Origin of the sequence: Corynebacterium stercoris, assembly GCF_024160105.1 — a bacterium.
Classification (GTDB): domain Bacteria; phylum Actinomycetota; class Actinomycetes; order Mycobacteriales; family Mycobacteriaceae; genus Corynebacterium; species Corynebacterium stercoris.
On the sequence record NZ_JAMFTQ010000013.1, the window covers coordinates 1 to 52,885 of the forward strand.

Below are 52,885 nucleotides of genomic sequence, written 5' to 3' on the forward strand. Positions count from 1 at the left end.
TCCGCAAGGCCCCCGACACCCTGGAGCTGCCCTCTGGCGCGAGCCCGGGCACCTTGACCCCGGTGGAGCTGCGCGCCGAGCTGGAGCGCGACCTGAACCAGCTGGAGCACCGCGTCATGGATTTGGAACGCACGCCCTCTTCTCCCACCTTCGTGGATGATTTCGTGCGCATCCTCGGCGATTACCGCCTGATTCTGGAATACATCCGCCACGTCGCCTTCACCGACGTGAAGGAGCGGGAGAAGCTGGAGACGCCGGCGCTGTACGAGTCCACCTACTGGTACCCGCACTACTTCACCTACTACCACCTGGACACGTGGCACGCGTCCAACGTGGCAGCCGCCCAGGCGGCGGCCGCCTCGTCCTCCTCCGGCTTCAGCGCGGCGGGCGGCAGCTCCAGCTTCTAGCGCGCGAGAGCCGGCCCTCCCCACAAACCAAAACCGTCGTACCATCGGCGGCATGAGCGATAAAGGTTTTCGCGGTTCTAAAAGCTCCGTCGGCAAGGACATTGCAGCAACCCTTGCCCTGACGGCTGCGTTGGGCATGGGTGGCGGCGCCGCGGCGTACGCGTTGAGTGACTCGGTGCCCACCGCAGATGAGGTGGCCATCAGCGTGCAGCAGCAGCAAGCGCAGGTGGAGATCTCGGACCCGGCTGACCTGCTCACCGAAGAGGATGAGGCCCGCCTGCTGCGGGACGTGGAGCGCCTCAACCGCCCGGACAGCGTGAAGAAGATCCACTTCATCATGCTCAACGAGGGCCGCGACAACGTGAACGACTCTGTGGAGAACTTCCTGCGCGACCACTACCCGGACGAGATCGGGGACGAGTACTTTGCCGACGGCGTCCTGATCATCGGCGCCGACATGAACAGCCGCCAGAACTTCATCTTCGCGGGCCAGGACGTGCTGGATCAGCTCTACCTGCACAAAGGCCAGCGCCTGTCCAGCGCGCTCGAGGCGATGAAGCCGGGCCTGCGCGACAACAACATTGAGGCAGGTCTCGTTGCCGGCGCCAACACCGCCACGGACATCGAGGCCGCGCAGGCCTACCCGATCAACGATGCCGAGGGCGACAGGACCGTAGCCGGCATCGTCTCCGGCCTCGTGCTCGGCGGCACTACCCTGGCCGCCGGCGGTGTTGCCACGGAGCGGCGCAAGCGTCGTCGCAAGGAAATTGAGCAGGCCCGCACGGATTACGATGCCATCGCGGCGGAGTACACGGGCCTGAGCCAGCGCCTCGACGAGCTGGACATCCGCGCCAACTCCGTCTCCAGCTCGTTTGCCAACCTGGAGCTGCGCAAGCAGTGGGAGGAGGTGCGCGACCGCTTCCTGGGCATGCACGAGGCCGCCTCGCTGGGCGTGGGCACGGACCGCCAGGCGTGGGAGAACCGCAAGGAGCTCGCCGCCGCCGCGAAGACGCTTGAGGACACGGGCCACGCTGAGGACAACATCAACCGCCTCTTCGCCGTCGAGCAGGGCGATGCCGCGGAGCGCCGCAGCATCATCACCGAGATCCGCGCCGACGTGATCCAGGCCCGCCGCAAGGTGAAGAACAAGGAGCTCAAGCGCGATCTCGCCGCCCTCGAGCGCAGCCTGGATTACCTGGACCAGAACCCGGACTACCCGAAGTTCCTGGACGAGTTCACCCGCATCCTCGGCGACTACTCCCTGCTCCTCGACGAAGTCAAGCGCCGCGAGATGAGCGACGTCAAGGAACGCGCCACCCTGCACACCCCGCGCCTGACGGACCCGGGCTTCATCTACGTCAACTACACCCCGTACGTGGTCATGAACTCCTGGCACGCGGACAACGTGCGCATGGAGCGCGAGTCGCAGCAGGCGTCGTCCGGTTCTTCCAGCGTGAACACGGGCTTCAGCTCGGGCTTTTCGGGCGGCGGCGGGTCCAGCTCGTTCTAGTAAAGTCAGGCGGGTGAAACGCCGCCTCGTACTGGGTCTTTGCTTTACGACGTTCATTTCAAGCGTCGTCACGCCCCAAGCCCTCGCCCAAGCTCCGCTGACCGCATACCAGGGCGGGCAGTTCTACACCCGCGCCTACGGTTCGGACCGGGCGGCGAGCTGCACCATCAGCTACAACGATGCCGCGAAGCGGGTCAGCTACACCGCCGCTCACTGCGGCAAAGCCGGCGATACGGTGTTCCTGCGCGATTACCGCGGCGTGAACGTGGCCGCAGGCACCTTCTCCCCTTCCAGCGCCTTCGCCGGGCACCAGACGAACGATTGGGGCGTGATCCGCTGGGACCCGCACGTGGTCCTCGGGGCAAACACCTTCTCCGGCGATACCGTGGTGCACCCCTCCCAGCTGCGTAAAGGCGACCGCGTGTGCGTGCGCGGCGTGACGGCCCACGGCCCCGCCTCCCCCACCGCTAGCACCACCGTGAACTGCGCGCCCTTCCTGGGAAGCATCAACAACACGTTCTTCTTCGAGGACGCGGGCACCAAACCCGGCGATTCCGGCGGCGTGGTTTTCGCGCCGGGCCGCGGGTACCTCGGCGTGCTCTCCGGCGTGAGCGAGTTGACAAGCCCGGGCCGCGCCAGCACCGTGATCCAGCGTGGTGCCTTCCCCGCGAACGGCGCCGCCATCAGCAAGAACGAGATGCTGCGCTGGGCAAACGCCAACCTGCCGATGCCGGTGGAGAAGGTGAACACCGTGCCTGTGGTGCCGCCGGCGGACGCGAACGCTTCCGCCTCGTCCGCGCAGGGTATCGGCGCGATCATCGCGGCCCTCGTCGCGTTCCTGGCGGTGGCGTTGCCGTTCGCGCAGCAGGTTATGGGGATGCTGCGGGTGTAACTGCAGGTCAGGCGCTGTGTCGCGGGGCCCGCGCATAGGCGAGGCCCCCTCGCCTTCTCGCGCTCTAAATGGGGGGGTGGGTGAGCGCTCTACCGGTCTCGGGGGGGGTGGACCGTGGGCGAGGGGACCTGCACACGTGAGTATACGCACAGGGAGTTGAGGTTGTAAAGAGGGACGGACACAATAATGGCAACGCCAGCGATTTATTAGATCACGTTCTGCAGTCGCGCCCCAGCCTGTGTGGCTGAACCGCTCACCGGGAGTAATGGCCTCTACGGGGTCAAGGCAATGAGCTGGTTAAGCAGCTCCTCTTGGCGCTTGATCAGGTCATCCTGGGTGCGTAGCGTCTCCTCGATGGAGTCGGTCTTGACCTGCTCTCGTGGCTGAGCCGGAACTTCCATTCGGTTCAGGATCTCGTTCTGGCGATTGATCAGTTCGCCCTGTTTACGGATGCTTTCATCGACCTGTCGAGCCAGTTCCTCAAAGTACTTCGCGTTTTCGCCGATCACAGTGGAAGGCAGCTCGACGTTGTTTCCATCTTTAACGTTCATCCCCAGACGCTCGTCCACTTTGCCGTCGATCACCTCGTAGCTGGCGCCGCGAGAGCTGCCCCGGTCATCGTGCAGTGCACCGCTGGAGTACACAACACCCACGATCGCGGCGATGATGCCCAATACTCCGAGCACGGTGCTGATGATGTGGAGGTCGAGGCGAAGATTAGCGGGAAGGTTCATGGAAACTCCGTTGACAGGAAATGGACAGGACCCGGACAGCTTACATGAGGTGTGTTCCGGGTTCGGATCGTTGAGCCAAAATGCGAACCGAATTTCGATTTCGTCCTGATCCCATTTGAACCCCTGGCTACCCTTACGGGTATGACATCGGAAGCGGTAGCACCCCTCCCCTTGAAGCAGCATTCGCAGACGTATGCACCCGGTCTGATGGTCAAGGTGCGTGATGAACTCTGGCTGGTCACCAGTGTCACCCAATCCGTGGATGGCTACCTGCTCAAAGTTCGTGGCCTATCGGACTACGTTCGCGACACCACGGCTAGCTTCTACACGGCGCTCGACGACATCGAGGTCTTCGACCCGGCCAAGGTGGAGGTCGTGCCGGACCGCTCACCCGGCTACCGCACCACGCGCCTTTGGCTTGAAACCACCCTGCGGCAAACGCCGGTCCCGCTCTACCAAGAAGAGCTGTCCGTCGCGGATCAAATGCTCATGGACCCGCTGGATTACCAGCTCACCGCGGTGCGCAAAGCGCTTTCCGACGACAACCTGCGTCCCCGCGTCCTCATCGCCGACGCCGTTGGCCTTGGCAAGACTCTGGAAATCGGCATGATCCTGTCCGAGCTAATCCGTCGCGGACGTGGTGAACGCATCCTGGTTGTCACGCCGAAACACATCATGGAGCAATTCCAACAAGAGATGTGGTCTCGTTTTGCCATTCCGTTGGTTCGTCTCGATTCCGCGGGCATCCAACGCGTGCAGCGCATCCTTCCGGCGAGTCGAAACCCGTTCACCTACTTCCCGCGGGTCATCGTCTCAATGGACACCTTGAAGAGTGGAAAGTACCGCGCTTACCTGGAGAAGGTGCGGTGGGATGCAGTGGTGATGGATGAGATCCACAACGCCACCAACGTGGGCACCCATAACAACGAGCTAGCCCGTACCTTGGCACCCACTACCGAGGCGCTCCTGCTCGCATCCGCCACTCCGCACAACGGTGATCCGGAGTCTTTCAAGGAGATCCTGCGCCTGCTCGACCCCACGGCCGTGATGCCGGACGGCACGATCGATCAGAATGCCGTTGCCAGGCTGCTCATCCGCCGCCACCGCCACAGCGAGGAGGTCGCGAGTGTGGTCGGCGAGCAGTGGGCGGAGCGCAAAGACCCCGTGAACATCCCGGTAGAGGCCTCGAACGAGGAGAACGCTGTTGCCGCGGAGCTCGAGCAGACCTGGATCAACAACAACCCTGCCCCCGACCGCCTCTTCCCGTGGACGCTAATCAAAGCTTTCCTCTCCTCCCCGGCAGCGCTTGCAGAGACGATCCAGAATCGCCTGAGAAACCCGAAGGTGGATAGCGCCCAAAGGCAAGCCCTTGAGCGGCTTGCAGCACTCAACGCGGAAGTCACCCGCGAGAACTCAAATAAGTACGCGGCGCTGGTGAACTACCTTCAAGACATCGGTGTCGCTAGAGGCAGCGATACGCGCGTGGTTGTGTTCTCGGAGCGTGTGGCTACATTGCACTGGCTCCAGCGGAACCTGACCACAGATCTCAAACTCGGCAACGACCAGGTCCAGGTCATGCACGGCGGGCTCTCGGATGAGGAGCAAATGCGTCTCGTTGACGAATTCAAGCGCGAGGACTCTAAACTCCGAGTCCTTGTCACCGGCGATGTCGCCTCCGAGGGCGTGAATCTTCACACCATGTGCCACAACCTGGTTCATTACGACATCCCCTGGTCGCTCATCCGCATCCAACAGCGCAACGGTCGTGTGGACCGCTACGGCCAGACCGAGCCCCCGCAGATCGCGGCCCTTCTTTTGGACACCAAGCAGGGCGGCTACGTCGGCGAGCTGCACGTGCTCACGAAACTGATCAACCGCGAGAACGAGGCGCACGCACTATTGGGCGATGTGGGATCACTCATCGGCAAGCACACCGTTACGGGCGAGGAAGAAGAAATCCGCAAAGTCATACAGAACCAGCTCGCCTTCGAGGAAGTGGTGAAGTCGCCCGAGGAGATCGTCAACGAGCAAGCAGAGACCGAAGCAGATTTGATCGACTTCTGGATGTCGGGATTCGGGCTTCAAGACGATGAAACCTCGGTCCCTGGCTCGCCCCAATCCCCTGCCGCCACAACCAGCCTCTACCCTTCCGAGATCGCGTACCTAGAGGACGCGCTCAACGAGGCCTTCCACGCCGCGCCTGAAAAGCCTTTGTCTGCCGGCGGCGTGCAGTTTCAGCTGCACCCCAACGGCGTGGCCGAGCTTGAACCACCCGAGGACCTGCGCCGCCGCCTCGAGGTGCTGCCGCAAGATTACCTAGCGGACCGAAAAGTGCGCGAGCACTTCCAACTGGCCACCAACCATGCGGTGGGCAACGAGATCCTCCGCAAGGCCCGCACGGGCCACGATGGATCTACCTGGCCCAAGGCCCACTTCCTGGGCCCCCTGCACCCAGTGACGGATTGGGCAACAGACCGCGCACTGGCCGCTCTGTCTGCCGGACAAATCACCGCGATCGAAGGTGACGTACCCATGCCGACGGTCTTGCTCATGGCCACACTGACCAACAAGCGGGGCCAGGTCGTCTCCCGCGCGTTTGTCACCGTGGCAGGCGGGATGCTCCCGCAGACGATCGAGGACCCCATCGCGTGGCTCCGCGGCGTCGGCCTGACCGAACAGGCCATTAACCCGGGCACCCTCACCCTGCCTGAGAACACCCAGGAGCTCATCGCGCAATCCGTCCAGGCCGCGAGCAACCAGCTCCAGCCGATGATGGCCGCCGCCCGCAGTCATGCGCAGGAGCGGATCGGGCACTGGTCAGCGCGAGCTCAGGACTGGGAGGACGCGAAGGCGGGTGTGCAGACCACAGTGCGCGTGGGCCGCTCCGCCAACCTCATCGAACAAGAGAAGTCCCTCATCACCTCGCTCGAACCGGACCGCGAGCTCATCCGCCCTCTCGTACTCGTCCTGCCAAACACCCAGGAGCACTAACCTATGGCCACTTTCGATTCCATCCTCAACATCGACGAGTGGATCAGCGACCACTACTTCACCACCGACGAAACCAAAGGCGAGTCCTTCACTAAACGCGTGAAGAACCGCACGAAGGAGTGGGAGGCGCTCGAGCAGGAAACGGGCACCCTCTCCCCCATCAAGCGCCTCCAGCAGCGCCGCGGCGAGCTGCAGACAGCATTCGCCACCGACGCTGACCTGGACGTCAGCAATAACCTCATCCACCAGGCGTTCGGCTATGGCACGCCCGCCCAGCAGCGCTACACCCGCGCCGGGGACACGTTCACCTACACAGGCTGGGTGGGCAACGCCGGCACGCTCGCCGTCATCGCCGCAAACACGGGAGCGGAGACCGTCGACGACATCCCGGCGCTGCCCGTCACCATTGCCCAGGAAGCCAAGGACCCGCAAACCACCAAGGTGTCCAAACTCGTCGGCGACCTCTTCTTGGCCGCCGAGCCCCCGGAGTACGTTGTGGTGCTTGCCGGCCCGTGGGCCATGCTGGCAGAGCGCGAGTCCTGGCCGCTGGGCCGCTACCTTGCTGTGAACCTCCAGCTCGCTGCCGAGCGCAACGACACGAAGAAGGCCGGTGAGCTTGAGCGCGTCGCCGTCATCCTGGCGCGGGAGAACCTGGAGCGTGCCGCCGACGGCACCACCTGGTGGGCGCAGACCCGCGAGGAGTCCCAGCAGCATGCGGTGAAGGTCTCCGGCGACCTGCGCGACGCCGTGCGCGAATCGATCGAGATCATCGGCAACGACGTGCTTGACCGTCGACGCGAGCAGGACTTGCCCACCGACACCATCGACGGCAACAAGCTGGCACGCCAATCCCTGCGTTACCTCTACCGCATCCTTTTCCTGCTGTTCGCCGAGGCCTCCCCCGAACTGGCCATCCTGCCCACCGGCGCACCGGAGTACGTCGACGGTTACGGCCTGGATCGCCTCCGTGACCAGATCCTCAACCCACCGGTCACCGACAAGGCCCGCCGCGGCACGCACCTCTACGACTCGCTCCAGCTCCTATTCACCCAGGTCAACGAAGGCCACGACCCACTCGACTCTCCCACCGCCGACCAGGACGCGCAGAACCAGGGCCTCACCTTCCGCAACCTCGAGGCCGACCTGTTCAAACGGGAGTCGACATCCCTCATTGACGAGGTCAAACTCTCCAACGCCGCCCTCACCCGTGTTCTGCAGAACTTGCTTCTGTCCAAGGTGTCCGCAGGAAGGGACCGCGGCTTCATCTCGTACGCCACCCTTGGCGTAACCGAACTCGGCCAGGTCTACGAGGGCCTGATGTCCTACCACGGCTTCGTCGCCCAGGAGGACCTGTACGAGGTCGCACCGAAGGGCGACGCCTCCAAGGGCTCCTGGGTCCTGCCCACCCACGCCGCCGACACGGTCCCGCAGGACAGCTTCGTCATGGAGACCAAGCGGATGGAAGAAGGTGGCACCGCCAAGACCCGCCGCCAGCATCCGGCTGGCTCGTTTGTGTTCCGCCAATCCAGCCGCGACCGAGAACGCTCCGCATCTTTTTACACCCCGCAGGTGCTCACCGAGTTCACCGTCGGCCAGGCCATCGAAGTGCTGCAGGAGGAGGGCCGCATCAAAACCTCCGAGGACGTACTCAGCCTCACCATTTGCGAGCCCGCCATGGGCTCCGGCGCCTTCGCCGTGGAGGCCGTGCGTCAGCTCGCGGAGCTCTACCTCAAGCTGCGCGAGGATGAACTGGACCAGCAGGTGGAGCCCGAAGAGCGCACCGTCGAACTGCAGAAGGTAAAGGCGCATATCGCCCTGCACCAGGTGTACGGGGTGGACTTGAACCCCACCGCGGTGGAGCTCGCCGAAATCTCACTTTGGCTTGACACCATGACCCCGCAGCTCAAGGCCCCGTGGTTCGGCCTGCACCTGCGCCGCGGCAACTCGCTCATCGGTGCGCTGCGCTCCACGTACTCCACCGCGCAGCTGAAGAAGCGCGAGTGGCTCACAGCTGTCCCGCGCCGGGAGCCGGTGCAGAATTTCGCCGAGGTTATCGACGCTGGCGAGACCCGCGACGCCAATGCCGCCGGGCGCATCCACCAATTTCTCCTCCCCTCCGCAACGTGGGGAGCGGCCGCCGACGCAAAGGACCTGAAGACTCTGGCCGCCGACGAGATCAAGGCCATGAAGGCGTGGAAGAAGTCCGTCACCGGCAAGGTGCCCACCAAGGAGCAGGCGAAAAAGCTGACCAACCTCGCCGCGCGCGTGGAATCCCTGTGGGCCATCACCCTGTCCAAGATGCGCATCGCGGAGGAGCAGATCCGTCGCGACATCGACCTGTGGGGTCTAATCCCGGAGCGAAACTCGAAGAACGTGCGCCGCGAGCAGATCGAGCGCGAGCTGCTTCACGACTCCGAGGGCGCCTACCTCAGATTGCGCCTCATCATGGACGCCTGGAACGCGCTCACCTTCTGGCCGCTCACCGAGGTAGACGCGCTCCCCGACTTTGACGAGTGGCTTGCCACGCTTACCGACGTCATCGGCGTAGACACCACCGCCCGCGACGCGTCCCAAACCCAACTTGGCCGCGCCACCGACTGGAACGAGCTGGTGGAGCTCGAGCGCACCGACATCGGTCTCTCCGGTGCGCGAGCGATGGACATCGTGCTTGCGAACCACCCGTGGTTGCGAGTGGTGCAGTCCGTCGCCGCCGAGCAGGGCTTCTTCCACTGGGACCTCGACTTCGCGGCGGTCTTCGCCGGTGGTGGCTTCGACCTGCAGGTGGGCAACCCGCCGTGGGTGCGGCCACGCACCGACCTCGATGCTCTGTACTCCGAAGCCGACCCGTGGTTCTCCCTCGCCCACAAGCCGACTCAAGCCGCTAAGAACGAGCGGCGCGAGCAATGGAACACTGATCCCTCTGCACGCGAGACTGTCTACCGCGGCCTCGGTGAATCGGTTGCTACCGCTGCGGTGCTCTCCGATGTGACGCGCTACCCGCACCTCGTGGGCCAGCAGCCCGATCTCTACCGCGGCTTTATGGAACGCACGTGGGGTAACGCGTCGGAGGATGGAGTCACCTCACTCATCCACCCCGAGTCGCACTTCACGGAGAAGAAAGCGGCACCTTTGCGCCGGGGTGCATACCTGCGGCTGCGGCGTCACTGGCACTTCGTTAATGAGCTGGTTCTTTTCGACATCGCTCATATATTCTTCTACGGGGTGCACACCTACGGTGCGGCCCAGAGCAGTCCACGTTTTTTGTCGGCAGTCCACATGTACCATCCGTCGACCGCCGTGGAATCACTCAAACACAATGGCACAGGGCCAAAACCAGGCTTCAAAGACGAACAGAATAACTGGGATTTAAGACCGCACCGTGACCGTGTTCAGACAGTCGATGAGCAAACTCTTGAGGTGTGGAGATCCCTCCTCGAAGGTGACGGTGAGTCATCTCTCAATTCCCGAATGGTCTACACCGTTAACACTGAGGCTGCGGGTGTTCTTGAGAAGCTCGCAGCTGCCCCCCGCGTACGTGAGCGAAGCCTGCAATTCTCCCGTGGCTGGGATGAGTCAATAGACAAGAAAGCTGGCTACTTCGACACGGGCTGGGCAAGACCAAAAACCTGGGATGATGTGATCCTTCAAGGGCCGCACATCGGGCTATCAACCCCTATGGTGAAGGAACCAAATCCGACTTTGAGGAGTAAAGGTGACTGGTCTGCCATTGATCTCGAAACGGTCCCAATTGATTTCATTCCGGCTACCGCGTTGCAACCAGACCGGCGGACTAAACCAACCTACGACGCGGATTACCCGCACTATGCCGTAGAAAACCAGCGTGTTCCAGACAGGGCTCTGTTTAGGTTTGTTTGGAGGAAGATGGCTGCTCTGACTGGATACCGCACTCTTTACTCAGCCCTTATCCCTCAGGGGGCGGCAGTATCTGGTGCCGGGATGTCAGGGGGGAGTGTTTCCTCTTCTAAAAAAATGGTACAAACTGGGGCGGTACTTTCTGCGCTATTAAGTGACTTCGTTATCCGCTCGACCGGTGTCGCAAATATCTATGCTCAATCAATCGAGGGGCTCCCTTTCAAGTTGGACCCCGCTTTGGCAGGCAAACTCGAACTTAACTACCTCCGCCTCAATTGCCTCACCGAGGCGTATGCCCCGTTGTGGGAGGAGTTGATGGGGGAGGCGTGGGACGTCGATAAGCCTCTGCGAAAGGATGAGGAGCGCCGGGCCGCGCAGGTGGAGATTGATGCGATTGTGGCGTTGTCGCTGGGTGTGACGGCGGATGAGTTGTGCATGATTTATCGGACGCAGTTTCCGGTGATGCGGCGCTATGACCAAGAGGATCGGTTTGATGCAAATGGTCGGAAGGTGCCGAAGGAGATTGTGAAGGCGGACGCTGCGTTGCGTGATGGTGAGGAGTTGTCGGTGGCGGATCGGACGTGGGTGCATCCGCAGTCGGGTGTGGAGTACGTCTACGAGTATCCGTTTAGGCAGTTGGATCGGGAGGCGGATATGCGGAAGGCGTATGCGCGGTTTGAGGGGATGGTTACTAATTAAAAAATCAGGCTGCCAGCGGGGCTAAGGCGTGACAGCTATCAAGCCCTCAGCTATTCGGTCGTCTTGACGGCCCGATCCCCATACCCATTTTTCTAATTACGTGGAGGAGAAACGTGACTGAATGTTCACAGTCGAGGCAATTCGAGTGGAGAGAGATAGATACAGAGCTCAAACGCTATCTTCCCCAAAAGAAAGTCACGGAGGCTGGTCGAGCACCCACTGGTTGGTTGATCGTAGGAGAGGATATCCCGTATCAGGAAACGGGGATTTGGGGTGGGCTGAGCGCGGTGCTGGTGCCACCTTCATTTGAACGAGACCATCGGTTCGGTAACGGATGGGCAGGCGGACGACTCGGAGAAGTGTCGATAACGTATTCGAAGGAAGGTGAAGCTGTTTCATCGGGTTTAAGTGAAGAGGTCGGCGATAACAAACTTGAATTCTTCTGTGGTGCCACTAAACCTCCCGGAGCTAACCAACACCAGGTATTCATTGCTCAACCATTCCTCTGGTTTTGGGATGCCTATCAGGTAGGTGATGAATGGAGGTATTTAACGCTCGGTGGCGAAGAAAGAAAGCTGGTCCGGTTTCAAGTCGGTACTGAGGGCTGGACGTTGGAAGCTCGCGCAGAAGAAGTTAGAACATTCCTTCATACGTTCGGGATGAAGCTTCTCTTCCAGTTCGAACTTTTCAAGCGTACCGATTCAGACTTTGATGGCGAAGAACGTTACGAATATTCGGATGATTGGGGCCGTTTTCAGTACCACGAATACGCTTCTCGAGGAATGCCGGGAAGACATTTCATGAAGGCGTTAGATGGGTACTTTTATGTCACTGGCCTGCTAGGGAAGTCAAAACCTCGTATGCTCCAGTGGCAATCTGATCCATCAGAATACGAGGACTTCATCATCGGGGTGTCGGAAGACGGAGTACCGGTTACCCATACTTCCGATCCGGACACGTTAGATAATCACTTCGGGAAAAGTCCTGGTGCGCCCCATTATCTGACACCGATCTACTTTTCTAAGGACGTGCTAAACAAATATGCGAGCTCCCCAAGTCGTTACAAGATAAGCACTTCGAGGATAGAGTGTCTCAATCTGTGGGGGCTTGACATATCAATAAACGGACACGATCTTGTTGTAGCTTATCTTGGTGATATCGGAACCCGCCTACCATCGGAGGAACACCAGCACTGGCGCATCCACAATGTGGCTCCTGAAGGTGGGATCGATGAAGGCCGATTTCGGCGGGACATTCTTGGACAGTGGGCAGATTCTCCCGACGCAGTGAATGAGATTCGCAGGAAAGTTAAACGGATCAACGAGATCACTGAGGATGGGCTCGGGTTTGCTATATGGAGGAGTCCCAATCCCCATCTCAAAGCGGAATTAAATGCGTTAATTGGGCCAGTGTCTTCGGATCCCGCTGCGCTCACGGAACCTGTGCTTACTTTAACCAAATTTCTTGTCGATTCCTTAAACGGGAAGGCGATCAACCGTGCGCTAAAAGGCGAGGAGATCGATTCAAATAAGCACTTGGTAAATCTCTCAACGGTATTAGAAAAGAACAACATGCCAGCCGGCTGGATTCAGACTCTAAGAGATTTGCAAGGGCTCCGATCACGCGGGGGGATAGCGCACATTCGTAATTCAGAAACGGCGAAAGCCTTCGCAGCAATGGGCCTTAAGGGCCTGGATTCCAGAGACGATTTCAAACTCATTCTGTTTCAACTCAACAATGCGTTAGACCAATTTCTCGGGGAGGGTGTCACCGAGGTTGACCGAAATCGAAATAGGGATCCTATGGCAGTTCCTGCACAAGAGAGGAGTTGATGGGGGAACCTTGGGGCGTCGATAAGCCTTTGCGAAAGGATGAGGAGCGTCGAGCCGCGCAGGTGGAGATTGATGCGATTGTGGCGTTGTCGTTGGGTGTGACGGCGGATGAGCTGTGCATGATCTATCGAACGCAGTTTCCGGTGATGCGGCGTTATGACCAGGAGGACCGGTTTGATGCGAATGGTCGGAAGGTACCGAAGGATGTGTTGAAGTTGCAGGCGAAGTTGCGCGACGGTGAGGAGTTGTCGATGGCGGATCGGACGTGGGTGTATCCGCAGTCGGGTGTGGAATACGTCTACGAGTATCCGTTCAGGCATTTGGATCGGGAGACGGATATACGGGAGGCGTATCAGCGATTTGAAGCGATGGTGAGGGAGTGAAAGAAGTTCAATTAGGAGCACAGAAATGAACCAAACTGGAATTGATCAAATTTTGGGTGGCGAGCCCGTTGGCGGATTTCTGCGACTTCGATGTGGGGAGAAGGTCGAGAGTGTGCCTGGTACGATCCAGCTGATAGGCCCCCAGGTGGTCGTAAGATTCACCATCGAGGAGATGACTCGGCTGGCAGCAACGTTCGTGCCTGGGCACATGTTGGTTTTTGGGGAGGAGAAACTAAACCCGATTACCTATTCCCAGACGGCCGTTTTCGACTCAAGCCTCGGCAGCGCGACTTTAATCCAATTGGGTAGGCCAGAAGTTTTGACCCACACCATAACCCACCCGCTGGAATGTCGTTTGCGGCCTCGTTTTACCGTCTTAGCCAACGTTGGAGAGCCCTATTGGCGTAGACCCACGAAGGTCATGGCTGAAATTGGCGGACTTGCAGCTTGGATGCATAACGGGCGAGTCGCCAGATCGGGATCCTTAAACTATGAGAGGAAGACAGACGGTGACAACAGATGCCGTCTGTCTTTTGACGATTTCGATGATCAATTGTTCGTGTTCGACGACTCGGGCTCAACGTTAACGATTCGCTCTTTGCATGAGATCAATCAAACTGACTCCCGAGATGAACTCGCAATCAGGTTTAGAACCACGGTCATCGCCGAGCGATCGCACGAAACCACCTGGACGCAGGCGTTGGACACAATCGATGCGATACAAGAACTGGTTAACTTCTTATCTTGGTCTAACCAGCAGTGGAATTTTTTGCATTGTATGTTCGGGGTGAACACGACAATCGATGAGGAATTTTGGAAAAGTATCGGTACCCCGCCACCTCCAGAAGTTCCCGAATCTTGGAAGAAAACCCTGACCTCGCAGTCGCGAGACGACCTCCAGGAAACTACGAAAGCACTCGAATTCGTGATGCCCTTTGACGAGCTTACTGAAAGCTCATTTAGTACTTGGTTTCAGCTTCGTTCAGAATTTGCAGAAGGTCTCCGTCAGATTCTTCAAGTGATTCAAGAACCAGGACTGACACACGAGGTGCGTGCGCTTCAGCTTGGTGCAGGTATCGAGCTATTGGGATTCCGTTCGCTAGCTGCGAAAACCAGCACCGAGAAGGCAGACAACACACGGGCTAAGAGGCTGTTTAACGAGATAGCCGCCGAGGCGGTTCGGTTATTTCCTGAGACTTTCAGCAACTGGTCGCAAGATGCAAATAACAACTATCAGTTTATGAAGCACCTAGGTCGCAAAGGTGAGGTTCCGACGGTGGGCGAACTCGCACGCACGAATGATTTAACGGTCCTAGTCTTTCAATCGTGGCTTGCGAAGAGGTTGGGAGCATCAGACGATAATTTAAGGGCCCAAATCAGTGAGTCATGGCGCTTCACTTCGGACTATTCCCGCATCCCAGACCCCAGCGAGCTTCGTTAGCCAAGTGGAGCCCGCAAAGGCTTTTTGACACGAATCGCGAAAGATGCGTCACGATGCGTGGCACCGCGGACAAAGCTTTCGTGCTCACAGAGGGTTATCGGTGGCGGATCGAAAGTGGACTTACTCGGTGGCGAGCCCGCAACCGAGCGCACTGTAACGATATGCGATTTGGGGACTGGTTACGCGGAGAGCTGCTAAGACTGTGACCAATCTTGAAGTGGGTCATTAATCGTGGTGTACACGTATCTTCTTGGATTCCCAGGGTCCATCTTTATCAACTCTTTAAGAGTTTTCTCGGGTACCCCGATCTCCATCGCCAGCAAGACTCGTACGACAAATAGTCCTTCAGAATACGTTCTCAACTCGTCAAGATCATTGTCTACGGACAAAAGTCCCGCATGTTTGGAGGCATTATAAGCTTTAGACATGCGTTCAGCCCACCCCGGAAACTCTTTTTTACCTAGCACGGGATTGAGGCGCGCCCTGAGACGGTCGCACTCATTGCGAAAGCCGATTTGATTTTCAGATGTCTCCTCGTCGGGGTAGAAGTAGTGGAACATCCCATCGATTGCCCCACCTAGGAGTTGTATTCTCCTTGGCAGGGGAAAGTTGAGGCGAAGTAGTAAATCCAATGTTTGCACGGCTCTAGATGACCGACGATCTGCACAGAGCCTGAACCAGGTACTCACTCCTTCTGAGCCAATTGCATCAAAGGGATAGAGGTGGTGACTTGGTGCCTCTTCCGACGAAGTTCCTCGGATATCTTCTATTCCGTCCAGTAGATGCCAGCTATGAGGCCCTTCTGAATCAAGAGAGTCAGACAGCTCGAAGTGGACCACGATTTCCACGACTTCCTGTGGGCTCCAAGTTGAGATGGAGAGGAGATCTCTAAGTATCAGTGCATCTCCAATACTTTCGCCCCATTTCTGTGGACGCGTAGAAACTCTTTCGATAGTTCCAAGGCTATGCAGAGCAACGAACCTTCCTCGGTGGGACGGCCATCCACTTTCATCCATTTTCCAATCCGCTCTAAGCAGGCGTCTAATATAATCCGTCCTGTCAACCTCGACGGGATGGTTGTTGCGGGTGTTTATCTGAATCCCGCTTAGGCCGCCGTTGTTGAACTCGACACTTTCTTCGATCGCTCCTGTCTGCAGCCAATCGAATAAACCGGAAATCTCTGCACGGATTGTCCCAGCACCGCCCTCTAGGGGGATTACCGATAGACCATGGACTACGAGCCTAGATCTATAGGTCACGACTACTGTTTTTCTGAACATGGAGACCGAGCGTCCGCGCTCGTAGCAGCCATACAAAGCTAGCGTCGCTCCTTCTCCGTTGAAGATGAAAAAGCGAGGTTGGAGATCCCTAGCTAGGTCGTTGTCGAAAACGGAACTCAATCCGCTCTGCTCGCTAAGGAACTCCGATTCTGGGTACAGCGCCGTTACCGTAATAGACCCGTCGGACGATTTCTCGACGTATCCGGTGAAGGGCTTGACCTCTGGGTTCTTGGCATCGACGACATCCCCAAAGAGTTGTTCGCCAACAGTTAGAAGTCGTCTCGATCTCATTTGAGTTTCATTACTCCGTCTCTCCATTGAGCCGTAGTCTCAACCAACTACCATCAGAGCTTGACAATCTCGAAATAAAGGTAAGCATGCTTTCGATACGATCGTCTCGATAACATCGTCTCTGTGTCTACTCTAATTCCCGTCCACGCCTCAGAGCACGTTCTTGGCGGTATTTCTGAGTACCTCGCCACAGCGTTCTCGTTAGCAAATCCGGAGACATCCAACGCCCTGAAGGTGTTTTTGGAGGACACTGAACGCGGCATGTTCCACGGGCCGTACGTGCGGGTGCAACTCCCCTACGCGCGGGCGATTGGGTGGGACGGGATCCTGGACTGGATGCCGTCGTGGTTCACGCCGTACCACCACCAGGCGGAGGCATTCCGCAGACTGCGCAGCCGCGACGAGCGTGGGGAGCGCCGACCAGATCCCACGCTGGTGATCACGGGCACCGGCTCGGGTAAGACGGAGTCCTTCCTCTACCCGGTGCTGGACCACGCGGCGCGCGCCCGCGCGGAGGGCCACACCGGAGTGAAAGCGCTGCTGCTGTACCCGATGAACGCCCTGGCGAATGACCAGGCGGATCGTCTGGCCAAGCTGATCTCTAGTGAGCCGGCACTGGCTGGAGTAACCGCCGGCATTTACACCGGTGAGGCCAAAGGCAGCGTAAGGAAGGTGACGGCGCATTCGCTGATCAATGATCCAGAAGAGATGCGCCTGAACCCGCCGGACATCCTGCTTACCAACTACAAAATGCTGGACCAGCTGCTGCTGCGGCCGAAGGACCGGGAGATTTGGCGCAAGTCCGCAACGTCGTTGCAGTACCTGGTACTAGATGAATTTCACACGTACGACGGCGCGCAGGGTACCGACGTCGCGCTACTGCTGCGTCGTCTCGGACTGATGCTCAAGCAGCACCAACCGGACGGCTATGCGGGCGAGTACGCGTCGAACCCGCTGGGGCGGGTCACGCCGGTGGCAACGTCGGCCACGCTGGGCGGCGATGATGACCGCTCCAGGGTGTTGGACTTCGCGGCCACCATCTTCGGGGAGGCTTTCACGCCGGATGCGATGGTCAGCGAGAAGACGCTTACGTACAGCGAGTGGACCGAGGAGATCGGGCAGACCTTCGGGTACCGCGACACTCCCCTGCCGCCGGACATCGATGAGCTGCGCGGGATTGTGGACGCGGTCGCCGCCGATACCTCTGGGCGCGACCACGCGGACGTGGTGCTGGACATCTTCCGGACGCAGCTGTGGGGCCTGGACGAGGGCGCTGACCTGGACGCGACGATCGCGGCGTACGCGGTGCACCCGATCACTCAAGCGCTTCTGGATGGCGACGGGAAGCCCAAACCCCTCATCCCACGCGAGGACGATGAAGCGAAGACGCTGCCAGAGGCAATGTTTGATCCGATTGTGCTGCGCAGTTTGGGCGAGGACACGGCAAGGGAGTTCGTCACCCACCTGCTTACCGCCGTGGCGCACGTGCGCGCGCTCGCGGGTGAGGCGTATAAGTTCGGGGGCAAGCGCCTGCCAGGTGTGGAAACGCACCTGTGGGTGCGCGAGGTTTCCCGCATCGAGCGCGCGGTTACGCCGACCGAGGACGGTCAGGTGTTCCGCTTCGCGGACGACGGCCAGCTCCGCGCCGGGGATGCCGCGGTGTGGTTGCCTGCGATTTATTGCCGCGAGTGCGGTCGCGCCGGGTGGATGACGGCGCTTGAGCCCGGTACCGATGCGGTGGTCTTGAATGGCAGGGAGATTTGGAAGGCGAGCGTCGATAAGCCTGAGCTCCCGCGGCCGCTCATCGATGCGACGAACGAATACCGGCGCGCGGTTGCTGATGGCGCGGAGTTTGGCGCACTCGGGAACGAAGACGGTAAGCGCTCGCTGATGTGGTTTCACACGTCTACGCGCACGCTGAGCCCCACCGAGCCGAGCGAAGAAGAGCTTGCAGACGGCAGCTCCGTGCCAGTGCTCACATACTCGGGCCTGAGCGCAGGGGACTACGCACGAGACGAAGTGTGTCCAAACTGCGGCGAGTCGGACGCGGTGCGCTACATCGGTTCGAGCGTGGCCACGTTGCTGTCGGTGGGGTTGTCCAACCTGTTCGGTATGCCATCGCTTGCCCAGGAGGAGAAGAAGACCCTCGTGTTCGCGGATTCGGTGCAGGACGCGGCGCACCGGGCCGGCTTTGTTCAGGCGCGGGCGCGGGCCTTCGGCATTCGTACGTTGATGCGCAGCGTCGTCGCGGAGTCCGACGCTGGTGCTGACCACATTTCGGTAGCGCAGATGCCGCTGCGGATCTTGGAGCGGGCAGATCGTGCGGAGGACCCGCTGCGCGCCCGCTTCGAGCTCCTGCCGCCGGAGATTGCGGAAGCGCCCACGTTCATCCCGTTCTGGTCCAAGGATGCCGATGAGGATGCCCGGCGCGAAGCCACGACCGCGGTGCTGCAACGGTTGGAGCTGGATGCGGCGCTAGAGTTCGGGCAGCGCGCGCACCTGCCGCGCTCCCTGGTCTCTACGGGTGCGCTCGCGCCATCGGTGGTGGTGGATGATGCGGTGCTTCTCGGGGCGGCCAGCGAGGCGCTGAAGAGCATCGACGCCGTGCTCTTCGACGTCGTGGATGCAAGCGCAGAAGAGGTACAGCTGCAGTGGATGCGCGGCTTGTTGGAGCAGGTGCGCGACCGCGGTGGCGTGTACACGCCGATGTTCAAGAGCTACCTGCAGGACGATGCCAACTCGTGGCGCCTGCACAACCGCTATGCCAAGGCTCGCGGCATGCGCCGCTTCGCCAAGGGCGGTGCGCCGGAGTTCCCGCGCTCCGGCCCAGCGCTGGACGATAGAGACCGTGGTCTCACGCCGCTCGGCAGCCCGCGTGCTCGCTACGCGCGGTGGACGTCGAAGGTGCTGGGGATCTCCGCGCACGATGCGGCGCAGGTGCTGACCAACGTGTTCAGGGAGCTGGCGAACCGGGGCGCGGTCATGGCGATCTCCACCGACACCGGCGGCACGATCTACGCCATCCCTCCGGAGCACGTGGTGGTTTGGAGCGAGAAGGAACCAGCGCTGTTGCAGTGCGAGGTCTGCAATGCACTTTTAGGAGTGGATAAACACACACGCGCCCTTCTCGACGGCGTGCCGTGCCCGACGCCCGGTTGCCCCGGCACGCTGGGTACAGAGCAAATCGGGGAGAACTACTACTCGCAGCTGTATTCCTCCACCACGCCGCGGGCGATTGTGGCGCGTGAACACACCGGGTTGATCCCGAAGGAAGAGCGCCTGGCGTTGGAGCACGCGTTTCGGGGTGGGGATGCGACTCAGGATCCGAGCGCGCCGAACGTACTGGTGGCAACTCCGACACTGGAGATGGGTATCGATATCGGTGATCTGTCGACAGTGATGCTCGCCTCGCTGCCGTCGTCGGTGTCCTCGTACGTGCAGCGCGTGGGCCGCGCCGGGCGCTTGACCGGCAACTCACTCGTGCTCGCGTTCGTCCAGGGCCGAGGCACAACGCTGCCGAAGTTGAACCAGCCTTTGTCGGTGATCGCGGGCTCAGTGGTGCCTCCGGCGGCGTTTCTTTCTGCAACGGAGATTCTGCGAAGGCAGACCACGGCATATCTGTTGGACACTCTGGACTTCAACGCGCACGGGTTGGATGTTCGAAAGGTGCGGGACGTGTTCAGCTTCCGCAATGTGTCGTTGCTCGACGTGCTGACAGAGGAGATTCTTCAGGGCGTGGACTCGCGCGTGGAGACGTTCCTCGCCACCGTCCAGGGGTCCGTGGACGAGGCCACCGTGAATGGCGTGCGTGAGTGGGCGAGTGGGCAGGGGCCGGACTCACTCATCGGTGAGATGCAGCGGACCCGCACGCTTTGGGACGGCGAGGTCAAAGAGTTCACCGCACGTCAGGAGATTCTGCGTAAGCGCTTGAACGAGCTGGAAGCGAAGGTGGACCCGAACGCAGGCACCGAGAACGCCGACCCGGACTTGGAGCGCGAGAAACGCAGCACCAAAGCAGCCTTCCGGCGCGTGTCGCGTGATCTGGGTGAGTTACTGCTTGACGACTACTGGATCTCAGCCATGGAGCGCTACGGACTGCTGCCCAACTTCACGCTCTTGGATGACGCGGTGGAGCTCGCCGTGGTGGTTTCCCAGCTCAACCCGTCCACCATGCAGATCGACCCAGAGGCGTTTGAGCTTTCCCGCGGCGTCTCTTCAGCGCTAACGGAACTCGCGCCGGGCAATACGTTCTACGCCCGCGGCATCGCCGCAACTGTGGACGCCGTCGAGGTCGGCATGAACGGTGTCGACATTGAGCAGTGGCGCCTGTGCCCCGCCTGCTCTTATGGAGAGCGCGTGGATGCGTCGGCGCACCCCGGTGCGTGCCCCGAGTGCGGCGCCGGCGCCTTCGCGGACAAGGGGCAGGTGCTGGACACGGCGCGGATGCGCCGGGTCTCCGCAGAGGTGGACAAATCGCGGGCGACTATCGACGACTCCCGCGACTTCCGGCACTCACTGAGGTACCACACTGCACTGAGCTTCTCCGTGCCTGAGGGCGGACGCGGTGCGCGGTGGTTCCTTTCTCAGGGCTTTGGCGCGGAGTACCTGCGCTACGTGGACCTCAGCTGGTTTAACCTGGGCCGCGGGCCGGCGGCAAAGAAGATGCTCGCGGACCACGAGATTGACGCCCCGCTATTTGCCGTCTGCAATTATTGCGGCCACCTGGATTCGCAGAAGGGCGAGAACTCGAAGTGGGACCACCGCCCGTGGTGCCCGAAGCGTTCCGCGCGCGAGGAAGAGTCGGTCACGGTAGCGCTGAATCGCACGCTGCGGACCCAAGGCGTGCTCCTTCACGTTCCCGTGCAGCTCACCGCCGGCGACAACGCCACCATCCCCAGCCTTACGGCCGCGATCTTGCTCGGGTTCAAGGAGGTACTCGGCGGGGACCCAGACCACTTAAGTGTTGTCGCGGTGCGAGTGCCGGACGGGCGCGGTACCACCGTGGAAGCGCTGCTTATGCACGACAATGTTCCCGGCGGCACCGGGTACTTGTCGCAGTTCGCCTCGCCCGAGGACGTGCGAGGGCTCATCGAGCACGCCTACAAGGCCGTACGTGACTGCGACTGCAAGAACGACGAGCGCCTCGCCTGCCCCGATTGCTTGCTGCCATACACGTCCACCCAGCAACTCGAGGTTACGTCCCGCGCCGCCGCTGAGCGTGCGCTGCGTGCCATCTTGGCCAACCACGATCACCCGAGCGTGGACCAAGATCCGCTGACAGCTGAGTGGGAGCCACAGACAGAGGCGCCCTCGTTAGACGGCGCTTCAAACCTGGAGGTTCGCTTCCGCCGAATGGTGCGCAAAGCACTGGAGGCCCGCAACGCAACGGTTAAGGACATCCCCAATGCCGGAAGTGTGGAATGGCACATCACGTTCCCCACCGGCGAGGAGTGGTCTATGCGCGAACAGGTGGATTTCGGCTCCACCCGCCCGGACTTCCTGTTCCAGCACCGACGCAATCCACAACTTCGTCCAGTAGCGGTGTACACCGATGGTGCCGCGTTCCACTTCAGCCCGCAGCACTACCGCTTCCCCACCGACATTCAAAAGCGCAACAGCCTGCATTTACGGGATAAACAGGTTCTCCCGTGGAACGTCACCGACGCAGGGTTGAACTGGTTTGCGCAGGAAATCGACTTCGCCTCGGTACCGCCGTCTTGGGTCAGCGAGGTGGCTGAGAAGCGCACGCGGGCGATGGACGGCATCGGCAACAACGAGATCAATTTCTTAAAGTCCTCCCCCATCACGCAGCTCCTCACCTACTTGGCGGAACCGCAATGGGCCTCGTACGCGCTCATGGATAGAGCCTTGCTGCAAATGCTCAGCACTTCCTTGGCACCGGCGCGCATCCCTGGCGGTGTCCGCCTCACCTTCCGGGACGAGATCTGCTTCGACGCTGCACCGGTCAACGGTGAGATGCTCCCGCAATTGCTGCTTACCGACGCCCGCACACCCGGCTCAATCACCGAGGACAACTGGCGCGACTTCCTTCGTTTTGCCAACATCATGTGGCTGGCCAATAACACCGTCGTAGTTGATGTTGGCGACGGCCTCGAGGCTCCCGCTGCGGTGGCTGAGCCGGCGGCTACGGATCTGGCTGGCGTCGCCGGGCAGAGCGTCGTCGAGACTGCAATGTCCGAGCTGTGGACTGAGGCTATCGAGGAGTTCGAGGACGAATCCGAGGTCGTGGCCGCATTGCGCATGCTGGCAGAAGCTGGTGCGGAGCCGACCGAGGACATCGGCGAAGAAATCGAGTTCGTGCCCACCGCAGTCTCGTGGCCGAAGCTGCGCATAGCGCTGCTGCTGGAACGCGATGATTCATACGAAGACGCCGAGGCAACGCTTCGGGAGCTTGGTTGGACGTTGTTGTACCCGGATACACTTTCGCGCGAGACAATCCCAGCTGTTCTGCTGGATAAGGAGTAGCTGCAATGGTGACGTTTAGCCTGTACAGCGGGTTAGATCTTGACGGCGCGTTGATGAAGCCGACAATGAACTTCCTGCAGAAACTCTCGGCCGATCCGACGCACCCGTCGCTGAAGATCAAGACGCTGTCCAACGCCGTCGATAAGCGTGTGCGTACCGGAAGGATCAACGACCAGTTCCGCGCGGTGCTATTTGAGATCCGAGACGGGGACGTTCACCACTTTGTGCTCGTTGATGTGGACTCCCACGATGAGGGCAACGCAAAGGCCGAACGGCTAGATCCTGCGCGGCTGCGCCTCGATGTGAACCCGATTAACGGCATCACCACCCTTATCAATGAGGGCCCTGCGGAGGAGCCCGGCGTTGGCGCTGCTTCTGGCGCCACAGACTCCAAGGCAAAGGCGGAGGCCGCTGCCGAAGCTGCACACGCGCTTGCCGCTGAGCAAGCGAAGGCGATTGCGGAGGAAAAGGGTGTTAGGGCGGAGCTGGCAACAAAGCAGTCGCCCCCGCCGCGAGAGGCGCTGAGCGGGCTGACTCCCGAGCTGCTGTGGGAAGAGTTGGGTATTGATCCGGCGCTAACCAAGCAAGTGCTCGCACTGGAGTCCGAGAGAGAGCTTGATGCGTTGCTGGCACAGCGACCGAAATGGGAGCACGAAGCGGTACTGGCCCTTGTCGCGGGGTACTCGGTTGAGGAGACCAGGGAGTCTCTGGGCCTGCGGCGAGTCACGGAGAAAGAAGCCGCAGCGCCTGAAGACGCTCGTTTGCTCGCCGGTTTGCGCCAGGCAGCGGCTGAGATGGAGTTTGCGTATGTGGACGACGTTGAGACGGACTCGCTGCGCAGTGTCATTGAGTCTGGCGATTTCAAACAGTGGCGTACCTACATTCACCCGGAGCAGCGCCGCATGGCGGAAGCCTCCTACAAGGGCTCTGCCCGAGTTTTCGGTGGTGCAGGTACCGGCAAGACCGTTGTCGCAGTCCACCGGGCCAACAACCTGGCCACCGGCCAGATAGCCGGCGCCGGCGCCCGCATCCTGCTGACCACGTTTACCAAGGGCCTTGCGCAAGGGCTTAAATCCCAGCTCAACGCGCTGAACCCCGCGTTTCCCGAAGCACCCGACCCGGGCGAAGCTGGCGTGTGGGTAGACAACATTGACGCGGTGGTGCGCAAGGTGGTTTCTCTTGGCTCACCGGAGGAGGTGGAAGAGGCCACTCTCCGTGTGCTGGGCGTTTCTTCTCCGCGAGTGCGTCCCTACACCGATCTGGCTGCACGCCAAATCTGGGAGGGCGCGCTAGAAAGTACCGACGCGACAATGCCCGGCGAGATTGCAAACGAGGCATTTCTGCAGGCGGAGTACGAGACCGTGGTTTTAGCTAACGGGATTACTACCCAGGCTGAATATCTCAAGGTGGCCCGCTCGGGCCGCGGTACCCCTCTCAACCGGAAGCAGCGCAAACAGGTCTGGGCCGTTCTGGAATCCTTGCAACAGACCCAGGCCATCGACGGCCAGCTGTTCTGGCCAACCATGTCGGCTGTGGGCGCCGAGATCTTGAACGTGCGCTACGAGCGTGGGGGCGGATCGCTCTTCGACCACGTGGTTGTAGATGAGGCCCAAGACTTCAACGCTGGTCACTGGCGTTTCCTGCGTGCGTGCGTGGCAGAGGGACCGAACGACATCTTCATCGCCGAGGACTCCCACCAGCGCATCTACGGTAACCCGCTTACCTTGTCGCACTTTGGCATCTCTACTCGTGGCCGTGCCTCCAGGCGGCTTACTCTCAACTACCGCACGACCAAGGAGAACTTGGATTATGCGCTGCGCATTCTCCTTGGCGGGGACAAGGAATTCCTGGACGCCGAGGGCGAGAAGGATTCCGTAGTGGGCTACCGCTCCGCGAGGTCGGGACGGGCTCCGGTGATTCTCACTGCGACGTCCGAGGATGAGGAATTCGCAGTTGTTGCAGCCTTGATCCACGGTTGGTTGAAGGAGGCTGAAGAGGCACCGGCGGAGAAAGGCCGTAAAGAGGTTCGCGTCGGTGTGATGTGCCGTACTCGCGGACAGCTCGCGAGAGTCGTTTCGGGTCTTGCCGATGAGGGAATCGATGCCGTGCAAACCAAGAATGCCGAGCTTGCATCCCACGAGCAGGTTTCTGTGATGACCATGCACGGAGCAAAGGGCATGGAGTTCACGCACGTCATCCTGATGGGCGTGGGCAAAGAGATCATGCCTCTGCGGTTCCAGCTGAAGAACCTGTCAGAGGAGGATGCCCGAGCGGCACTGCAGCGAGAGCGATCCCTGCTCTATGTCGCCGCGTCGCGTGCTCGAGATGTGCTGGTGATCACCACCGTGGGCGACCGTTCTGAGCTGCTGCCGGAGAGCTAGGAGGTGGTGACCTCGATCCGGAATTCCGCAGGGTCGAGGCCGGATTGGTGTGCGATCGCCTCGACAACCTCGGCCTCGGCCTGATCGAGATGCGTGGTCTGCGAAACCACGCCGAGCTCATCGCACTCCAGTACCCAGATTCCGCTGGTGCCGCGCTCAGCTGTCACCTTAAACGTCTGCATCTTCATCGCCTCCCGAGGATCAGAAATACCGTCGGCTGCTCTGGTGGTCAAAAGTGCGCCCGTCAACCCGGGGTAGACAGCGTCACCAGTGCGGAAACTAAGACAAACCTGAGAATCTGCGGTAGCTTTTAGCCACATGGAGGGGAAAACATGGAACATCTCCGTAAAGTCTGCGGCGACGCAGTTCACGGGGCAGGTAAATGTGTCGGTGCTGCCGGGGGTTCAGATCACCAAGCAGCAGATCAAGCTCGGCCAAGAGCTAGCGCAGCTCATCGAAACCACGGCGCGCAGCTACCGAGCGGTTGATGAGACGCAGCCGATCGGTAGGAATGCCGACGACGTGTCTGGGGTGGCGGCGTTCGCAATCATGATGCTGCGGGTCCTACGGCAAGCCCGAAGCACAGAGCAAACGTGCACGTTTGCGATTTTCTTAGTTGAGGCGTGCCGCGCGGGCCTCTGGGATGAGCCGCGTTTTGCAGTCGCGTTTTCACTTGCGACCACGGTGCGGGAGAAGGCCCGCAACTTGGAACGTGGTGGGCAGCTCGAGGACTATCTGAACGAGATCGAACGAGCACTGCCTCAGCCCATCCGTAAGGGAACCCGGTGGTCTGGGCCAGTAGTCGCCGTGCGGTACAAGGAGTTCGAGCAAACACCCGTTGAGGGGTCGAAACTTGTACAAATGAACACGGCGTTGCACTCCACACACGTAGACAGCAGCGAGCTCACCGACGAGCACTTTGGTGGCCGCACGACTGTCCTGCCGATGCCGCTGTACCGGCTGGGCGAACCGGGAGCGCGGATGCTCATGTCGTTCTTCGTCGGCGGTGCGGAGTACACGGTTGGTCTCGAAGGGAAGCGCCCAGTGTACGGCCCGCTGCGGGCGATTGGGTTGGCGCTGGAGAAGTTCGTCGAAAAGCGAAATGCTGCCACGGCGCTGGATGTGTACCGCACGCTCGCGTACGCGCGGGCGTTGTTGCAGCTCGCGAACGAGGATGCGTACGCGGACAACGAGTACTTGGCCGAGGCTGTCGACGACGCACTCTGCGAATGCGCGGACACGCTGTGGGAGGCCGGCGAGGAGTTCGAGGACTTCCACCAGGCGGTTTTCGGCGCCGACTACTGGCGGGCTGAGGAGCTGCTGCCGGAGGACATCAGTGAGCGCGTAGACGGCAACCTTTCGCGGGAGCAGTTGGAAGCACTGAACGAAGCCGTGGTTGAGGCGACGCCGGGGCGCACCGTGGTGGTGTTCTACAACCCAAACGGTGATCAGCACGCGGAGCTGCCCACTGATTGGATCCCGGAGCAGGAAGATTTCACACCGGTCGCGGTGCCGTGGTTACAGGCGGAGCACTTCGCGAGCCCCTCAACGCAGATCTTCCGGACGAGGTTCTAGGGGGAGTGAAGATGGCGCTCAGGCGCGCTTTTCCGCGAGCTGGCGCCCCTCAATGATCCGCGAGAGACTCGACGGGTTACGCGCCCATCGCGCCGCTTCGCTCTCGGTGAAACCAAGGAATTGGTCAAGGGAAACGGCTTCGCTACCGGGTTGAGAATCGTGCCAAGCGTCGACCCAATCGTCGATGTCTCCGGGGTGCGCCTCGCCTGTCAAGCAAGCGTCGATAAAGCTTTTAGACATCGATCCTCCTTCCTCGGATTGCAGGTCCGATTCGTTCACCTGTGACGGCATCAAAGACTCCGATGTGTCTACCACGGACGTTAGTACTCGTCGAGAGTTTTGCCTTCACTACCGGGTGCCGAGCTGCGCCATGCGTGAACCCAGATGTCGATGTCGCTCGGACTAGCCTCGCCGGCGAGGCACGCCGTTACGAAGCTCTTAAAGATGGTCTTCCTCCATCGACTCGCCATTCTGCAACGAAGGGGGATCAAAGCGACGGAGCTTGTCCATTCGTTCTCCTTCTGCATGCAAATCTTGTTCGGTCAGCAACTCCTGCCAGGTGGGCTCATCAAAATTGAACCGTGGCGGAGGGGCATAACGCGGATTGAGAATCCGCCCCCAGCGTGCATCAATGATTGGGTTATCAGGGTCGGCTTTGAAGCAACACCAAGCTCGGAGATACCCAATTGCCTGATCTGCGGCATTAGCTGTCTCAACTAGGTCTGGAACAAGTTTGTCGGCGTGTTTGACTCCCTTGTACACCTGGTTGAACTGGTCTGCCCATTTCTCGGGATGCGATAGGGCGATTCGGGGCATGTCCAAACACACGCGTTTGACGAAGTTCGGAAAACTATTCTTGATCGTGCCTTGAGCCTGCTTTCCTTCGATTTTGTAGCCGAACTCCTCAAATGCAACTGCCGCGTTCAGCAGGCGGTTTTCCCACGACGCCTGTTCGGAGATGGCTCTACTCAACGCTGCTATGCCTGCTCTATTCTCCGCCCAGAATGTTAGCCACCTGGTAAATACCTCGGGCTGCTCGTATTCGATTAATGGGAAGCGCCGGGGATCCGAGCTAACTCGGATCGTCCAATCTGGCTGTCTGGAATTGAGCACGGGGCACGATTTGAGGATTTTAGAGTTGAACACGCGCCCGTTGAAATCCCTAATGGGGTTACCTGTCCCTTGGATGATCCGCTCGGAAAAACCGATCGGAACCCCGTAGACAATTGACAAAAAGTCTAGGAGGGCGGAGTGCTCCGCTAGGGCTTGGTGGATGGATTCTGGGCGATCGAGATTGGTAATAATCCGGGCAGCACTGAAGGCGGTAATGCCACCCTCGATTCCAGTTTCGGTCTTTCCCTCAAGCTGGAGAGTGTGTTCGATCGTCCCGGTTGCCACAAGCATCTTAGGGCTGCGCAGCTGAATATTGAGCCAGCAGTCTCCATGTGTGGCATCCTTCTGGTCAATCAATTCGTGATTAACCAGTCTCGCTTCTTCGCCAAGCCAGCTCTGTAGAGCGGGAACCACGGTTTCCACGCGCTGAACGGTTGACCAAGTATTACCGTTACCTCCGAAAACTAGGAGCTGTGGTTCTAGGACCCATTTCTCAACCTGCTTATAGGGGCCGCCCCCTTCGGTTCGCCTCGAAAGGCAATTAACGAGCTCAACCTTTCCTAGATCGTCAACAAAAATAAGATCCAGGTTGTTAGTTCGAAAGCGTGAAATACCTTTTGGCCAACGATTTCCTGGTTCCTCGTACTGGGAGGCGAGTGACAAACTCACAACGCCCTTGTCCCGCAGAAGTACTGCAGAAATCGGAGCGTGGTTGTTCGCGAGAACCCAGCCCTGGCGTCGTTGCCCGTCGCGGAGGCAGTTTCGTTCAGCCACCTCGTCCCTTCGAATCCAAATTGACACTGATTAGATTCTACTAAACTAAGTAGCAACGTTTTGTGCCTTAGCTGTGGTCGGCGGTCTTCTGCCTTAGCGATTGAAAGTTCTGGCGTGACCTCTATCTATCTCCCCATCCAAAGAAATCAGAGAGCACTTCAAACGGAACATCTTTCTTACCGATGTCTACTCCTCAAACACGATTACCTGGCGCAGTGCGAGGCCGTGGTGGAGGTTGTCCATTGCCTCGTTGATGTCGGTCAGCGCAATGCGGGCGCTGATCAGCTTCTCTGCGTGGAGCTTGCCCTCGCGCCACAGCTGCTCGAATCGTGGGATGTCTCGGGCTGGGGTGCAGGAACCCAGGTAGCTGCCGCGCAGTGTGCGTGCCTCGGTGGCAAGCACCGTCGGATCGATGCGGCTCACCGAACCCGGGGCGGGCAACCCGAGGGCGAGGGTGAGTCCGCCGCGGTCGGTGACGGCGAAAGCGGTTTCGAGTGCTGCTGGGTGGCCGGCGGCCTCGATGGCGGCGCTGAAACGACGGCCGGACGCGAGGGCCTCGTCGGGTGTCATGACCTCGGTGCAGCCGAGTTCAAGCGCAAACTCCCGCTTGTTGTCCTGCAGGTCGATGCCCACGATCTCCTTCACGCCGAGTGCTGCAGCGGTGAGTGCGGCACCGATGCCCACGCCACCGAGGCCGACAATCGCAAGGGTGGTGTCTGTGTTCGGTTTTACCTCGTTGAGCACTGCTCCCCCGCCGGTCATGATGGCGCAGCCGAACGTCGCAGCGATCTCCGGGGGCACGTCAGCACCGACGTGGGCGATGGACCTCGTGTCCATGACGGCGTGCGTCGCAAAGCCCGAAATGCCCAGGTGGTGGTTGATGGGCTGACCGTCGCGGAGGATGCGTCGTTCACCGCTCAGCAGCGTGCCTGCCACGTTGGCGTTCGAGCCCGGCTCGCACGGGGTGGTGCCGCCGGTGGCGCACGCCGCGCACTCGCCGCAATGCGGAAGCGCGATGCAGACGACCCGGTCGCCGGGTGCGAAATCGGTGACTCCCTCGCCGACCTGCTGCACCACGCCTGCGGTCTCGTGGCCGAGAAGCATGGGTACCGGGCGGGGCCGGCTGCCGTTGACTACGGAAAGATCCGAGTGGCAAATTCCGGTGGCCAGGATCTTCACCAGCACTTCGCCGGGGCCGGGCGGCATCAGCTCAAGCTCGCACACGGTGAGCGGCCGAGAATCCGCGTAGGGCTCGGGGCTACCCATATCTTCGAGAACCGCGCCAGTGATGGTGATGGTGTTGTGTGCCATGCTGCTTCAAGATACCTGTCTGAAAGCTCGGAAATTCATGCCTTGGACATGTGAGAATTGAGGAATGAGAAAGTCTGTTATTGCCGTGGCATCGGCCGCCGCCGTGACCCTGTCGGCTGTTGCTGTCCCTACTGCCTCCGCATCGTCTGCAATGTTGAGTTCGCTCATCGCCTTGGAGGCTGCGGACTCAGGTTCCTCCGAGGCTCTGTCTTCTGAGGCGAAGGCCCTGTCGTCCGACGACCAGGTTGTCCACTCCACCGGCAATGATGGCGCCTCCCTTGAGTCCTCTGAGTCTTCTACGTCCTCGACGACTGACTCGGACACCGGCAAGACAATCGGCTACGTGGTTGGTGGCATTGCCCTGGTCGCCGCTGGAGCGGGCGTGGTGTGCTGGGCTATGCAACAAGGCGTTGTTCCCAACCCAATGCCTACGGTGATTCCGTGCAACCCGCCGCGTCCTACTCCCCCGCCGCCTCCTGCGCCGGCACCCGCCCCGGAGTCCGCACCTGCTCCTGCGCCCGCTCCGGCTCCTGCGCCCCAGCCGGCACCCGCCCCGGAAGTGCGCCCCGCCCGTGCACAGCCGTCCGGCAAGACCTACCCGAACTGCCGCGCAGTGTGGAACGACCTCGGTCGACCGATCTACCGTGGTGAACCAGGCTACGGATCCCACCTCGATCGTGATGGTGACGGCAAAGGCTGCGAACGCCCGCCGAAGTAGTGCCACAATGGCACTATGACCTGCGCAATCTACTACTCCACCTACTACGGTTCTACGCAGCAGTACGCGGAGGAGCTGGCCAGCCGCCTCGGCACCGCAGCTGAGCCGCTCCCCTCCTCGCCGAGCGCCGTCGCCGCCGAACCCGCCGCGGGGCCGCTCGTGGTGCTGGCCCCCGCGCACGGCCCGCTTCACGACGGCGCGAAGTTCCTCCAACAGCTCCCCGCCGCCGTCCTCGGCAACCGCCCCGCGTGCCTGGTCACCGTAGGCATGACGTTGGATGACGAAGCCGTGCGTGCGGACGCTGCAGGCGGGCTCCTCGGCAAGCTGAAGGACTCGGTAACTCGCTTCTACCTGCCGGGACGGATGCACTACTCCGAGCTTTCCGGCCCTCACAGGACCGCGATGCGGGGGCTGGTGAGCATGCTCAAGCTCAAGCCGGGCAAGTCGGAGAATGAGCAAGCGTTGATCGCCAGCTACGGCAAGGACATCGACCGCGTCGACCTCTCCCGCCTCGCTCCGGTGGAGGCGTGGGCGCGGGAGCACGGGGCGTAAAAGGTCGCTCAGGTTGGTTAGCGACCTTTTAGGGCCTTAAAGGGTCGCTACACTGTGAGACATGACTTGGCCCGCAGTCACGTATGAGACTCTCCTCTGGCATTCGGCCGCCGATGGGGTCTCTCGTCGGGCTGTTCGGGCGATGCCTTCGAGCTACGAGAGTGCAAAAGTGGCGTCGATAAGCACCCTGCTCCTGCCGCTGAGCTCGGAGACGCTCGCCGAGGTTGAACGAGCTACGGTGGCGGTCACTCGCTTCGACGCTGTTGAGGCGCACCGGGTGCTGCCGTTCACTCCCCTGCTGCTGCGGAGCGAGTCGGTGGCGTCGAGTCGCATCGAGCAGCTCACGTCGTCGGCCCGGAAGATTCTTGAGGCCGAGATGATCGGGGGCTCCGGCAACGCAGCGCTCATCGCTGCAAATACCCGCCAGATGGCTCGTGCTGTCGAATCCGGTGAACCGACGGTCGCGTCGGTGCGTGAGATGCATCGGTTGCTGCTCGCGGAGTCTGCGCCGCAGATTGCTGGGCGGTTCAGGGACCAGCCGGTGTGGATCGGAGGCGCCGATTCGCATCCTGGCGGAGCGCTGTTTGTGCCTCCTCACCAGCAGTGGGTCGGCGAACTCATGGCTGACCTGGAGGCGTTCATGCAGCGCGATGATATGCCGGCGCTCGCGCAGGCCGCGGTGGCGCACGCGCAGTTTGAGACAATCCACCCATTTGCCGACGGCAACGGAAGAACTGGGCGCGCGCTAGTGCACATCGTGCTGCGCCATCGGGGGGTGAGCTCCAGTGTCGCTCTCCCGATCTCCGCGGGGCTGCTCACGGATATTGACGGCTACTTCAATGCGCTCACCGCCTACCGAGGCGGAGACGTGGAGCCCATTGTCCTGTTGTTTGCGCAGGCGGCGCTCAAGGGTGTGGAGCGGGGCACATGGCTTGCCGACGAACTCAAAGCGTTGCGCACTGAGTGGAACGATCGCCTCTCTGCCCGCGCCGATTCGCTGGCCTGGGCAGTGCTCGATGTGCTGTTGCAGCGGCCGGTTGTCACGTCGGCGCTGGTTGCAGAGTTATTGGATAGCTCAACGGCGCAGGCCCGCAAAGCCCTCGATCGTCTAGAGGCCGACGGGATTGTGGTCTCTGCTCAACTTGGGAAGCGTATGCGCGCGTGGCGCTCTCCCGATGTGCTGGCCTTGCTGGATGAGTTCGCTGAGCGCGCCGCCCGCCGGATGTGACCTTGCTTGCCGCCCCTGCGCGGGCCTGTGACCAGCACTAAACTGCTGAATTGAAAGCCTCCAAACCAACGTCACACGATGCGCCGGTGGTTTCGCGCCCGGCGCGGAAGGGGTTCCATCATGAAGATCGCAGTTATCGGTGCGGGCGCAATGGGTCAGCTCTTCGGCGCGCGGTTCATCGCGGCTGGTGAAGATGTCGTCTTCTTCGATGTCATGGACCAGACCATTGACGCGCTGAACAACGACGGCATCGAGCTGATCATCGACGGCGAATCCACACACGTCGAAGCTAAGGCCGCCAAATCCGCCGACTACACCGAGCCGGTGGATTTCGTGCTGTTTTTCACCAAGGGCTTCCACACCCCCGGTGCCATCGCGGGCGCTAAGCACCTGTTCCATGAGAACACGATTGCCTTGACGCTGCAGAACGGTATCGGCAATGGGGAGCTGCTGCTTGAAACGTTCGGTGAGGACAACACCCTGGCCGGTGTCACCGACTATTCCGCGGACCGCGCGGGCGCGAACGCGATCACGTCCTCCTCCTACGGTTCCATCGCGATGGGCGATCTGGTCGCGGACGGTGTGAACTCCGATGCCGCGGTGCAGATCCACGAGCTGCTCACCCGCGCCGGGTTCAACGCCGAGCTCTTCGACAACGTGAACATCCCCATCTGGGAGAAGCTCATTCTCAACACTGTGCTGAACACCATCGGCGGCGCGACCGGCCTCACCCTCGCCGAGACCAACGAGTCCGAGCCGGGCCACCGCCTCTTTGAGGCAGTGCTCGCCGAAGCGCTCGCGGTCGCCGAGGCGCGCCAGGTGCCGGTGCGTGCCGACGTCATCCGCGAGCACATCGACACCGTCTTCGCCAAAGCCGGCAGCCACAAGACGTCCATGACCCAGGATGTCGAGGCTGGTCGTCGTACCGAGATCGACGCCATCGGCGGCGCCGTTGCCAAGGCTGGTCTGGAAGCAGGCGTGCCGACGCCCGTGTTGTCCACCCTCGCCGACGTCGTACGGGCGCGCACCCTGCCACGCGGGTAACGCGCACGCCACCGTCGTCAAGCGCTTGCCCCCGTGCGTGTAACCGCGGGCAAGGCGGGCACCACCCAGCTACTTCCCTACTGTTGTAGGTGATCCGGTGCTCCCCCTACGAAAGGCTCCCGATGTCCACAGTTCCCGGCGGCTCAGGCTCTCAAACCTCGACAGGCAGCGGGGATGACCTCCCTGAGCTGCACAGCGAGGAGCACCTCGAGCAGGCGCGCGACGAGTTCGAGCTCGACCACCTCTCCGATGCTGACCGCGAGCAGATCGAGGAGCAGGCGAAGACCGACTCGGTGCCGGATGGCTCGGTGATGTCGTGGGCGATGACGCTGTTCGGCACCGCGGTCGGCGCCGGCATCCTGTTCCTGCCGCTCGACGCGGGCACGTTCGGGTTCTGGCCGTTGGTGGTGGCCACGCTGTTCATCGGCCCGCTGGTGTTCTTTTCGCACCGCACGTACGCGCGCATCGTCTCCGGCTCGCCGATCCCCGGCATGGACGTGCTGCAGGTGGTTACGGCACTCACGGGCCGCAAGCGCGGCTTTGCCACGGCCCTTGTCTACTGGTTCGCCGTCTACCCGACGGTGCTGATCTACGCGATCTCGATAACCAACACCGTGGACAGCTTCATTGCGAACCAGTTCAACGGGCCCGAGATCAGCCGCTGGGTGCTCGCCCCGATCTGCGTGGGCATCCTCACCGGCGCGTTCGCGTTCGGGCAGAAAATCACCTTGACCATTGCGAATTTCTTGGTGTATCCGCTCATCATTGCGCTTGCCGGCGTGTCGCTGTATCTGATTCCGCGGTGGGACATTGCCAGCTTCATGTCGTACGAGTCGGACACTCCGATCTGGCAGTCGTTGTTGCTGCTGCTCCCGGTGCTGGTGTTCTCGTTTAGCCACATGGCGGCGCTGTCGCAGCTCGCGCTGGACGTGCAGAAGAAGCACGACAACGACGTGGCGAAGACCGAGAAGGACGTGACCAAGATCGAGCTGATCGCGGTCACAGCCCTGGTGCTGTTCACGATGTTCTTCGTGTGGTCGTGCGCCTTTTCGCTGGGAGCGGACGGCCTGGACGCCGCCGCAGAGCAAAACATCCCGGTGCTGTCCTATCTGGCTAACGAGACGGGGACCCCGCTGCTGGCGTGGCTGAGCCCGATCGTGGCCATCTGCGCGATCGCCTCGTCCTACTTCGGCCACATGCTGGGCACCGAGGAGGGCACCACCTACCTGCTGCGCGTCGCGGCGCCGGACTTCGCGCAGCGAGTGAACGAGAACGCGCTGCGCTGGATGATCAACATTTTCGTGTTTGTCACGGGCACGTTGATTGCGGTGTTCAACCCGTCGATTATGACGCTGATTTCCGTGGTCGGCGGCGTGTTCGTGGCGTTTTTGGTCTACATCGTGCCGACGCTGCTCTTCCGCAAGGCCACCGCCTACAAGCACTACGCGAACCGCCCGGACACCATCTTCGTGGGCGTGATGGGCATTGTGATCGTCGCCGTCACCATCTGGGACATCGTCGCCGGCTCATAGCTACTAAAGAGCTGGAGGCACTGGGAACGCGCTCGCCGGGGATAGTCGGAACAATTCCGAAGAATTAGAAACAACACGTTGAGCTGCGAGAATGCAGCAATCTGTTGTCGGAGTTTTCACCATTGCGTGGTCTATATCTTTCTCATATCTTTCTTGTCCTCGATCGACAGCTAAAAAGATATCCCTGGGTGAATGTACAATGCTGGTATGACGGACGTCGTACATTGGCGGGTGCCCGAGCACATCGAGGATGCCCTCGAAGCTGTCCACTCTGGTGCCACGGCGGACTCGCAGGAGTCTCTCACGCTGGAATTCAAGGAGGACCCAGCTCGCAGTTCCGGAAATGACGCCGGTACGGAGACCAGCGGGACTGCGGCGCGTGCGAAGCTTCTGGAAAAGCTGGTGGATGAAGCGATCTGCATGGCGAACAGTGAAGCCGCTACCGGAGACATCGTGGTGGGGATTGCAGACAAAACACCGGGTCCGGCTGCTTTCACTGGGACCAACCTATCCGAGGAGGACATCGCGCGTAGCATTTTCAACCGGACCAGACCCAATCTGCAGGTACAGGTAACCGCAGTTGATGGATGGGGCGCGCGCCTTCTTGTGATTCATGTACCAGAAGCTCGGGCGCTGTACAGCCGCCAGGACGGTGCGGCGAAGCAGCGAACCGCGGACAAACAGTTTTCCTGCAAACCTCTGACAGAGGAACAGCGCAGGTCGATCGATATGGCTCGGCGAAACCCTGATTACTCCAATGAGCCAGCAGACATTGGTGTCGATGACCTTAACCTTCCTGTCATTCAAGAGGCCCGTCGAACGTTGCGTATGCACAGGGAAACCACCGGCCAGGGTGCCGCCATCCCGAGCACCACGTATGGTCTCCTCCGCGAGCTGGGTCTTTTGCTTCACGACGGACGGATGAAACGTGCGGGAGAGATCCTTCTGGCATATCCAGAGCCGACGGATGTGGTAGTTCGGTACCTGTGGCGAAGCTTTCCCGGTAAGGACCCCCAGACGGTAGAAATCTCCGAACCTGTCCTTCTAGCGCTACCTCGGCTGAAGCGATTGATTAAGGACCACGGTGGCAGGGAGATTGAGAGGGTCCTGTTTGAGGACGGTCGCGAAGCGGCCATCGCCCGCTTTCCTGATCAGGCAGTCGATGAAGCGGTGACGAATGCGCTCATTCACCGCGACTGGCGGCTTCCCGGGCCAGTGGTGGTTGAGCAAACCAGTCGTACATTGAAGATCACTTCGCCCGGCCCCCTGCCGCCAGGCGTAAGTCTGGATCAGCTCTTATCCACTCCTTCCATACCGCGCAATAACCGGCTGATGGCAGCGATGCGGACGCTTGGACTTGCTGAGGAAAGCTCCCGCGGTTTCGACCGTATGTGGGCGTCCATGATCCGTACGGGGCGCGACGTTCCGGAGGTATTGGCAACTGAAGCGTATGTACAGGTTGTCCTCGATGCCCAAAAGCCAGATGTCGAATTCGTCAAAGGTCTCGCCCGCCTCGCCGCCCGTTTCGGGGCTGAAGTTTCCGAAAGCGTGGATTCACTCATTGTGCTGTGGCACCTCAATACCGCCCCGCTTATTACCGAAAAGACGGTGAAGGAAAAAACACAGACCTCCACTCGGGAAGCCAATGAGCTCATGGAAGAGCTGGTAGAGCGCGGTGTCCTGGAACCCGTTCGGGATGCGAAAGAGTGGTTCCTGAGCCCCGAGTCGAGACAACTTATGGGCCAAGCGGGGGAAGGCGAGATTGCAACCGTCAGTATTCAAGAGTGGGTCGAGGCCAAGCTGGCCGACGGGGAAGCCCTCCAATCCGCCGAGGTCGCGGAGTATGCGGGCATCTCCACTCAGCAGGCCGGTAATATTCTCCGGCACCTCCGTGATTTAGGCAGAGCCAAGATTGACCCAGCCGGCCCGCCCCGAGGCCGCGGCACACGGTGGATCAAAGCCTAAACTCGTGCTGAAAAGAATTTCGGAACAATTCCAAAGAATTCCAACTAGACCGCTGACCTGCTTTAACACCGAGACGCTCGTGGATAAATCTCCCGATTCTTGGCCCTATATCTTTCCGATATCTTTTCCGTTTCTCCGACCAACTGGGGGCGGGGCGGAGGATCGTCGCAAAGCAAAGGCCCTTTACTACACTGCATAACCATGACTGAGGCGAACCCCACTGCGCACCGGTACACGGCGGCGCTGGCCAACGAGATTGAATCCACCTGGCAGCAGTACTGGCGCGACAACGGCACGTTCAATGCGCCGAACCCGACTGGTGATCTGGCGACGGGCGAGGCGCTGCCGGCGGAGAAGCTCAACGTCCAAGACATGTTCCCGTACCCGTCGGGTGCGGGTCTGCACGTGGGCCACCCGCTGGGCTACATCGCCACCGATGTGTACGCGCGCTACAACCGCATGCTGGGCAAGAACGTGCTGCACACGCTGGGCTACGACGCATTCGGTCTGCCGGCGGAGCAGTACGCGATCCAGACGGGCACGCACCCGCGGACGACGACTGAGGCCAACATCGCCAACATGGAGCGCCAGCTGAACCAGCTGGGCCTGGGCCACGATAAGCGCCGCGCGGTGGCTACCACCGACCCGGAGTTTTACAAGTGGACGCAGTGGATCTTCCTGCAGATTTATAACGCCTGGTTTGATGAGGAGCAGCAGAAAGCCCGCCCGATCGAGGATCTGGTGCGCGACCTGCTCACCGGTGCCCGCAAGACGAAGGACGGGCGCGACTTCAAGGACCTGAACACGCAGGAGAAGCACGCGGCGCTGGATGAGTTCCGTCTTGTGTACCTCTCCGAGTCGATGGTGAACTGGTGCCCGGGCCTGGGCACGGTGCTGGCGAACGAGGAAGTCACCGCCGACGGCCGTTCGGAGCGCGGCAACTTCCCGGTGTTCCGCAAGCGTCTGCGCCAGTGGATGATGCGCATCACCGCGTACTCGGATCGTCTGCTGGATGATCTGGAGCTTTTGGATTGGCCGGAGAAGGTCAAGAGCATGCAGCGCAACTGGATCGGCCGCTCCCGCGGTGCGCAGGTTGCGTTCGGTTCCACGGCGGGCGACATCGAGGTCTTCACCACCCGCCCGGACACGCTGTTCGGCGCCACCTACGTCACGCTCGCGCCGGAGCACGAGCTGGTGGAATCCCTGGTGGCGGATGCGTACCCGGACGGCACCCCGGAGACCTGGACCTACGGCCAGGCCACCCCGCGCGAGGCTGTCGACGCGTACCTCGCTGCCATCGCGGCGAAGTCCGACGTGGAGCGCCAGGAGAACAAGGAAAAGACCGGTGTCTTCCTCGGAACCTACGCCACGAACCCGGTGAACGGGGAGCAGGTGCCGATCTTCATCGCGGATTACGTGCTCACCGGCTACGGCACAGGCGCCATCATGGCGGTGCCGGCGCACGACGAGCGCGACTACGAGTTCGCCTCCGTCTTCGGCCTGCCGATCATCCCGGTGCTTGACGGAGACATCTCCGAGGCGGCGTTTGTGGGCGATGCGGCGCATATTAATTCGTCGAATAGCGAAGGCCTGGACCTCGACGGCCTGGGTAAGGAAGACGCGATCGAGGCCGCCATCACCTGGCTGGTGGACCGCGGCGCCGGCGAGGAGAAGATTCAGTACAAGCTGCGCGACTGGCTGTTCGCCCGCCAGCGTTACTGGGGCGAGCCGTTCCCGATCGTGTACGACGAGTACGGTCAGGCCCACGGCATCCCGGAGGACCAGCTGCCCGTCGAGCTGCCGGAGGTGGAGGACTACAAGCCGGTGTCCTTCGACCCGGACGACAAGGATTCGGAGCCCTCTCCCCCGCTGGCCAAGGCCACGGATTGGGTGAACGTGACCATGGATCTCGGCGAGGGGCCGAAGCAGTACCGCCGCGACACCAACGTGATGCCGCAGTGGGCGGGTTCCTCCTGGTACCAGCTGCGCTACATCGACCCCACGAACTCCGAGGAGTTTGTGAACCTGGAGAACGAGCAGTACTGGACAGGCCCGCGCGAGGACGAGCACGGCGCCGGCGACCCGGGCGGCGTGGACCTCTACGTCGGCGGTGTGGAGCATGCGGTGCTGCACCTGCTGTACTCCCGCTTCTGGCACAAGGTGCTCTATGACCTGGGCTTTGTCACCTCCAAGGAGCCGTACCGCCGCCTGTACAACCAGGGCTACATCCAGGCCTACGCGTTCACCGACGCGCGCGGCGTGTACGTCCCGGCCGCCGAGGTTGAGGAGTGCGACGGCAAGTTCTTCTACGCCGGCGAAGAGGTCAACCGCGAGTACGGCAAGATGGGCAAGTCGCTGAAGAACGCCGTGGCCCCGGATGACGTGGTGCGCGATTTCGGTGCCGACACCCTGCGCGTGTACGAGATGTCCATGGGCCCGCTCGACACCTCCCGCCCGTGGGCGACGAAGGACGTCGTGGGTTCCCACCGCTTCCTCCAGCGCCTGTGGCGCCTCGTGGTCTCCGAGGAGGACGGCTCGCTCGCAGTGGTAGACAGCGAGCTGACCAGCGACGACGCGAAGCAGCTCCACCGCACCATCGCCGGCGTCCGCGACGATTATGAGGGCCTGCGCGACAACACCGTCGTGGCCAAGCTCATCGAGTACGTGAACTACCTGACCAAGACGTACCCGTCCGGCGCCCCGCGCGCCGCCGTCGAGCCGTTGGTGCAGATGGTCTCCCCGCTCGCCCCGCACATCGCCGAAGAACTCTGGGCGCGCCTCGGCCACGACGGCACCATCACCTTCGAGCCGTTCCCGACCTTCGACGAGAGCTTGCTTACCGACGACACCGTTGAACTCCCCGTACAGATCAACGGCAAGGTCAAGGCGCGCGTCGAGGTGCCGGTGGACGCGGCGCAGGACGAGATTGAGCAGATCGCGCTCGCAGACCCGCGCGTGGTCGAGCTGACCACCGGCGCCGGCAAGAACGTGGTGAAGACCATCGTGGTGCCCGGCCGCATGGTGAATCTGGTTGTGAAGTAGCTCGCGGGGGAGCACCCTGCCCTGCCCCGAGGCGGGTCCTGCGGGCCGCGGGCCGGGCTGGAGCTGTCAGCGAGTGGAGCTCTCAGCGTCAACGCTGTGACCTGCGGTTTTCTAAACGACACCTGACCGCGACAACGCTGAGAGCTCCAATTGGCGTTTGGAGAGTGGCGCACCCCTAGAAATTGCTGGGACGTGTGTGACTGGATGGAGTCAAAGTGTGGCAGGTGGGGCTGGGCGCTGGGCGCGGGCGTCGGTAGGCTGGGGGCGCAATTGACAGCGAGCGTCGCAAGGAGACTTTCGATGACCAACCCAAACCAGGGCGGCTACCCGCCGTACGGCGAGGACCCGCAGCCGGAGCAGCCGAACGCGCCGGGCGCGGGCAATGAGGCGGGTGGATCGTCGCGTTACCCGAGCTACCCGAATTACCCCAGCTACGGCGGCGACGGCTACGGCGCACCCGCGCCCGGCGCGCCGCAGCCGAACTACGGCGACCAGCCGGCGGATTACTCCCAGTTCGAGGTGAACTCCGCCGCGTCGATGGCCGGCGCGAATGCGCTGCGCTACCACGGCATGCAGCTCACCGACGGATTCTACGGCGACGGCACCCAGCCGCACCCACTGAATGATCCGCAGGCCAACGGCTGGGCGCACCGCAAGGGCACCGGCAAGCTGCGCATCGGCGAGGCGATTGCCTGGGCGTTCAAGGCGTACGGGAAGAACCCGGCGCTGTGGCTGATCATCGGTGCGATCACGGCGGTGCTCAGCGTGCTGTCCTCGATCTCCAGCCTGCCGTTCATCGGCGGGCTCGCCGGTATTGCGTCACTCCTGCTGTGGCCGGTGTTCGCGGCGGCGGCGCTGCAGCAGACGCTCGTCGTTAAGCTGAAGTCCCCCAGCGCGCCGGCTTACGGCAAGACGCTGGGCGTGGGTGCCGTCATCATGGTGATGGCGACGATCGCGGCGACGATTTTGGGCATCATCACGTTCATGTTCGCCTTCGCGTCCATCGACATCGATCCGGCCGCGCTGCCCCAGCAGCCGGAGGAAATCTTCCAGGATGAGGCGCTCTTGGGCACGCTCGCGCGGTCCTTCGGCCTCGCGTTCGGCGCGATCATGCTGGTAGTGCTGCTGCTGGTGCCGTTCATTGTCTTCCCCATTTACTACGCGGCGGACAACAACGGCGGCTTCGGCACCGCGTTCGGCCAGGGCATGAAGGCGGGTGCGCGCAACTACCTGCCGACGCTCGGCCTCGCGATCTTCGGCGGCCTGCTCAACCTCGTCGCCGGCGCGCCCGCGTTCCTCACTATCGCTGGTGTGCTCGGCACTGTCATCGGCGGCCTGCTCTCGGTTGTGCTGATGACGCTGGCCGCGCCGATCGGCCTGCTGATGGTGGCGCACGCCTACCGCCAGGTGTCCGGCGGCCCGGTGCCCTATGACACGGCCCAGTAGCCGAACCTTGGCCGCCGCGGTGATCGTCATCGCGGCGGTTTTGGTTTTCACCGTGGGCAAGGCGTACTTCTCCGTGCCAGGCGTGTGGTCGGCTGACAACCACCAGGTGCAGGAGCTGCGCCTCGAGCCGCTGTCCAGCTTCAAGTACTACAACGTGTGGTGGGGGCCGTGGCTGAACCTGATCGGCAACATCGCGCTGTTCGTGCCGGTGGGCTGGGTCGCGTTCTTGATTTTCGGCGGCATCTGGCCCGCAGCGCTCGCCGGCCTCGCCTTCAGCTTCCTCATCGAAGTCGCGCAGTACGTGCTCGCCGCCGGCTACTCCGACGTTGATGACCTGCTCTTCAACACCCTCGGCGCGCTGCTGGGGGCGATGGCGGCGCGGGTGATCGTCGGCAAGCGAGTGCCCTAGCGGGCGAAGTGGTAGCGCCGCATCATCGCCTCGAGCAGGCGGCGGCCGTCCCTCGTGGCCTCCAAACCCGTGGGCCCTTCGTATATGCCGCCGGCTGAGAAGAGCAGCGAAATTGCATCTTCCATGGCCGCGGTTGGGAAATCGTGGTTGTGCTCCGGCACCTCCATGACCCCGAGGGAATCCGCCATGCACGCGGACATGCTGCGCCAGTCCATGCCGAAGGCGCGCTCGAAACCGGCGCAGAGTTCACCTGCGAACTCCCCGACCGGATCGGCGGAGCGCACGAACTTCCCGCCGGTGTAGGTCATGCTGAGGTAGCCAGGTTTGCTTTCCTCGATGAAGCCCGCGCCCTCCAGCACCTTGCGCAGCAGATGCACAGACGGCTCCGTGGTCTCGCGCGGGCGGCTCCAGATGTTGGGGATGTCCAAGTAACGGAGGAAGTTCTCTACCGTGACGCTGGTGAGATAGCCCTTGCTGGTGAGCTTGGCGGGGACGCGGAACTCCTCGACGGCGGTGGTCAGGACGGAGGCGAGGAAATCGCCTTCCTCGTCATCAGCCATCCTGTGCGGCGCGCCGATCGGCGGGATCTCCCCTTCGCCCATTCCCGGGATCACCGTCAGGTGCGGGGCGCCCGGTACCTGCTGGCCCGGTACGCCGGGCACGCCCGGTACGCCGGGGACGCCGCGCAGGTGCGGGAAGTCATCGTCGTCGCGCGAGTCGCGGAAGGGAATGTCCAGGCCGGGGATGGGCATGCCCAGGACATCTTCGCCGGCGTGCTGCTCGAAGAACTCGGCCACGGCGGCGATCAGCGTCGGGTTGCGGTCCGGCGCCGGGTCGTTCTGCAGGATGTCGCGCAGCTCCGGGCGCGAATCGATGAACTCCTCGAACTGGTTCGCCAGGTCGAGCGCCCGCGGGTCCAGGGAGGCTTCCTGGGCGGCGTCGAAAAACAGCTCCTCCGCCACGAAGCCGATGCGGGTGGCCACCGCCACGGGGTCTGTGACGGTGAGGCGCTGCAGCATGCGCTCCGGGGACATCACCGGCAGAAAGCTCAACAGCAGCGGGGTGATCTCCATGTCGGGCTCGAGGCCCGCGGCGATGCGGCGTGCCTCGGCGCGGAAGCGCGTCATCATGGCGGGGCCGTTGGTGGCTTCGACGATGTCGGGCCCGGAAGCGTCGATAAGCAAGGGTGTGGGACCGTCGAGCTGGGAGCGGCCGAGGACCTCAATGTGCACGTTCCAATTCGCGGTCGGGTCGTAGATGTAGGTGATCTCGGTGAACTTGTGCACCGTCAGATCCGCCTCGTCGGCCTCGCCCGCGCTGGGCACCTCGGCGAAGACCTGACGCAGCTCCCCCGAGCCGGTCACGTACAGGTGCGATGCCGCGCCGGAGAAGCCGAACGCCGCGTTGATCACCTCGGACAGCTGACCCAGATCCATCGAATCGTCGACGTTGATGGTGCGCGTAATCTCCGGATTCGCGTCCTCCAACGTCATCAGCAACGTGACATTCATAGCCCTCCCCTAGATCGGCTCGCCGCCGAACACCACGGCACGAACCCACCCTGTCGCACGGTTCTTCACACCCCACGTCCTGCCGCCGGCCTCCGCGTAGGCAACTTCGCCCGCGGGGACGTCGACGTTTTGGACAGCGCAGCCGTCGGCAAGCGCAAGCAAACCGTACTCGAAGTTCGGCTCGAGCGTGAAGGCAACCTCAGCGCCCGGGGCCAGGCGCAGCTCCGCGGCGACCACCGGGTGCGCGGTGGCGACCGGGGACGTGCGGCCGAACATGGTGCCCGCGAGCACGCGCGCCTCGCCGGAAATCTCCGTGGTCACGCCGCGGAGCGTGAAAATTTCCGGCTCGAAGATCTCGACCGTGCCCTCCGCATCCGCAATTGCGTCGAGGCGCGCGCCGACAACGCGACCGGCACCGCGCACCTGCGACCCGCTGACCACGCCTACCTGGTCGGGCGTGACCGGCTCGTTGAAACCGCCCGGGCCGGTGAGCCGCAGCTCCCCGTCCGCCACCCAGAAGAAACTCTGGCGGCCGCTGCGGGGTGCGAGCTGCCCTTCCGCATCGCGCGTATCCAGCGCCACGGCGAGGTCCCATGCGCCGATGCGGTCCGCGCTGCCGGCGGCCCCGGACAGCGGGGTCAAATCGAGGTTGTCCATGTGCGTTATGGTACCTGCGTGCCACAACTTTCAGCTGGACTCATGCTCGCCCTCGCGTTCTTCGCCGCGGCTGGTCCGCTCGGCATCGACATGTACCTGCCGGGCCTGCCCCAGCTGCAGGCTGACCTGGGCACCACAGCCCCCGCGGTACAGCTGACTATCTCCGGTTTCATGGTGGGCATGGCCGTGGGTAACTTGCTCTTCGGCCCGATTTCAGACGGAACCGGCCGCAAACGGCCCATCCTGATCTCCTCGCTGGTCTTCTTCGTCACCTCGGTGCTGTGCGCCATCGCGCCGAACATCTGGTTCCTGGTGGGTGCGCGCTTCCTGCAGGGCATCGCGGGCGGCTGCGTCATCGTGGTCTCGCGCGCCGTAATCCCCGACCTCTCCCGCGGCACCGCCGCCGCCCGCGCGTTCTCCGCTCTCATGGCGCTGACGGGCTTCATGCCGGCGATCGCGCCCGCGATCGGCGGCCTGCTCTTGCCGATGGTCGGCTGGCGCGGCATCTTCTGGCTCCTCGCCGCCGTGAACCTCGTGCAGGTGCTGCTGGCGCTATGGCTGCCCGAGACGCTGCCCGCGGAGCGCCGCGCGCCGGGAGGCTTGCGCACCCTTTTCCCCCGCATCGCGCAGTGCCTGCGCCGTCCCGTCTTCGTGGGCTACCTCCTCGCATGCGCCCTCGGCTTCGGCGCGCTGTTCAGCTACATCTCTGCCTCGCCGCTGGTACTGCAGCGCCAGCTCGGCCTCTCCCCGACCGCATTCTCGCTGGTCTTCGGCGCGCTCGCCCTGTCGTTTCCCCTCTCCAACGCCCTGAACATGCGCTTGGTCAAGCGCGTCGCGCCCCGCCGGGTGCTCACCGCTGCCTTGCTTATCGACGTCTGCGTTGCCGCCGCCCTGATCATCCTCGCCCTGGCTGGGGACTTGACCTGGTGGTTCATCCCGCTGCTGGCGCTGCTGCCGATGATGTCCGGCTTCATTTCCGCCAACGCCACCGCGCTGGCCGTGGAGGACGTGCGCGACATCGGCGCTGGTGCCGGCACTGGGGCGATCGGGTTCACGCAGTTCCTGGTCGCGGCCACGGTGGCTCCCCTGGCCAGCCTGGGCACCAACCATGCCCTGGCCATGGCGGTGTCCTCGCTGGCCTGCGCCGCGGTCGCGCTGGCAGCCGTGTTGCTGCTCACCCGCACACCGGCGGCGCGCTAGGTTAGCGCAGCTTGGGCCTGGAGAAGCCGGCCAGCGCCACCAGGGCCACCGCGCCGAGGATCAGGGTGATGAGCAGCGTTCCGGCGAGATAACCGGCGTCCACAGTAAAGGCGCCCAGCGCCGAGCCGGACGCGATGCCGACCTGGAACGTGACCACGTAGATGGAGCTCACGAGGTCCTGGTTGTGCCGCCCTGCGTGCATAAAAATGGTCGTGCCTGCGGTGGGGAGGGATCCTGCAGCGATGCCGAGCACCGCGACGGTGAGGAACATCAACACTCCGGAATCCAGCTGCAGCGCGATCATGCCGGTGAGCGCGGCCGTCATGAGCAGCACCGTGTCCAGGCCGTTGATGCGGATCATGCGGCGGTCTACGCGGCGGCCGGCGAACACCACGCCCACGATGCCGAACAGGCCGTACATAGACAGGCCCACGGGCACCCAGCGCGGGCCCGCGGTGGATTCCACGAGCAGCGCCAGGTACGTGAAGCTTGCGAACAGCGCCGTCACCGCGCAGGCCAGGTAGACGATGAGTGAGGGGATGGCTGCCTTCGCACCCTGGGTGCCGGCGTTGGCGTCGCGCGGCTGCGCGGGCATCGAGGGCAGGGTACGCAGCAGCAGCACGACGGCTACGATCGTCGCGGCGCCGAGCACCCACGTGGAGTTGCGCCAGCCGATCGCGTTACCGATGGCCGTGGACAGCGGCGCACCGATGACCGTGGACATCGTCGCGCCGAAGGAGACCGCGGCCACCGCGCGACCCATCTGACCTGGGGGAGCGAGGCGTGCGGACATCGGGTTGACCATGGACCAGAACAACCCGTGCGTCAGTGCGGCCGTGACGCGGCCGGCGAAGAGCACCCAGTAGTTCGGCGCGAGTGCCTGCAGCGCAATGCCGGTGAGCAGGAAGCCGAGCGTGGCCATGAACAGCGGGCGGCGGTTCAGATGGCTCGTCGCAGCCATCAGCGGGATGGTCACCACCGCAACGAGCCCGGCGTAAACCGTCATCAGCAAGCCGATCTGGCCTTCGGAGACACCGAGGTCCGCCGCCATCGGCGTGATCAAGCCGACGGAGAACATCTCGAACGTCACGTACACAAACGCCGCGAAGCTCATCGCGGCCAAGGGCACGATCTGCATCTTGGCTGGGTGGTGCGAAGTGGTCACGCGAGAAAGCTAGCACCCGGGCACGCCGCACACACGCCGGAAAGCGCCCAGCTCCACCGACGAGAAAGCGGGCCCGGCCGAAGCCGAACCCGCGTAAGAAAATGAGCGTCGATTAGCGGTTGCTCACGTTGCCCGTCAGATTCGCCACCGGGGCGACGAACATCGGTCGGGTGGCAAACCAGCCCGCAATCATCGCGACTACCGCGCCGAGGAAGACCACAACGCCGATCCAGCTCGTGGCGTAGACACTCGGGTCCACATCGCCGCGGGCGGCGAACATACCCGCCATGTTGCGGCGGAAGCCGGTGAGCAGCACCAGCAGCACGTGGATGACGATGAACACCAGGAAGTAAATCATCACCGGGTAGTGAATCTTGCGGGCCGCCGGCGCAGGGTAGTACTTCGCCGCGCCCTTCCAGTTGTCGGACCAGAAGCTGCTCATGCGGAAGCCGGAGATGATCGCCAGAGGAGCGGCGATGAATACGGTGGTGAAGTACGCCAGCTCCTGCAGCGCGTTGTAGTGCACCCAGCCGTTCTCCAGCGGCCAGTTCAGGGTGAAGTACTGCAGCATCGAGCTCAGCGCGTTCGGGAAGACTTCCCAGCTCGTGGGCACGATGCGCACCCAGTGGCCGGTGGCGAAAATCAGGATGTAGAACACAAGCCCGTTGAGCACCCACAGAATGTCCAGCGCCTGGTGCAGCCACAGGTTGATGCTGACCTTCTTTTTCGGCGCCCACGGCGGGGCCCAGTACGCCTCCGGTTTGCGTTCGTGGCGAACCTGCAGACCAGTCCTAATAATCAGCAGCATCAGGAACATGTTGAAGAAGTGCGCCCAGTTCAGCCACCACGGCAAACCCACCGGCGCCCACTCGGGCAGCGGCTGCTCACCCGGGTGCCGAGCCACAAAGTCCCGGCCCCACGCCGTCGCCTCCACGAGGTAACGCGCGCTCATCACAGCCATCGCGCCGAGCACGAACAGCACCGCGAGCGCCGCAGCACCGCGCCACGCCCAGCCGCCGGCCGTGTACTTGCCGTACAGCTTCGGCTCTTCCTTCGCGGCAGGCTTCTTCTCGGCTGCGGGCTTCTCCGCCGCGGGCTTTTGCTTCTCGACGTCTGTCTTCTCCGCCTTCGCCTTCCCAGCAGCCGCGGTCGTTGCCGCCGCCGCTGCGGTGCCGGTGCCTGCGGCCGCTGCTGCTGCAGCCGCCGGTTCGGTGGCCGGCTGCTCGGCGGGTTCGGCGGCGGGTTCCGCTGCGGGCTGCTCGGCCGCTTCCGGAGCTTCCGGTGCTTCCGGCACAGCCTCGGCCGGTGCCGGAGCGGCAGCAGCTGCGGTCGGCGCGGCAACCGGCGCTGCCGTCACCGGCACCTGAGCTGTGTCCACATCCGGCCATGCCGGACCGCCGGCTTGGCGGGGGAGACCCTTGCGGAGCGTGACAGTCTCAGTCGCGCCGGGCTCGGCTGGGGCGGCAGCAGGTGCTGCGGCTGCCGGTGCAGCCGGTGCTGCCGGCGCAGCAGCTGCCGGCGCCTCCGGGGAGACCTCGGCAGCGATCGGCGCAGCCTCGGCGACCTCGACGGTCACTTCGCCGGCCGGTGGCCACGGCTCGCCGCCGGCAACACGGGGGAGACCGCGTCGCAACGCAACGGATGCTTGCGACACTGCGCCCGGTGCAGCGGTGTGCGTAGCTGCGGCCGGAGTAGGGGAGTCGGGGGTTTCAACCGGTGCTTCAGCAGCCGGCATCTCAGCCTCGGCGGCCGGCGCGGCGGGCGCAGTAGCCGGAGCAGGCGCAGCGCCCTCAACGGCACCGACTACCTCGGCGTTTTCAGGTCCAACGGCCCATTCCGGGGGCCAAGCGTCCCCGCCTGGGACGCGGGGGAGTCCTCGTCGCAGGACTACAGACATGGGAATCTCCCTACTTGCGTTCGTTCACGGCGTCGATAAGCTGCGGCACAACCTCGAAGATGTCGCCGACCACGCCGAAGTCGGCGATCTCGAAGATCGGGGACTCCGCGTCGTTGTTGATGGCCACGATGGTGTCGGCGGTCTGCATACCCGCGAGGTGCTGGATCGCGCCGGAAATGCCCAGCGCAATGTACAGCTGCGGCGAGACCACCACACCGGTCTGGCCAACCTGGTGGTCGGCCGGAATGTAGCCGGTATCAACCGCCACGCGGCTCGCACCCACGGCGGCACCGAGAGCATCGGCGAGACCGCCCACGAGCTCCTCGAACTTCTCCGGGGAACCCAGCGCGCGGCCGCCAGCGACAACCTTGTCGGCGGTGCGCAGGTTCGGGCGCGAGCTCGTCTGCTCGGCGATGGACGTGCCGGTCACCGTCGCGGCACGCTTGCCGGATCGCGCAACTTCGAGCTTCTCGACGCTCGCCTGCACACCCTCTGCTCGCGCATCAACCGCTCCCTGGCGCACGGTGATCACCGGTGCGCTGTGGGTCGCCGCGCCGACGGTGAGGTAGTTGCCGCCGAAGACGGAGTGGTCGGTGATCACGCCTTCCTCGTCGCGGCGCACGCCGGTGACGTCGGCAAGCAATGCCCTGCGCTGACGCACGGCGACGCGGGCTGCGACGTCGCGGCCGGCGATGGAGTTGGAGAAGATGATCGCGGCGGGCTGGGTTGCGCTGATGGCGGCAACGACGGCGTCGGCAAGCGGGACCGTGAGCGCGGCGTCGTCGATGTCGGCGATAAGCACGCGGGCGGCGCCGAGGCCACCGAGTGCGCTGGCGAGCTCCTCGTCGGAACCCATTGCGGAGGTGGCCAGCGCCACCGGCGCGCCGATGCCGGCTGCGGCACCGATGAGCTCGGCGGCGGAGTTGGCGATGCCGCCTGCGGGGGCTGCGTCGATAACGACGAGTACTGCTTCGTTGGTGTTCGTCATGTCTTCAGTCCCCTTAGATGAACTTGTTCGCGGCCAGGAAGTCTGCGAGCTGAGCGGCGGCGGTGCCGTCGTCGTGAATAATGGTGCCGGCCTCGCGCGGCGGGCGCTGCGACGCATCGACGATGATTGCGCGCGCCGGAGTGAAATCCTCCGCGTCAATGCCCAGGTCAGCCAGGCTCACCGTGTCCAGCGGCTTCTTCTTCGCAGCCATCAGGCCCTTGAAGTTGGGGAAGCGGGCGTCCGGGAACGCCTCCGTGACGGAGACGACGGCCGGCAGGTCCGCAGAAAGCTCTACGACGACGCCGTCGCTCGCGCGGCTGGCGGTGACGGTGGAGCCGTTCACCTCGATGGACGTGAGGTTGGTCAGGTTCGGGTAATCCAAAAGCTCAGCGACCATGGTGGGGACCACGCCGCCGCTGCCGTCGCTGGAGAGGTTACCTGCGACCACCAGGTCGTAATCCCCGCGGCGCACCAGCTCCGCGAGCGCCTGCGCGGTGAGCGTCACGTCGGCGCCCACCAGGCCGTCGTCGGTGACAACGTGCGCGGCGGTTGCGCCCATGGCCAGGCCCTTGCGGATGCTGCCCGCGGCGGATTCCGGCGCGACGGAGAGCACCTCGACCTCCCCGCCCTGCGCCTCCGCGATGGCGAGCGCCGCCTCGACGGCGCGCTCACCGATCTCGTCGGCGACGTTGTCGCCGGTCCGGACCGCGAGGCCAGTCTCCAGGTCCAGTTCACGTTCCCCGTACGTGTCGGGGACCTCTTTCAAGAGCACTGCGATGCGCATTGCGGGTTTCACTCCTGGGGGGTCGAAGGTGGTTATGGTTGCGTGACTACGAAGCTGTTCAGGCGCTGCGTAATAATCTCCGCTGCCTCATTGACCATACGGGTGATCAATTCCTGGCATGTCGGGATGTCATGGATAATGCCCTGCACCATGCCGCAGGTCCAGATGCCGGCGTCGAGGTCGCCGGTCTCGTAGACCTCGCGGCCGCGCACGCCGCGCACCAGTTCGCGGATGTCCTCGAACTGCGCGCCCTTGTTCAGCTTGTCCACGACCTCGATGGAGACCTCGTTGCGGGCCACGCGGGAGGTGTTGCGCAGCGGGCGGAAGATCAGCTCCGTCTCGCGCTCGTCGCGGGCGACGATGGCTTCCTTCACGTTGCGGTGCACAGGTGCCTCTTCGGTGCAGAGGAAGCGGGTGCCCATGTTCACGCCTTCGGCGCCGAGTGCCATCGCGGCGGCCAAGCCCCGGCCGTCGGCAATGCCGCCGGAGGCCACGAAGGGTACCGTGAGCTGCTCGGCTGCGGCCGGGAGGAGCACCAGGCCCGGGATGTCGTCCTCGCCCGGGTGCCCGGCGCACTCGAAGCCGTCGACGGACACCGCGTCCACGCCGGCCTTCTGCGCGCTCACGGCGTGGCGCACGGAGGTGCACTTGTGCACGACCTTGATGCCGGCGTCGTGGAAGTGGGGGATGTGCTCCGCCGGGTTGGAGCCGGCAGTCTCCACTACCGGCACGCCCTTATCGATGATCACCTGGCGGTACTCGGCGTACGGCGGGGGAGCGATGGACGGCAGGATGGTCAGGTTCACGCCGAACGGCTTGTCCGTCATCTCGCGGCAGCGGTCGATCTCGTTGGCCAAGTCCTGCGGCGTCGGCTGCGTCAGCGCGGTGAGAATGCCCAGGCCGCCGGCGTTGGACACTGCGGATGCGAGCTCCGCGCGGCCGACCCACTGCATACCGCCCTGCATGATCGGGTGCTCGATGCCGAGGAGCTCCGTGATGCGAGTTGTAATCTGCGCCATGATTACTTCAACCCCATGCGGATCGCGCCGTCGAGGCGGATGGTCTCGCCGTTGAGCATCGGGTTCTCCACAATCGCCTGCACCAGCTGCGCGTACTCGGACGGCTGGCCGAGGCGGGACGGGTGCGGCACCTGCTTGCCCAGGGAATCGCGCACCTCCTGCGGCAGGGACGCCAGCATCGGGGTCTCGAAGGTGCCCGGCGCGATGGTGCAGCAGCGAATCAGGGAGCGGGAAAGGTCGCGGGCGATCGGCAGGGTCATGCCGGCGACGCCGGCCTTGGAGGCGGTGTAGGCGGCCTGGCCCATCTGGCCGTCGAATGCGGCGACGGAGGCGGTGTTGATGATCACGCCGCGCTCCTCCCCGTCCGGCTCGTTATCCAGCATGGCCTGAGCGGCGAGGCGGATCACGTTGAAGGTGCCGACGAGGTTGACGTTGATCACCTTCTGGAAGTCCGCGAGCGGGAACGCGCCCTTGGAGCCAGCGGTCTTGATCGCGTTGCCGATGCCGGCGCAGTTGACCACGATGGCCAGGGTGTTGTTCTTGTTGGCCTCGTCGACGGCGGCCTGCACGGCCTCCTCGCTGGTCACGTCGGCGCCGACGAAGGTGACGTCATCGCCGAGCTCGTTGAGCTGGTCCTGGTTGGCCTGCGGCAGGTCGACGGCAACAACGTGAGCCCCAGCGTTGACAAGGGCGCGGGTGGTGGCGAGGCCGAGGCCGGACGCGCCGCCGGTGACAAGTGCGGTCTTTCCCTGGATGTGCATGAAATCTCTCCCTTGCTGTGAGTGTGACGCGCGTTACTTAGCGAGCGTTAAATCATCATAGCTTGCGCGCTTCATTCCATGCAACGATTTTCAGGCACTTGCTTTTCGACGCATGTTGGCAACACGCGCAGAAGCGACGGTATACGCTTCCTCTGTGCCCAACCGTGCAGTTCCCGCAGACGCAGTGATGAATCTTCCAGCCGACTGGCGTGCTTTTCCGCCCCTCGAACTGGATGACATCCTCGCCGTTGCGCTCAGGCACTTCGCGCGCCGGGGATACCACGCCACCACCGTGCGAGCCATCGCCAAAGACGTCGGCGTGACCATCCCCGCGCTGTACTACTACTACGACTCAAAGCAGCACATGCTGGTTGCGCTGCTCAACCTGGCCATGGACATCGTGGAGGCAAAGGTCACCGCCAGCGTCGAGGACGCGGGCGACGACGTAGTTGCCCAGCTGGTCAACCTCACCGAAGCGCTCGCCCTCTACATGGCGAACTACCGCGAGCTCGCGTTCTTGGACACGGAGATCCGCTCCCTCGAGGGGGAGAACCGCCAGGTCTACGCCGAGCGTCGCGACCGCACCGAGAAAACCCTGCGGAGCGTCGTCGAGGCGGGTGTCGCCAGCGGCGCGTTCACCACAGACGCGGACCCGAAAATGGTCTCCCGCTTCATCCTCAACGCGGTTCAAGGCATCGCCGTGTGGTTCCGCATGGACGGGCCCGAATCCCCCGAGTCCGTGGCGGAAAAATACTCCCGCCTCGCCCTCGCTGTCGTGGGGGCGAACCGGGAGTAGGGGCGGGGGACTGTCGCTGTTTGGCGGCGGCGCGTACCCCCATAGTGGTAGCCCAATAGTCGTGAGCCCGCTTTCTCTGACCTGCGATTTTGTTGCAGGCGTCTCGCGGCACTATTGGGGTATGGGATGAGCGCGGCGCCCGCGGAAGCAGCTGGTGCGTACCCCCATAGTGGTAGCCCAATAGTCGTGAGCCCTTCC

Annotated in this window: 34 protein-coding genes and 1 pseudogene; 22 read left to right on the forward strand and 13 right to left on the reverse strand. The window is 62.6% G+C overall.

What is annotated here, in order from left to right:
• From M5J20_RS08935 to M5J20_RS08945, 3 genes and pseudogenes are all read left to right on the forward strand, one after another.
• Positions 1-407: pseudogene (locus M5J20_RS08935) on the forward strand (hypothetical protein); the annotation flags it as partial.
• 52 nt (positions 408-459) lie between these two features.
• On the forward strand, positions 460-1,917 hold the full coding sequence (locus M5J20_RS08940; protein ID WP_253578727.1) for a DUF5129 domain-containing protein: 1,458 nt from the start codon (positions 460-462) through the stop codon (positions 1,915-1,917).
• A gap of 13 nt (positions 1,918-1,930) precedes the next feature.
• A complete protein-coding gene (locus M5J20_RS08945; protein WP_253578730.1) occupies positions 1,931-2,809 on the forward strand; it encodes a trypsin-like serine protease in 879 nt (292 codons plus the stop codon).
• 272 nt (positions 2,810-3,081) lie between these two features.
• Here M5J20_RS08945 and M5J20_RS08950 read toward each other — a convergent pair whose 3' ends face one another.
• The gene (locus M5J20_RS08950; RefSeq protein WP_253578733.1) at positions 3,082-3,543 is read right to left on the reverse strand and encodes a hypothetical protein; all 462 of its coding nucleotides are present in this window, start codon (positions 3,541-3,543) and stop codon (positions 3,082-3,084) included.
• A 141-nt stretch (positions 3,544-3,684) separates the two neighbouring features.
• On the opposite strand from M5J20_RS08950, the gene M5J20_RS08955 reads away from it, so the two are divergent.
• The 5 genes from M5J20_RS08955 (at position 3,685) to M5J20_RS08975 (ending at position 14,762) form a co-directional block, all read left to right on the forward strand.
• Complete coding sequence (locus M5J20_RS08955; protein WP_253578736.1) at positions 3,685-6,534, forward strand: DEAD/DEAH box helicase; 2,850 nt, start codon at positions 3,685-3,687, stop codon at positions 6,532-6,534.
• Between the two features lie 3 nt (positions 6,535-6,537).
• Positions 6,538-11,106, forward strand: a complete 4,569-nt coding sequence (locus tag M5J20_RS08960) for a DNA methyltransferase (protein WP_253578739.1) — start codon at positions 6,538-6,540, stop codon at positions 11,104-11,106.
• A gap of 113 nt (positions 11,107-11,219) precedes the next feature.
• Positions 11,220-12,938, forward strand: a complete 1,719-nt coding sequence (locus M5J20_RS08965) for a hypothetical protein (RefSeq protein ID WP_253578742.1) — start codon at positions 11,220-11,222, stop codon at positions 12,936-12,938.
• On the forward strand, positions 12,938-13,321 hold the full coding sequence (locus tag M5J20_RS08970) for a hypothetical protein (RefSeq protein WP_253578745.1): 384 nt from the start codon (positions 12,938-12,940) through the stop codon (positions 13,319-13,321). The genes M5J20_RS08965 and M5J20_RS08970 overlap by 1 nt, the downstream gene beginning before the upstream one ends.
• A gap of 25 nt (positions 13,322-13,346) precedes the next feature.
• Entirely contained in the window at positions 13,347-14,762 is a 1,416-nt protein-coding gene (locus M5J20_RS08975) for an ApeA N-terminal domain 1-containing protein (RefSeq protein WP_253578749.1), read from the forward strand.
• Positions 14,763-14,956: 194 nt separating this feature from the next.
• On the opposite strand, the gene M5J20_RS08980 is transcribed toward M5J20_RS08975, so the two are convergent.
• Positions 14,957-16,333: an ApeA N-terminal domain 1-containing protein gene (locus M5J20_RS08980; protein ID WP_253578752.1), complete on the reverse strand. Its 1,377-nt coding sequence runs from the start codon at positions 16,331-16,333 to the stop codon at positions 14,957-14,959.
• Between the two features lie 123 nt (positions 16,334-16,456).
• Between M5J20_RS08980 and M5J20_RS08985 the strand changes: the two genes are divergently transcribed.
• Together M5J20_RS08985 and M5J20_RS08990 are read left to right on the forward strand one after the other, a co-directional pair.
• Positions 16,457-22,819, forward strand: a complete 6,363-nt coding sequence (locus M5J20_RS08985; RefSeq protein ID WP_253578755.1) for a DEAD/DEAH box helicase — start codon at positions 16,457-16,459, stop codon at positions 22,817-22,819.
• Positions 22,820-22,884: 65 nt separating this feature from the next.
• A complete protein-coding gene (locus M5J20_RS08990) occupies positions 22,885-25,200 on the forward strand; it encodes a 3'-5' exonuclease (protein WP_253578758.1) in 2,316 nt (771 codons plus the stop codon).
• Here M5J20_RS08990 and M5J20_RS08995 read toward each other — a convergent pair.
• Positions 25,197-25,382 (reverse strand): hypothetical protein, encoded by a 186-nt coding sequence (locus M5J20_RS08995; RefSeq protein WP_253578761.1) that lies wholly within the window; start codon positions 25,380-25,382, stop codon positions 25,197-25,199. The genes M5J20_RS08990 and M5J20_RS08995 overlap by 4 nt on opposite strands.
• A 136-nt stretch (positions 25,383-25,518) precedes the next feature.
• On the opposite strand from M5J20_RS08995, the gene M5J20_RS09000 reads away from it, so the two are divergent.
• Positions 25,519-26,775 (forward strand): hypothetical protein, encoded by a 1,257-nt coding sequence (locus M5J20_RS09000; protein WP_253578764.1) that lies wholly within the window; start codon positions 25,519-25,521, stop codon positions 26,773-26,775.
• Between the two features lie 438 nt (positions 26,776-27,213).
• Here the strand turns inward: M5J20_RS09000 and M5J20_RS09005 are convergent, their stop codons facing one another.
• A complete protein-coding gene (locus M5J20_RS09005; RefSeq protein ID WP_253578766.1) occupies positions 27,214-28,689 on the reverse strand; it encodes an ApeA N-terminal domain 1-containing protein in 1,476 nt (491 codons plus the stop codon).
• A gap of 159 nt (positions 28,690-28,848) precedes the next feature.
• The gene (locus M5J20_RS09010; protein WP_253578769.1) at positions 28,849-29,973 is read right to left on the reverse strand and encodes an alcohol dehydrogenase catalytic domain-containing protein; all 1,125 of its coding nucleotides are present in this window, start codon (positions 29,971-29,973) and stop codon (positions 28,849-28,851) included.
• A gap of 64 nt (positions 29,974-30,037) precedes the next feature.
• Here M5J20_RS09010 and M5J20_RS09015 point away from each other — a divergent pair, with 64 nt between their 5' ends.
• The 9 genes from M5J20_RS09015 (at position 30,038) to M5J20_RS09055 (ending at position 41,909) form a co-directional block, all read left to right on the forward strand.
• Positions 30,038-30,691 (forward strand): excalibur calcium-binding domain-containing protein, encoded by a 654-nt coding sequence (locus tag M5J20_RS09015; RefSeq protein ID WP_253578774.1) that lies wholly within the window; start codon positions 30,038-30,040, stop codon positions 30,689-30,691.
• A 15-nt stretch (positions 30,692-30,706) separates the two neighbouring features.
• On the forward strand, positions 30,707-31,243 hold the full coding sequence (locus tag M5J20_RS09020; RefSeq protein WP_253578777.1) for a flavodoxin domain-containing protein: 537 nt from the start codon (positions 30,707-30,709) through the stop codon (positions 31,241-31,243).
• A gap of 61 nt (positions 31,244-31,304) precedes the next feature.
• The gene (locus M5J20_RS09025; RefSeq protein WP_253578780.1) at positions 31,305-32,471 is read left to right on the forward strand and encodes a Fic family protein; all 1,167 of its coding nucleotides are present in this window, start codon (positions 31,305-31,307) and stop codon (positions 32,469-32,471) included.
• Positions 32,472-32,591: 120 nt separating this feature from the next.
• Positions 32,592-33,515: a ketopantoate reductase family protein gene (locus M5J20_RS09030; RefSeq protein WP_253578783.1), complete on the forward strand. Its 924-nt coding sequence runs from the start codon at positions 32,592-32,594 to the stop codon at positions 33,513-33,515.
• Positions 33,516-33,637: 122 nt separating this feature from the next.
• Positions 33,638-35,047: an aromatic amino acid transport family protein gene (locus tag M5J20_RS09035; protein WP_253578786.1), complete on the forward strand. Its 1,410-nt coding sequence runs from the start codon at positions 33,638-33,640 to the stop codon at positions 35,045-35,047.
• Between the two features lie 207 nt (positions 35,048-35,254).
• A complete protein-coding gene (locus M5J20_RS09040; RefSeq protein ID WP_253578789.1) occupies positions 35,255-37,012 on the forward strand; it encodes an RNA/DNA-binding domain-containing protein in 1,758 nt (585 codons plus the stop codon).
• A gap of 201 nt (positions 37,013-37,213) precedes the next feature.
• Positions 37,214-40,054 (forward strand): leucine--tRNA ligase, encoded by a 2,841-nt coding sequence (leuS, locus tag M5J20_RS09045; protein ID WP_253578792.1) that lies wholly within the window; start codon positions 37,214-37,216, stop codon positions 40,052-40,054.
• A gap of 300 nt (positions 40,055-40,354) precedes the next feature.
• Positions 40,355-41,500 (forward strand): hypothetical protein, encoded by a 1,146-nt coding sequence (locus M5J20_RS09050; protein WP_253578795.1) that lies wholly within the window; start codon positions 40,355-40,357, stop codon positions 41,498-41,500.
• Between the two features lie 7 nt (positions 41,501-41,507).
• On the forward strand, positions 41,508-41,909 hold the full coding sequence (locus M5J20_RS09055) for a VanZ family protein (RefSeq protein ID WP_253578798.1): 402 nt from the start codon (positions 41,508-41,510) through the stop codon (positions 41,907-41,909).
• Here the strand turns inward: M5J20_RS09055 and M5J20_RS09060 are convergent.
• Both M5J20_RS09060 and M5J20_RS09065 read right to left on the reverse strand, forming a co-directional pair.
• Positions 41,906-43,420: an IS1096 element passenger TnpR family protein gene (locus tag M5J20_RS09060; RefSeq protein ID WP_253578802.1), complete on the reverse strand. Its 1,515-nt coding sequence runs from the start codon at positions 43,418-43,420 to the stop codon at positions 41,906-41,908. The two genes, M5J20_RS09055 and M5J20_RS09060, sit on opposite strands and share 4 nt — an antisense overlap.
• Before the next feature lie 9 nt (positions 43,421-43,429).
• Positions 43,430-44,077, reverse strand: a complete 648-nt coding sequence (locus M5J20_RS09065) for a pirin family protein (protein ID WP_253578805.1) — start codon at positions 44,075-44,077, stop codon at positions 43,430-43,432.
• An 18-nt stretch (positions 44,078-44,095) separates the two neighbouring features.
• Here M5J20_RS09065 and M5J20_RS09070 point away from each other — a divergent pair, with 18 nt between their 5' ends.
• The gene (locus M5J20_RS09070) at positions 44,096-45,277 is read left to right on the forward strand and encodes a multidrug effflux MFS transporter (RefSeq protein WP_253578808.1); all 1,182 of its coding nucleotides are present in this window, start codon (positions 44,096-44,098) and stop codon (positions 45,275-45,277) included.
• 1 nt (position 45,278) lies between these two features.
• Here the strand turns inward: M5J20_RS09070 and M5J20_RS09075 are convergent, their stop codons facing one another.
• From M5J20_RS09075 to M5J20_RS09100, 6 genes are all read right to left on the reverse strand, one after another.
• Positions 45,279-46,391 (reverse strand): MFS transporter, encoded by a 1,113-nt coding sequence (locus tag M5J20_RS09075; RefSeq protein WP_437177638.1) that lies wholly within the window; start codon positions 46,389-46,391, stop codon positions 45,279-45,281.
• A gap of 163 nt (positions 46,392-46,554) precedes the next feature.
• A complete protein-coding gene (locus tag M5J20_RS09080; protein WP_253578811.1) occupies positions 46,555-48,339 on the reverse strand; it encodes a cytochrome b/b6 domain-containing protein in 1,785 nt (594 codons plus the stop codon).
• A 10-nt stretch (positions 48,340-48,349) separates the two neighbouring features.
• The gene (locus tag M5J20_RS09085) at positions 48,350-49,327 is read right to left on the reverse strand and encodes an electron transfer flavoprotein subunit alpha/FixB family protein (RefSeq protein ID WP_253578814.1); all 978 of its coding nucleotides are present in this window, start codon (positions 49,325-49,327) and stop codon (positions 48,350-48,352) included.
• 13 nt (positions 49,328-49,340) lie between these two features.
• Complete coding sequence (locus tag M5J20_RS09090; RefSeq protein WP_253578817.1) at positions 49,341-50,111, reverse strand: electron transfer flavoprotein subunit beta/FixA family protein; 771 nt, start codon at positions 50,109-50,111, stop codon at positions 49,341-49,343.
• Positions 50,112-50,143: 32 nt separating this feature from the next.
• A complete protein-coding gene (locus M5J20_RS09095; protein ID WP_253578819.1) occupies positions 50,144-51,130 on the reverse strand; it encodes an NAD(P)H-dependent flavin oxidoreductase in 987 nt (328 codons plus the stop codon).
• 2 nt (positions 51,131-51,132) lie between these two features.
• Positions 51,133-51,891: a 3-hydroxyacyl-CoA dehydrogenase gene (locus M5J20_RS09100; protein WP_253578821.1), complete on the reverse strand. Its 759-nt coding sequence runs from the start codon at positions 51,889-51,891 to the stop codon at positions 51,133-51,135.
• Positions 51,892-52,045: 154 nt separating this feature from the next.
• On the opposite strand from M5J20_RS09100, the gene M5J20_RS09105 reads away from it, so the two are divergent.
• Positions 52,046-52,687 (forward strand): TetR/AcrR family transcriptional regulator, encoded by a 642-nt coding sequence (locus M5J20_RS09105; protein WP_253578825.1) that lies wholly within the window; start codon positions 52,046-52,048, stop codon positions 52,685-52,687.
• The last annotated feature ends 198 nt before the right edge of the window (positions 52,688-52,885 follow it).

What these genes read in the sequence shown, in the direction of transcription:
- M5J20_RS09060 (WP_253578802.1), bottom strand. Translation starts at nt 43,420, where the DNA reads ATGAATGTCACGTTGCTGATGACGTTGGAGGACGCGAATCCGGAGATT.
- M5J20_RS08940 (WP_253578727.1), top strand. Translation starts at nt 460, where the DNA reads ATGAGCGATAAAGGTTTTCGCGGTTCTAAAAGCTCCGTCGGCAAGGAC.
- M5J20_RS09030 (WP_253578783.1), top strand. Translation starts at nt 32,592, where the DNA reads ATGAAGATCGCAGTTATCGGTGCGGGCGCAATGGGTCAGCTCTTCGGC.
- M5J20_RS08995 (WP_253578761.1), bottom strand. Translation starts at nt 25,382, where the DNA reads ATGCAGACGTTTAAGGTGACAGCTGAGCGCGGCACCAGCGGAATCTGG.
- M5J20_RS08960 (WP_253578739.1), top strand. Translation starts at nt 6,538, where the DNA reads ATGGCCACTTTCGATTCCATCCTCAACATCGACGAGTGGATCAGCGAC.
- M5J20_RS09035 (WP_253578786.1), top strand. Translation starts at nt 33,638, where the DNA reads ATGTCCACAGTTCCCGGCGGCTCAGGCTCTCAAACCTCGACAGGCAGC.
- M5J20_RS09090 (WP_253578817.1), bottom strand. Translation starts at nt 50,111, where the DNA reads ATGCGCATCGCAGTGCTCTTGAAAGAGGTCCCCGACACGTACGGGGAA.
- M5J20_RS09010 (WP_253578769.1), bottom strand. Translation starts at nt 29,973, where the DNA reads ATGGCACACAACACCATCACCATCACTGGCGCGGTTCTCGAAGATATG.
- M5J20_RS08970 (WP_253578745.1), top strand. Translation starts at nt 12,938, where the DNA reads ATGGGGGAACCTTGGGGCGTCGATAAGCCTTTGCGAAAGGATGAGGAG.
- M5J20_RS09065 (WP_253578805.1), bottom strand. Translation starts at nt 44,077, where the DNA reads ATGGACAACCTCGATTTGACCCCGCTGTCCGGGGCCGCCGGCAGCGCG.
- M5J20_RS09075 (WP_437177638.1), bottom strand. Translation starts at nt 46,391, where the DNA reads ATGAGCTTCGCGGCGTTTGTGTACGTGACGTTCGAGATGTTCTCCGTC.
- M5J20_RS09100 (WP_253578821.1), bottom strand. Translation starts at nt 51,891, where the DNA reads ATGCACATCCAGGGAAAGACCGCACTTGTCACCGGCGGCGCGTCCGGC.
- M5J20_RS09050 (WP_253578795.1), top strand. Translation starts at nt 40,355, where the DNA reads ATGACCAACCCAAACCAGGGCGGCTACCCGCCGTACGGCGAGGACCCG.
- M5J20_RS09095 (WP_253578819.1), bottom strand. Translation starts at nt 51,130, where the DNA reads ATGGCGCAGATTACAACTCGCATCACGGAGCTCCTCGGCATCGAGCAC.
- M5J20_RS08950 (WP_253578733.1), bottom strand. Translation starts at nt 3,543, where the DNA reads ATGAACCTTCCCGCTAATCTTCGCCTCGACCTCCACATCATCAGCACC.
- M5J20_RS09025 (WP_253578780.1), top strand. Translation starts at nt 31,305, where the DNA reads ATGACTTGGCCCGCAGTCACGTATGAGACTCTCCTCTGGCATTCGGCC.
- M5J20_RS09085 (WP_253578814.1), bottom strand. Translation starts at nt 49,327, where the DNA reads ATGACGAACACCAACGAAGCAGTACTCGTCGTTATCGACGCAGCCCCC.
- M5J20_RS09040 (WP_253578789.1), top strand. Translation starts at nt 35,255, where the DNA reads ATGACGGACGTCGTACATTGGCGGGTGCCCGAGCACATCGAGGATGCC.
- M5J20_RS09020 (WP_253578777.1), top strand. Translation starts at nt 30,707, where the DNA reads ATGACCTGCGCAATCTACTACTCCACCTACTACGGTTCTACGCAGCAG.
- M5J20_RS08990 (WP_253578758.1), top strand. Translation starts at nt 22,885, where the DNA reads ATGAACTTCCTGCAGAAACTCTCGGCCGATCCGACGCACCCGTCGCTG.
- leuS (WP_253578792.1), top strand. Translation starts at nt 37,214, where the DNA reads ATGACTGAGGCGAACCCCACTGCGCACCGGTACACGGCGGCGCTGGCC.
- M5J20_RS09080 (WP_253578811.1), bottom strand. Translation starts at nt 48,339, where the DNA reads ATGTCTGTAGTCCTGCGACGAGGACTCCCCCGCGTCCCAGGCGGGGAC.
- M5J20_RS09015 (WP_253578774.1), top strand. Translation starts at nt 30,038, where the DNA reads ATGAGAAAGTCTGTTATTGCCGTGGCATCGGCCGCCGCCGTGACCCTG.
- M5J20_RS08980 (WP_253578752.1), bottom strand. Translation starts at nt 16,333, where the DNA reads ATGAGATCGAGACGACTTCTAACTGTTGGCGAACAACTCTTTGGGGAT.
- M5J20_RS09000 (WP_253578764.1), top strand. Translation starts at nt 25,519, where the DNA reads ATGGAGGGGAAAACATGGAACATCTCCGTAAAGTCTGCGGCGACGCAG.
- M5J20_RS08975 (WP_253578749.1), top strand. Translation starts at nt 13,347, where the DNA reads ATGAACCAAACTGGAATTGATCAAATTTTGGGTGGCGAGCCCGTTGGC.
- M5J20_RS08955 (WP_253578736.1), top strand. Translation starts at nt 3,685, where the DNA reads ATGACATCGGAAGCGGTAGCACCCCTCCCCTTGAAGCAGCATTCGCAG.